Annotated in this window: 48 protein-coding genes and 1 other annotated feature (1 of these 49 running past the window's edge); of the genes, 24 read left to right on the forward strand and 24 right to left on the reverse strand. The window is 43.7% G+C overall.

Going from position 1 to position 57,671, the window contains the following annotated elements; genetic code table 11:
* Window positions 1–119: 119 nt before the first annotated feature.
* The 4 genes from FFM73_RS02725 to FFM73_RS02740 all read right to left on the reverse strand — a co-directional run bounded on the left by FFM73_RS02725 (window position 120) and on the right by FFM73_RS02740 (window position 5,008).
* Window positions 120–1,223, reverse strand: coding sequence for a helix-turn-helix domain-containing protein (locus tag FFM73_RS02725; protein ID WP_137630255.1), 1,104 nt, complete (start codon window positions 1,221–1,223; stop codon window positions 120–122).
* Window positions 1,224–1,407: 184 nt separating this feature from the next.
* Window positions 1,408–2,913 (reverse strand): glycerol kinase GlpK, encoded by a 1,506-nt coding sequence (gene glpK, locus FFM73_RS02730; RefSeq protein WP_137630256.1) that lies wholly within the window; start codon window positions 2,911–2,913, stop codon window positions 1,408–1,410.
* A gap of 404 nt (window positions 2,914–3,317) precedes the next feature.
* On the reverse strand, window positions 3,318–4,331 hold the full coding sequence (locus FFM73_RS02735; RefSeq protein WP_171001175.1) for an amidohydrolase family protein: 1,014 nt from the start codon (window positions 4,329–4,331) through the stop codon (window positions 3,318–3,320).
* Between the two features lie 104 nt (window positions 4,332–4,435).
* Window positions 4,436–5,008 (reverse strand): TetR/AcrR family transcriptional regulator, encoded by a 573-nt coding sequence (locus FFM73_RS02740; protein WP_137630258.1) that lies wholly within the window; start codon window positions 5,006–5,008, stop codon window positions 4,436–4,438.
* A gap of 139 nt (window positions 5,009–5,147) precedes the next feature.
* Here FFM73_RS02740 and arsC point away from each other — a divergent pair, with 139 nt between their 5' ends.
* Window positions 5,148–5,558, forward strand: coding sequence for an arsenate reductase (thioredoxin) (gene arsC, locus FFM73_RS02745; protein WP_137630259.1), 411 nt, complete (start codon window positions 5,148–5,150; stop codon window positions 5,556–5,558).
* A 454-nt stretch (window positions 5,559–6,012) separates the two neighbouring features.
* On the opposite strand, the gene asnA is transcribed toward arsC, so the two are convergent.
* Window positions 6,013–7,023 carry an aspartate--ammonia ligase gene (gene asnA / locus FFM73_RS02750; RefSeq protein WP_137630260.1) on the reverse strand — a complete coding sequence of 337 codons (1,011 nt, stop codon included), beginning with the start codon at window positions 7,021–7,023 and terminating at the stop codon, window positions 6,013–6,015.
* A 56-nt stretch (window positions 7,024–7,079) separates the two neighbouring features.
* Window positions 7,080–7,323 (reverse strand) — a binding site (T-box leader).
* Window positions 7,324–7,501: 178 nt separating this feature from the next.
* Here asnA and FFM73_RS02755 point away from each other — a divergent pair.
* From FFM73_RS02755 to FFM73_RS02770, 4 genes are all read left to right on the forward strand, one after another.
* A complete protein-coding gene (locus tag FFM73_RS02755; RefSeq protein ID WP_137630261.1) occupies window positions 7,502–7,915 on the forward strand; it encodes a MerR family transcriptional regulator in 414 nt (137 codons plus the stop codon).
* Between the two features lie 129 nt (window positions 7,916–8,044).
* Window positions 8,045–8,875 carry an SDR family NAD(P)-dependent oxidoreductase gene (locus FFM73_RS02760; protein ID WP_137630262.1) on the forward strand — a complete coding sequence of 277 codons (831 nt, stop codon included), beginning with the start codon at window positions 8,045–8,047 and terminating at the stop codon, window positions 8,873–8,875.
* A gap of 224 nt (window positions 8,876–9,099) precedes the next feature.
* On the forward strand, window positions 9,100–9,951 hold the full coding sequence (locus tag FFM73_RS02765; protein WP_171001176.1) for a DUF3737 family protein: 852 nt from the start codon (window positions 9,100–9,102) through the stop codon (window positions 9,949–9,951).
* Window positions 9,948–11,108, forward strand: a complete 1,161-nt coding sequence (locus tag FFM73_RS02770) for a MalY/PatB family protein (RefSeq protein ID WP_137630264.1) — start codon at window positions 9,948–9,950, stop codon at window positions 11,106–11,108. Before FFM73_RS02765 ends, FFM73_RS02770 begins: the two co-directional genes overlap by 4 nt.
* A gap of 82 nt (window positions 11,109–11,190) precedes the next feature.
* Here the strand turns inward: FFM73_RS02770 and FFM73_RS02775 are convergent, their stop codons facing one another.
* Both FFM73_RS02775 and FFM73_RS02780 read right to left on the reverse strand, forming a co-directional pair.
* Window positions 11,191–11,586, reverse strand: a complete 396-nt coding sequence (locus FFM73_RS02775) for an iron-sulfur cluster biosynthesis family protein (protein ID WP_137630265.1) — start codon at window positions 11,584–11,586, stop codon at window positions 11,191–11,193.
* 86 nt (window positions 11,587–11,672) lie between these two features.
* Window positions 11,673–12,500, reverse strand: coding sequence for an undecaprenyl-diphosphate phosphatase (locus FFM73_RS02780; protein WP_137630266.1), 828 nt, complete (start codon window positions 12,498–12,500; stop codon window positions 11,673–11,675).
* 299 nt (window positions 12,501–12,799) lie between these two features.
* Here FFM73_RS02780 and FFM73_RS02785 point away from each other — a divergent pair, with 299 nt between their 5' ends.
* The gene (locus FFM73_RS02785) at window positions 12,800–13,345 is read left to right on the forward strand and encodes a TetR/AcrR family transcriptional regulator (protein WP_137630267.1); all 546 of its coding nucleotides are present in this window, start codon (window positions 12,800–12,802) and stop codon (window positions 13,343–13,345) included.
* A 165-nt stretch (window positions 13,346–13,510) separates the two neighbouring features.
* Here the strand turns inward: FFM73_RS02785 and FFM73_RS02790 are convergent, their stop codons facing one another.
* From FFM73_RS02790 to FFM73_RS02800, 3 genes are all read right to left on the reverse strand, one after another.
* Window positions 13,511–14,095, reverse strand: a complete 585-nt coding sequence (locus tag FFM73_RS02790; protein WP_137630268.1) for an isochorismatase family protein — start codon at window positions 14,093–14,095, stop codon at window positions 13,511–13,513.
* A gap of 36 nt (window positions 14,096–14,131) precedes the next feature.
* Window positions 14,132–15,622, reverse strand: coding sequence for a ribosomal protection-like ABC-F family protein (gene abc-f, locus FFM73_RS02795; RefSeq protein ID WP_137630269.1), 1,491 nt, complete (start codon window positions 15,620–15,622; stop codon window positions 14,132–14,134).
* A 503-nt stretch (window positions 15,623–16,125) separates the two neighbouring features.
* A complete protein-coding gene (locus FFM73_RS02800; RefSeq protein WP_137630270.1) occupies window positions 16,126–18,651 on the reverse strand; it encodes an AAA family ATPase in 2,526 nt (841 codons plus the stop codon).
* A gap of 805 nt (window positions 18,652–19,456) precedes the next feature.
* Here FFM73_RS02800 and ahpC point away from each other — a divergent pair.
* Both ahpC and ahpF read left to right on the forward strand, forming a co-directional pair.
* Window positions 19,457–20,020 (forward strand): alkyl hydroperoxide reductase subunit C, encoded by a 564-nt coding sequence (ahpC, locus tag FFM73_RS02805; protein WP_054656329.1) that lies wholly within the window; start codon window positions 19,457–19,459, stop codon window positions 20,018–20,020.
* A gap of 1 nt (window position 20,021) precedes the next feature.
* Window positions 20,022–21,575, forward strand: a complete 1,554-nt coding sequence (gene ahpF, locus FFM73_RS02810) for an alkyl hydroperoxide reductase subunit F (RefSeq protein WP_137630271.1) — start codon at window positions 20,022–20,024, stop codon at window positions 21,573–21,575.
* An 83-nt stretch (window positions 21,576–21,658) separates the two neighbouring features.
* Here ahpF and FFM73_RS02815 read toward each other — a convergent pair whose 3' ends face one another.
* The 4 genes from FFM73_RS02815 to FFM73_RS02830 form a co-directional block, all read right to left on the reverse strand.
* Window positions 21,659–23,443: a glycerophosphoryl diester phosphodiesterase membrane domain-containing protein gene (locus FFM73_RS02815; RefSeq protein ID WP_137630272.1), complete on the reverse strand. Its 1,785-nt coding sequence runs from the start codon at window positions 23,441–23,443 to the stop codon at window positions 21,659–21,661.
* 262 nt (window positions 23,444–23,705) lie between these two features.
* Window positions 23,706–24,674 carry an aldo/keto reductase gene (locus tag FFM73_RS02820; protein ID WP_137630273.1) on the reverse strand — a complete coding sequence of 323 codons (969 nt, stop codon included), beginning with the start codon at window positions 24,672–24,674 and terminating at the stop codon, window positions 23,706–23,708.
* A gap of 4 nt (window positions 24,675–24,678) precedes the next feature.
* Entirely contained in the window at window positions 24,679–25,530 is an 852-nt protein-coding gene (locus FFM73_RS02825) for an oxidoreductase (protein ID WP_137630274.1), read from the reverse strand.
* 59 nt (window positions 25,531–25,589) lie between these two features.
* Complete coding sequence (locus FFM73_RS02830; protein WP_137630275.1) at window positions 25,590–26,144, reverse strand: NAD(P)H-dependent oxidoreductase; 555 nt, start codon at window positions 26,142–26,144, stop codon at window positions 25,590–25,592.
* Window positions 26,145–26,617: 473 nt separating this feature from the next.
* On the opposite strand from FFM73_RS02830, the gene nhaC reads away from it, so the two are divergent.
* On the forward strand, window positions 26,618–28,024 hold the full coding sequence (gene nhaC / locus FFM73_RS02835; protein WP_137630276.1) for a Na+/H+ antiporter NhaC: 1,407 nt from the start codon (window positions 26,618–26,620) through the stop codon (window positions 28,022–28,024).
* Window positions 28,025–28,085: 61 nt separating this feature from the next.
* Entirely contained in the window at window positions 28,086–28,316 is a 231-nt protein-coding gene (locus FFM73_RS02840) for a cytochrome b5 domain-containing protein (protein ID WP_137630277.1), read from the forward strand.
* A gap of 372 nt (window positions 28,317–28,688) precedes the next feature.
* Here FFM73_RS02840 and FFM73_RS02845 read toward each other — a convergent pair whose 3' ends face one another.
* The 3 genes from FFM73_RS02845 to FFM73_RS02855 all read right to left on the reverse strand — a co-directional run bounded on the left by FFM73_RS02845 (window position 28,689) and on the right by FFM73_RS02855 (window position 32,805).
* Window positions 28,689–29,312 carry a response regulator transcription factor gene (locus FFM73_RS02845; protein ID WP_137630278.1) on the reverse strand — a complete coding sequence of 208 codons (624 nt, stop codon included), beginning with the start codon at window positions 29,310–29,312 and terminating at the stop codon, window positions 28,689–28,691.
* A complete protein-coding gene (locus tag FFM73_RS02850) occupies window positions 29,312–30,568 on the reverse strand; it encodes a sensor histidine kinase (RefSeq protein WP_137630279.1) in 1,257 nt (418 codons plus the stop codon). The genes FFM73_RS02845 and FFM73_RS02850 overlap by 1 nt, the downstream gene beginning before the upstream one ends.
* Window positions 30,569–30,702: 134 nt before the next feature.
* On the reverse strand, window positions 30,703–32,805 hold the full coding sequence (locus FFM73_RS02855) for an ABC transporter ATP-binding protein/permease (RefSeq protein WP_137630280.1): 2,103 nt from the start codon (window positions 32,803–32,805) through the stop codon (window positions 30,703–30,705).
* A gap of 238 nt (window positions 32,806–33,043) precedes the next feature.
* On the opposite strand from FFM73_RS02855, the gene FFM73_RS02860 reads away from it, so the two are divergent.
* Window positions 33,044–34,177: an AI-2E family transporter gene (locus tag FFM73_RS02860; RefSeq protein WP_137630281.1), complete on the forward strand. Its 1,134-nt coding sequence runs from the start codon at window positions 33,044–33,046 to the stop codon at window positions 34,175–34,177.
* Between the two features lie 76 nt (window positions 34,178–34,253).
* On the opposite strand, the gene FFM73_RS02865 is transcribed toward FFM73_RS02860, so the two are convergent.
* Window positions 34,254–35,558, reverse strand: a complete 1,305-nt coding sequence (locus FFM73_RS02865; protein ID WP_137630339.1) for a threonine/serine exporter family protein — start codon at window positions 35,556–35,558, stop codon at window positions 34,254–34,256.
* A 162-nt stretch (window positions 35,559–35,720) separates the two neighbouring features.
* On the opposite strand from FFM73_RS02865, the gene FFM73_RS02870 reads away from it, so the two are divergent.
* The gene (locus FFM73_RS02870; protein ID WP_137630282.1) at window positions 35,721–36,308 is read left to right on the forward strand and encodes a TetR/AcrR family transcriptional regulator C-terminal domain-containing protein; all 588 of its coding nucleotides are present in this window, start codon (window positions 35,721–35,723) and stop codon (window positions 36,306–36,308) included.
* Here FFM73_RS02870 and yaaA read toward each other — a convergent pair.
* Entirely contained in the window at window positions 36,305–37,060 is a 756-nt protein-coding gene (yaaA, locus tag FFM73_RS02875) for a peroxide stress protein YaaA (RefSeq protein WP_137630283.1), read from the reverse strand. The two genes, FFM73_RS02870 and yaaA, sit on opposite strands and share 4 nt — an antisense overlap.
* A 1,537-nt stretch (window positions 37,061–38,597) precedes the next feature.
* On the opposite strand from yaaA, the gene FFM73_RS02880 reads away from it, so the two are divergent.
* The 3 genes from FFM73_RS02880 to FFM73_RS02890 all read left to right on the forward strand — a co-directional run bounded on the left by FFM73_RS02880 (window position 38,598) and on the right by FFM73_RS02890 (window position 41,663).
* Window positions 38,598–39,254, forward strand: coding sequence for a matrixin family metalloprotease (locus FFM73_RS02880; RefSeq protein WP_137630284.1), 657 nt, complete (start codon window positions 38,598–38,600; stop codon window positions 39,252–39,254).
* Between the two features lie 562 nt (window positions 39,255–39,816).
* Complete coding sequence (locus tag FFM73_RS02885) at window positions 39,817–40,473, forward strand: matrixin family metalloprotease (RefSeq protein ID WP_137630285.1); 657 nt, start codon at window positions 39,817–39,819, stop codon at window positions 40,471–40,473.
* 521 nt (window positions 40,474–40,994) lie between these two features.
* A complete protein-coding gene (locus tag FFM73_RS02890) occupies window positions 40,995–41,663 on the forward strand; it encodes a matrixin family metalloprotease (protein ID WP_137630286.1) in 669 nt (222 codons plus the stop codon).
* A 98-nt stretch (window positions 41,664–41,761) separates the two neighbouring features.
* On the opposite strand, the gene FFM73_RS02895 is transcribed toward FFM73_RS02890, so the two are convergent.
* Window positions 41,762–43,522, reverse strand: a complete 1,761-nt coding sequence (locus FFM73_RS02895; protein WP_137630287.1) for a choline/carnitine O-acyltransferase — start codon at window positions 43,520–43,522, stop codon at window positions 41,762–41,764.
* A gap of 176 nt (window positions 43,523–43,698) precedes the next feature.
* Here FFM73_RS02895 and FFM73_RS02900 point away from each other — a divergent pair, with 176 nt between their 5' ends.
* The 6 genes from FFM73_RS02900 to FFM73_RS02920 all read left to right on the forward strand — a co-directional run bounded on the left by FFM73_RS02900 (window position 43,699) and on the right by FFM73_RS02920 (window position 49,770).
* Window positions 43,699–44,349, forward strand: coding sequence for a hypothetical protein (locus FFM73_RS02900; RefSeq protein ID WP_137630288.1), 651 nt, complete (start codon window positions 43,699–43,701; stop codon window positions 44,347–44,349).
* Window positions 44,350–46,208: 1,859 nt separating this feature from the next.
* Window positions 46,209–46,598 carry a GntR family transcriptional regulator gene (locus FFM73_RS02905; RefSeq protein WP_137630289.1) on the forward strand — a complete coding sequence of 130 codons (390 nt, stop codon included), beginning with the start codon at window positions 46,209–46,211 and terminating at the stop codon, window positions 46,596–46,598.
* Entirely contained in the window at window positions 46,576–47,289 is a 714-nt protein-coding gene (locus FFM73_RS02910) for an ATP-binding cassette domain-containing protein (RefSeq protein WP_137630290.1), read from the forward strand. Before FFM73_RS02905 ends, FFM73_RS02910 begins: the two co-directional genes overlap by 23 nt.
* Window positions 47,282–48,040 (forward strand): hypothetical protein, encoded by a 759-nt coding sequence (locus FFM73_RS02915; protein ID WP_137630291.1) that lies wholly within the window; start codon window positions 47,282–47,284, stop codon window positions 48,038–48,040. The genes FFM73_RS02910 and FFM73_RS02915 overlap by 8 nt, the downstream gene beginning before the upstream one ends.
* 167 nt (window positions 48,041–48,207) lie before the next feature.
* A complete protein-coding gene (locus tag FFM73_RS13070) occupies window positions 48,208–48,339 on the forward strand; it encodes a hypothetical protein (protein ID WP_268920496.1) in 132 nt (43 codons plus the stop codon).
* Between the two features lie 21 nt (window positions 48,340–48,360).
* Complete coding sequence (locus FFM73_RS02920; RefSeq protein ID WP_137630292.1) at window positions 48,361–49,770, forward strand: APC family permease; 1,410 nt, start codon at window positions 48,361–48,363, stop codon at window positions 49,768–49,770.
* A 68-nt stretch (window positions 49,771–49,838) separates the two neighbouring features.
* Here FFM73_RS02920 and FFM73_RS02925 read toward each other — a convergent pair whose 3' ends face one another.
* Window positions 49,839–50,927 (reverse strand): LCP family protein, encoded by a 1,089-nt coding sequence (locus FFM73_RS02925; protein ID WP_137630293.1) that lies wholly within the window; start codon window positions 50,925–50,927, stop codon window positions 49,839–49,841.
* A 244-nt stretch (window positions 50,928–51,171) separates the two neighbouring features.
* Here FFM73_RS02925 and FFM73_RS02930 point away from each other — a divergent pair, with 244 nt between their 5' ends.
* Entirely contained in the window at window positions 51,172–52,566 is a 1,395-nt protein-coding gene (locus FFM73_RS02930; protein ID WP_137630340.1) for an FAD-binding oxidoreductase, read from the forward strand.
* 180 nt (window positions 52,567–52,746) lie between these two features.
* On the opposite strand, the gene FFM73_RS02935 is transcribed toward FFM73_RS02930, so the two are convergent.
* From FFM73_RS02935 to FFM73_RS02945, 3 genes are all read right to left on the reverse strand, one after another.
* Window positions 52,747–53,157 (reverse strand): peptide deformylase, encoded by a 411-nt coding sequence (locus FFM73_RS02935; protein WP_137630294.1) that lies wholly within the window; start codon window positions 53,155–53,157, stop codon window positions 52,747–52,749.
* Window positions 53,158–53,187: 30 nt separating this feature from the next.
* Window positions 53,188–54,075, reverse strand: coding sequence for an NAD(P)H-dependent flavin oxidoreductase (locus FFM73_RS02940; RefSeq protein ID WP_137630295.1), 888 nt, complete (start codon window positions 54,073–54,075; stop codon window positions 53,188–53,190).
* Between the two features lie 165 nt (window positions 54,076–54,240).
* On the reverse strand, window positions 54,241–55,257 hold the full coding sequence (locus FFM73_RS02945) for a ketopantoate reductase family protein (protein ID WP_137630296.1): 1,017 nt from the start codon (window positions 55,255–55,257) through the stop codon (window positions 54,241–54,243).
* Window positions 55,258–55,839: 582 nt separating this feature from the next.
* Here FFM73_RS02945 and yjeM point away from each other — a divergent pair.
* Window positions 55,840–57,327, forward strand: coding sequence for a glutamate/gamma-aminobutyrate family transporter YjeM (gene yjeM / locus FFM73_RS02950; RefSeq protein WP_137630297.1), 1,488 nt, complete (start codon window positions 55,840–55,842; stop codon window positions 57,325–57,327).
* A gap of 132 nt (window positions 57,328–57,459) precedes the next feature.
* On the forward strand, window positions 57,460–57,671 hold the 5' portion of the coding sequence (locus FFM73_RS02955) for a hypothetical protein (RefSeq protein WP_137630298.1). 505 nt of this gene lie beyond the right edge of the window; only the first 212 of its 717 coding nucleotides appear in the window; its start codon is at window positions 57,460–57,462; its stop codon lies beyond the right edge, outside the window.

Below are 57,671 nucleotides of genomic sequence, written 5' to 3' on the forward strand. Positions count from 1 at the left end.
AAGTATAACGCCTGGGAGACTAGGTGTCCTTTTTTTGCAAAAAAACAGGCCTAAGTTTCTCAGTGTTGAACTTAATCAACACTAAAAAGCTTAGACCCGTTTTTTATTGGCTTCTCTAGTTATAGACGATTTAGATCCGTATAGATCCACTGAATCTCTGCAATACTGTCAACTTCAACTTGGTTGGCTGACTCAGTTGGCTGATTGCCATCAACGGTGAATAACCAACCCCGGTTTTCGGTTGAATCGGTTAGACCATCGATACTATTGACATACAAAAAGTCGTTGGCCGTTTGGTAAAAGAAATCAATCTTCTTATCTTTAAAATAGCGTTTGGAAACATCAAATACGGTATCCTCTTCGTTCCAGCTAACCACGTGGGGAATCGTAAAAATCTTAGTGGTGGCTGCGTGACGCCGTCGGAATAATGAGGGCGTGGTACCAGCCATTTTTTTGAATGTCTTGGTAAAGTAACTGGTTTGAGAAAAACCAACGTCGGTCGCAATGATATTAACTGGTCGCGTTGACAGCGCCAAAAGTTCCTTAGCTTTGGCGATTTTAAGATGGTTGATATAGTCGATAAACGTAATGTTGAGGTACTTTTTAAATAGTCGGCTAAGGTACGATGGGGATAAGTAAACGCGGTTAGAGACCTCGTTTAATGACAAGGGCTTGGTAATGTTTTTGACTACGTAGTCATTGGCCTTTTTTAAACTGGTAAATGACTCAGTATAATCGTTTTCCAGATGCTCTGCTACTGGATTGGAGTTGGTTTCATCAAAGTTATGGTATTGCGGTGAGATTTTTAATAGGATACTGAGGTAATTAATATGGTTGAATTCCTGAGTGTTCAGCGAGTTAAGAACGCTTGTATGAACGCCGTGTTCAGATTCATTATCAAAGACCTCTTCGAAAATATTGGTAATGTAATCCTTAGATAATTTGATCCGCTGCTGTGAGATCTTGGCGGAATTACACAGGATGAAACCAGAAAATTTATAGTCTAAGATTACGGGGAAAATGGTGTAATTGATAAATTCGTGGATGTCCAATTGCAATTGAATCTGTTGTTCATCTGTATAGACGTGATCGTGGTGCACTAATACCCCCGAAAGACTGTAGTATAGGGCATCAATCTGAGTAATATCTGAAAACGACTGTAAGTAACTGCCTAGACTTTTATATTGAGAAAGTGAAGGCTTATCCAAAAGAATCTCTTTCATTGTTTACCCCCCGTAATCTGCTTAATAAATCGCTTACATACTTAACTATAGCAGAAAAATGCACTAATAGATTGCAAAAAAATGTTATTGCAAAATTTTGCTAGTATTATTTTACAAATAATAGCATTATTTTGTAATTTAAGACGATTTGTTATATAAATCACAAGTGAAAGTAGTACTTGGTCTAATCTATATCATTTGTGTATTCTCTAACGGCTCGAATCGCACGTTGCCAGCCCCGATAAAGAATGTGTCTGCGCGGCTGCGTCATTTTAGGAATAAATAGTTTACCCTGTCCTGAATGACGTTTGATCTCATCAAGATCTTCCCAAAAGCCAACTGCTAAGCCTGTTAGGAAGCCAACACCCCGTAAATCAGCGTCAGAAGTATTTTGACGATAGATATCAATACCGGAGATATCAGATTGAAATTGAATCAAGTAATTATTGGTTGAAACACCACCGTTAACGTAGAGACTGCGCACATCAAGTTTAGTATCATTTTTCATACTGTAAATGATATCGGTAGTCTGATACGCGATTGATTCCAGCGTTGCCCGAATATAATCGTACTTGGTGGTTTTTTGAGTGATGCCAAATGACGCGCCATTAGCATTAGGATCCCAGTACGGTGCGCTGAGACCGGTAAAAGCTGGGACGACGTAGAGTTGTCCGTTATCAGTTGACTGATCGGCCATTGTGGCAGCGTCTTCGATGTTGTCAATCATTTCAAGGCCGTTTTTCAGCCACTCCATGGCAGCACCGGCAACAAAGATACTGCCTTCAAGCGCATAGGTCACCTTACCATCGATGCCATAAGCGATGGTCGACAGCAAATTACGATCAGATAGCTTAATGTCAGAGCCGGTGTTCATGATAATGAAGGCACCGGTACCGTACGTGCTAACCACGTCACCGGGATTAGTACAGAAGCGGCCAAAGAGGGCGGCCTGCTGATCACCGGCAATACCGGCAATTGGAACTTTGACATTAAAAAACGTCTTTTCATCGGTGTAACCATAAACCTCCGAGTTGGATTTTACCTCAGGCAATAGCTTTCTAGGGACGTTAAGTAGGGTCAAAATATCTTGGTCCCATTTCAGCGTTTCAATGTTAAATAACATGGTTCGGCTGGCGTTGGTGTAGTCCGTAACGTGGGTATGACCGTTCGTTAATTTCCAAATGATCCAAGTATCCAAGGTGCCAAATAAAAGATCACCTTGCTCGGCTTGCCGCTGAGCCCCCTCAACGTTTGATAAGAGCCAATTAATTTTGGTGGCCGAGAAATAAGAATCAATAAAGAGACCGGTTTTTTCGTGGATCATATTGGAATAACCGCTGCTGATCAGTTTCTTAGCGATATTTTCAGTCTGCCGCGATTCCCAAACCAGTGCACGATGAATTGGTTTACCGGTATGCCGGTTCCAAATGATGGTCGTTTCACGTTGATTTGAAATACCGATGCCTGCAATATTGACGGGCTTGATCTTGCCCATAATTAAGATATTAGTGATGCAAGATAGCAGGTTGCGCCAGATTTCCTCAGGATCTTCCTCGGACCAGCCGGGATGAGGAGAAAAGTGCGTAATTGGCTTTTGTTCTGTGGAGACGCTGTTACAGTTGTGATCCAGCAAAGTTGCTGAAACATTCGACGTACCAACATCTAGCGACAGGATATAACGATCAGTCATCGTTAAGGCTCCTTCCAGGATGTTCACTCGTTATTTAGGTATAAAAGCGGTGTTTTAATGAAAATAATCTATAAATAAGGATACCATAATGCCAAAGTGTTTTAATGAGCAATGTACATAAACCTGTTAAAAAAAGACTAAAATAACACCATAAAGCAAGATAGTATTGAAGCTTATTTAGATATTAGTAAATAATGTTTGTAAAGTACTAATTTAACAGCACTATTTTGCTATCAAATAAATACTAACGCATTTTTTTGCTTTGGAAATGCTTCTTTACATTCTTTTATAAAAATATCAGTCCGTTAGTGTGAGAATTGAACAGATATAAATCAAAAAAGCCGAACTGCACATCAATGTAGTTCGGTCTTTGTATTATTGTTTGAAAAAATTAAACGGCGCGATTACTTTAAATGAAGCATTTTAGCAGCATTCCCATAAGCAATCTTTTCTTGATCTTCCTTGCTTAAATTGGAGTCCGTCAAGAACTTAACAGAACCTTCGGGATGGTTGTATGGGTAATCCAGTGAGTACATCAGGTGATCTGCACCCATTTCAGTCATAGCTAGCTGTAATTGTGCGGGGAAGAACATGCCACTTGGCGTGATGTAGAAGTTATCCCGGTAAGTTTCACTGATACTGCGGTCGAGATTGACGGACAGGCCCATCGTTTGGTCCATCCGTTCGAGGAAGTTTGGCACCATTTCGCCCCAGTGACCGGTGATGATTTTTAACTTTGGATGACGGTCAAAAACGCCAGCTAAGATCAGCCGGACCATTTGGACGCCCAGATCTTCGTGCCAGCCCCAGCCAGCGCGAGAAAACATGATGCCGGTTAACTCTGACCAACCTTGGCCTTCATAATAGTGTTCGGTGATTTCTTGGGGAATGAAAGCTGGGTGGAAATACAGGGGAACATCCAGTTCTTCTGCCTTAGCAAAAATTGGGTCATACATTGGATCATCAAAGAATTTATCATCATAGTAACCGTGAATCATGGCACCTTGGAGACCCTTTTCTTTAACGGCACGTTCCAATTCAGTGGCAGCCGCTGCAGGATCACCAACGGGCAAAGTAGCCCAGACACCGAAACGGTCAGGGTTAGTGGCAATAGCAGTCGCTAAATCATCGTTAGCCATCTTGCATAAATCAACGGCTACTTTAGGATCTAAGTTCTGCGGTGAATCATCACCATAGCCCATAATTTGCATTTGAATATCGTTGTTTTCCATGAATTGCAGCCGATTTTCACCAGCGCTGGTCAGATCAGTATTGCCTTTTGGTGCATTTGCCAGATACTGTTCGATACTATGATCGTCCGGATTCTTATGGGGATTAACAGGTGCTGGCATGTAAGGCTTCGCTGCATCGTTGACCCGTTGTGATTCCCAGTGTTCTTCTAGCGTAATAAACTTCATTTGAATTACCTCCCGCATTTATTGGTTCCCATTGTAGACGGTCAATTAAAAAAACAACACCCCAGTTTGTTGTCAAAATAGGGTAGTTTGTCACTAATATAGATTTATTTCTCATGGAAAATGGTTTCTGGAGCTGGAATGAGGGCTTGATAGAGGTTAATGAATTCATCGCGACTAAGCTCAGAGTGGATAATCATTAACTGGGCAAAATTGATCAGCATTCGGGCATATAATTCGATAGCAAAGATTGCTTCCGGTGTATTCGTTGATCGAATGACATTGACGCGGCGCATGTCACGAATAAGATATTCAGTCACTGGTTGTTCTGTATGGCTCCAAAAAATCATGGCAAATGAAGTTCGGTTTTGGTCGATCAGATCTACCATTAGTCGTGGCGCATAACGCGTTGAATCATGGATCTGGTCCGTTTGTTTTAGAAAGTCGTTAGCGACCCAGGCGATGTTTAATTCGATCACTTCGCCAATAGCGGTGTAGTGGCGATAAAAGGTTTGCCGTGCAATACCAGCCAACTGGCAAAGGGTGCTCACTCGGATATTATCAAAATCTTGTTTCTCTTTAAAAACACTGCGGAGCGCAGCAAATAGTTTTGCCTGGGTTTCGCGCAGTCGTTTATCCGGTTGATGGTAGTAGGCAGCTTGCAGTTTTACCTGACTCATAGGATCACCTCGTTGGTGGATTAAAAGAATATTATTTCCTATATTATAACGTAATAATAGTTTGCAAGAAGCGTTTCTGGTTCTGCAGCAGCATTACCTGTATAATTTGAGATAAGACAAACGAACGGATGTGAGCTTAATGAAGCGCGTATATTTTCTGTGTACCGGCAATTCCTGTCGCAGTCAAATGGCTGAGGGTTTAGCTCGAACGCTGCTTAGCCCTGAATGGGAAGTGCGCAGTGCGGGTGTTGAACGGCACGGTCTAAACCCGGTGGCAGTTCAAGTAATGGCGGAGGTCGGTATTGATATTTCACAGCAATATTCGAAGCTAATTGATCCAGACTATTTAGCTAACTGTGATGTTGTCGTGACCCTGTGCGGTGATGCGCGGGATAGATGCCCAGTAACGCCACCACAGGTTCGCAGAGTCCACTGGCCACTGCCGGACCCGGCACAAGCTGTGGGTGATGAGGAGACTAAACTTCGGGTGTTTCGTGAGGTGAGAGACGAGATTCAAGCACGGATTGAGGAAAGCAAATGGTTGAAATGATTGATGATTATTTGCGACAGCAACCAACAAGTTTGGTAGTAATAATGGACTAATGTAAATGTAGTGGAGCGAAACTGGCCAACCGTGGTGCGAGTAGTTGTTGGCAAGCGTCCTTTGCTTGCCTATAACTACGGGAGACGGAGGAGATTCGCCACAAGCGAAGCGCAGGGGCTAGCTCCGGAGCGACCCCTACGACGAGTGGCCGGTTTCGCGCAACGGAGTGGGTGAGAGCACATGGCTCACACAAATGTAAAAACGGACCCTCAAAGTTGATTTCAACTCTGGGGGTCCGCTTTTTATGGCAAATCAGTTTTTGATTCTTTTCGTTTATATAGCTTAATCGGGTTCCAGCAGGCAGAGACTTGCACCTAAGTCACTTTTAGCATAAATCCAAAACCGGGATTTTTGCTAAAAGCGTCTTAGGCTCCAGTCTCTAACCGCCTGCTTCCACACCTTACAGCAGGTGAATCCCCGCTGCTTCACACTTATCGATCATATCTTGAGGCCAGAGTGAGGATTGCACTTCACCAACGTGGACCTTGCCTAATAACAGCATGCACAGCCGTGATTGACCAATGCCACCACCAATGGTGTAAGGGACTTCTTCGTTGAGGACCATTTGGTGATATGGTAATTTCAAACGGTCTTCAGCACCAGCAATCTTGAGTTGCTTCTTCATGGATTCAGCATCGACCCGGATACCCATGCTGGAGATTTCAATCTTTTGGTTGAGTGGTTCGTACCAGAAGATGATATCGCCGTTTAATTTCCAGTCGTCATAGTCAGGGGCCCGGCCGTCATGACGCTTGCCGCTCCGTTTTAAAGCACCGCCAATTTGCATGATGAAGACGCAGCCAAGTTCTTTAGCAATCAAATCTTCACGTTCCATTGGTGTCTTGTCTGGCCAGCGGTCTTCAAGTTCCTGGGTGGTGACAAAGTGAATTTCATCTGGTAAATGATAAACGGATTGTGGGAACTTGTACCAGACTTCGTGTTCCATGTGCTTGATGACTTTGAAAATCTGGCGAACAGTGGCCTTTAACGTATCAACAGTCCGTTCATCTTTGGTAATGATCTTCTCCCAGTCCCATTGGTCGACGTAAGCGGAGTGGAAGTTATCCAATGTTTCGTCTTTACGGATGGCGTTCATGTTGGTGTAGAGGCCTTCATGAAGTTTGAAACCGTAACGCTTCAAAGCAACTCGCTTCCATTTTGCCAGTGAGTGGACAATTTCGATTGGTTCGTCGCCCATGTCTTTCATGGTAAATGAAACGGGTTTTTCAACACCGTTCAAGTTATCGTTTAAACCAGTTTTCTTTTCGACAAACATGGGGGTTGAGACCCGTGACAAGTTTAATTGCTTACGGAATTCATCCTGAAAAGTTTCCCGAATATATCGAATAGCCGTTTGTGTTTCGCGAACCGTCAACTTTGGTTCATAAGATTTTGGAATAATTAAATGCATGATACCGCTCCTCTAGATTAGATTTGGGATAAAAAAAGAAGTCTTCTATCCCATAATCAAGGGACGAAAGACTTCATTTCGCGGTACCACCCAAGTTGCCTATCCGTAGATAAGCCACCTCACACGTACAAACATACGCTCCGATGGTAACGTTTCGGTGACGGCGAAGCTTACTTCAAACTGGTTCAGCCCGCAACTGAGAAAGTGTTATTCAGAAAAGCCGAACACTGATTGGGTTCACACCATTTCCCAACTCACTGACAGGCTGACTTAACTTACTTGTCTTTCCTACGTTTTTTAATCTCTAATCAGTATCTTATCATCTTTTCATAATTTGTAAACTAAATTTTGAAATTTTTTTGAAGTTTTCGATATCATAACCGTTAACATTAGTAGTAGAAAATTAACTTGTAGAATCTCAATTAAAAGTTTAAGATTAGCATTCAGATCAATCTGTGAACGAAAAGGGGCGGTTAAGATGATCAGAGAAACCAAGACGGAACTGTTAGTAAAAGACGCCGCTAAATTATTGAATATTACCGCGTACACGGTGCGCTATTACACTGATCAAGGGCTAGTGCCTTCAGTGAAACGTAACGCTCAAAATCAGCGAGTATTTGATGAAGAAGCGGTTAACTGGTTAAGAATGGATCTTTGTTTTCGGAATACTGGCATGTCGATCAAGCATTTGAAAGAGTACGTCAGCATATGTCTAGAAGGCGAAAGTACGATCACTGAGCGTTACCAGATCGTTTTAACACAGCAGCAAGATGCTAAGCGCCAATTAGAAGACGCTCAGCAACGAATGAAATTTTTAAATCAAAAAGTGCAGATGTATCAAGAAGATTTAGCAAGTCATGACAGTGATCGGTTGAATCCGGAAACGTGGTAGGCGACTGATCAGCATATGCAGGGCTGATTGTAGTGACTAATCATAGTTGCTGATAATGATTGTATTTCTTAAAATAAAGCTTTAAAGTAAGAATTAAAAGCGGTTTCAATTTGAAGGGAAGCGTTAGAGATGTCAAAACGAGTCATTTTTATTACAGGTGCCTCAAGCGGTATGGGTTTTGCAGCAACAAAATTATTTGCTAGACATGGCTGGGAAGTTTATGCCGGTGCTCGGCGGGTTGAAAAAATTCCAACGGGTTCAGGAATTCACCCAATGCGGTTGGATGTGACGGATGCTGATTCTCGCGAACAGTTTGTTGAAGATGCCCTGGCGGATGGCCTGCGGGTAGATGTATTGCTCAATAACGCCGGGTACGGGGAATTTGGACCACTGGAAGAAGTTGGTGTTGATAAGGTTCATAAGCAATTAGATACTAATCTAGTCGGTGCTTCTGAACTAACCAAATTAGTTTTACCGCAGATGCGGCAGCAGGGTACCGGTCGGATCATCAATAATTCTTCAATCGGTGGCGATATCTATTCACCACTGGGCGGCTGGTACTATGTCACAAAGCGTGGCTTGAACGTTTGGTCAGATGTACTGGATACCGAAATTCGCCAGTTTGGCTTGCGCTCAGTGATTATTGAACCTGGTGGTACTGAATCGGCTTGGACGGATATTGCAATCGATAATGCGCTTCATAATTTAACGCCTAATTCACCTTATACGGCATTAGTAGAAGGTACCCGAAAATTACTTAATGGGATGCTCACTAATTCCGAAGCGACGTCCGAAGATCTGGCAAAGGTCTTCTATCGAGCAGCTACGGATCGGCATCCGAAGCGGCGCTATTACTTCTCATTGACTGACAGAATGGTGTCGCGGTTTGCCCGAAATCATCCCGGTATCTTTCACGAAGGAATGAGTTTGATTGTGCGCCGGCTGACGCGAAATAAATAGGTTTAAGCGTGTGCCAATGACTGTTTTAAGTCATCGGTACACTTTTTACTTATAAATAATGGGTCAGTTGATGAAAACGAAACTTTTTCTTGGGTTCGAGTGGACTTTAAGTTGTATGCTTAATTCATAACGATTTTAAAGTTTATACGATAATAGTTATTAGACATCAAAGTGGTTTAAAACTAAACTATAACTATACGACAAGAATTTGGAAGGACACTATTGTGAAAGAAATCAACCAGCAAGTCTTTGAAGGCGAACGAGCGCTATTTAAAGCCCACGACCTCAACATTAAAAACAGTACGTTTCAAAACGGCGAATCACCGCTAAAGCACAGTAAAAATTTGAACATTGAACATAATATTTTCAAGTGGAAATATCCGCTATGGTATGCCGATAACATTAACGTGACCCAAAGTACTATCAAGTTAGAAGCTCATGCCGGTATTTGGTATACCAAGAACCTGACAATGGATAATGTGATGGTGGAAGCCACCAAAACATTCCGTCATATGAGTCACTCTCAGTTGTCAAATATCACCATTAGTAATGCGGCTGAAACGCTGTGGTGGTGTAACGATATTAAGCTAGATCACATTACGGCCACCGGCGATTATTTTGGCAAAAACTGTGAGAACATCGTCGTTGACCATCTGAAATTAAGCGGTAACTATGCCTTTGACGGCAGCAAGAATATTGAAGTTCACAATTCTACTTTTGAGACTCACGATGCCTTTTGGAATTGCGATAATGTTACCGTGTATGATTCAACGTTGGTTGGCGAATACCTCGCCTGGAACACCGAGCACATCCGGTTTGTAAACTGCTGGATTGAAAGTGACCAGGGACTGTGTTATGTGGATGATTTAACCTTGGAGAACTGTTCGCTAGTGAATACCGATTTGGCGTTTGAATATTGCACGGCTATCAACGCTGATGTGACTACCACGATCGATAGTGTGAAGAACCCGATTAGTGGTGTGATCAACGTACCTGCAATCGGTGAAGTTATCCAAGATGATCCAGACATCGATAAGTCAGCGATTAAAATTAACGTAGGGGGACAACCGGCATGACAGATTTTTCAGAATTAATTGATCGGCGGCACACCAATTCCGTGAAGTGGGACGTTAAAGATAACGAACTGCCAATGTGGGTGGCCGATATGGATTTCCGGACCTTACCTGCGATCACAGCTGCGATTCAAGAACGGGCTAAAAGTGGTATCTTCGGCTATGAAGAAGTGCCACAGAAATATTTTGATGCTGTCCAAGGTTGGTATGCCAGTGAACATAACTGGCGGCCGGATACTGATTGGATGATTTTTTCAACCGGCGTGGTGCCCACGATTTCATCGTCAGTGAGACGACTGACCAACGTTGGTGACAATGTGTTAATTCAAGCCCCCGTGTACAATATTTTCTACAATTCCATTTTGAATAACGGACGTCACGTCCTTTCTAGTGACCTCGTTTTGGATGATCAAGAAACTTATCATATTGACTGGGATGATCTGGAAGCCAAAATGGCCGAACCGCTGACGACTTTGATGATCCTATGCAATCCGCATAATCCGGTTGGGATGATCTGGTCTGCAGAAACCCTAGCACGGATCGGTGAACTAGCTGCTAAGCATCATGTGGTGGTCTTATCAGATGAAATTCACGGTGATATTACGGCACCGGATAAGGGGTATACACCATTTGCGTCAGTAAATAAAACCAATGAACAAAATAGTGTGACTGCGGTGTCGCCCAGCAAGACCTTTAATGTGGCAGCCTTGCACGCCGCTACGGTGATTGTTCCCAACGCAGTGTTACACGCAATTGTGGAGCGCGGCCTTAATACGGATGAACTGGCGGAACCCAATTCGTTTGCGATTCCCGCATCGATTGCGGCCTATACGCAGGGGCATCAGTGGGTTCATGACATGCGTGCTTATATTGAGAGCAATAAACAGACCGTTGCCAAATTTGTGGCTGAAAATGTGCCGGGCGTGAAGACTGTTGCCGGCAATGCCACTTATCTGGTCTGGCTGGATACCAGGGAGATTGATATGGCTTCTGATAAACTCGAACAGTTTATTCGGCAGGAGACTGGACTGTACTTATCAGAAGGTACGGTGTATGGTGGAGATGGTCAAGAGTTCTTAAGAATGAACGTTGCCTGTCCTAAAGAACGGCTGATGGATGGTTTAAATCGTCTAAAGCAAGGTATCTTAGCAGTTAAATAGATTCGGCTAATAAAAGCCCATAGAACAAGCATGCTGATGCTTGCTCTATGGGCTTTTGGTGTTTATTTAGTTAAAATTCAAGTTAGCAATTACCACTATTCGCAAAAATACCTTGCTTGAAGGCCGCTAAAATTTCTTTACCATCAGCAATTTGGACGTTGTTATCCAGTAATTGACCGTTGTTAGTGAGGTTCAGCATGGCCTTTTGATAATCTAACTTCAACCCCTGACCTAAGAAGTAGATATCGTAATCAGAGGTGTAAAGTGACAGATCAGCATTATTTTTGAGTGTAACGTGATATTCAGCATCCGGTTGATCTAGAACTACAATGGTGAACTTAGTGCCGATACTGCAGGCACCGCCTTGAAGTGAATACTTACCACCGGCATCATCAGTGATCAATAACAGTGTTTTGGATAGCAGTTGTTTTTGTTTTAACAGGTCAACAGCAGCTGGTGTAATTGTAATTTCATTCATCGGGAACACTTCCTTTTAGCTAGCAGTGTACGCTGATGGGGGAATAAAATCAATTGTGCACGGCCAAGTCTTGCAGCAATAAACGATTAGTTAACCAGTCCAAAATAAGCAACTACGATGATGCCCAAAATAATTCGGTACCATCCAAATACTTTAAAGTCGTTTTGTTTGATATAATTAAGGAGGAGCTTAATTGACAGATAGGCCACAATAAAAGAGACCAGTACGCCAGTTAGCAGCACCGCTGACTGCATACTGGAAAAGGTGTTACCATGCATGAAATATTTGATGATTTTTAGAGCTGAGGCGCCAAACATGGTTGGAATGGCCAAAAAGAATGAAAATTCCGTGGCTACATATCTCGACGTGCCAATTAGAATCGCACCGAGGATCGTTGCGCCAGACCGAGAAGTACCGGGAATCAGCGACAGGATTTGGAAAATACCAATTAAAAGAGCGGTCTTCATGGGTAAATGGGATAGCTCTGAATACCGCGGTAGTCGATGCCGGTTAAAGTTTTCGATGAGGATAAATAATACGCCGTAAGTAATCAGTGTCACCGAAATTACCGGCCAATTCGTTAAGTGGGCATCCATCCAGTCGTTCAGTGGCAGCCCAATAATCACGGATGGGAGTACCGCAACGATTACTTTAGCCCATAATACCCAAACTTGATGACGTTCAAAGATGGTCTTGCTGCGAGATAAAGGGTTCAATTTATTGAAATAAATGACAACAACTGCCATAATAGCCCCGAGTTGTATGACGACCATAAACATATTGATAAACGCGGTGGGTTCCTTGAGTTTGACAAATTCATTGGCTAAATAAAGGTGACCAGTGGAGCTAATTGGTAAAAATTCCGTGACACCTTCGATGATTCCTAAAATGATGGCTCGAATAATCTCAATCACGATGACAGATTTCCTCCGTTGTAACTTTCTGTTTTTACTAAGTTTACGGGGTTGCTGTAAAGCCCATATTTGAAATAAGTAAAGTTTGTGTAAACGTTACAAAAACCTGTGTTATCCACGTTTATATTTTTTGAATAAAAGATACATAAATTATTTGTTGTTCATACTGATTGCAGATAATGATGAGTGTACCAATATAATGGTGATTTTGGAGACGTTAACGTTTACAGCTGTACATAGCTTGTTATAAAATTTAACTAACAAAGTTTGAGGATAAAATTACCCAAGGGGGTCAAATGATGGTCTCATATGCACGCTTGCGAACTCGTAATCAAATAACGATGGCAATGCTGACCTTATTAAAAACTCACCGGATTGAAAACATCGAAGTTACTCAAATCTGTGAAGCAGCATTTATAAAGCGCAGTACCTTTTACCGTTATTTTCACGACAAAATTGACCTGACTGAGGCCGTTCTTGATAAGATTTTAGAAGAGTGGCAAAACGATGGTCAGACAGAACATACTGCTGCTGAAATTGCTGACTTTTTCATGAATAACTATGATGTGTTATCTCATTTGATGGTCAATCCGAATAACCACCACTATGCTGAAAATCAGCGACTTTTACAAAATTGGCTGATGACTCAGATTACGCAGGTCGATAAGTCTGCGCCGCCGCTTGTTGATAAGATTAGAAAGTCTCACGATCCCATGCTGATCAGTTCATTTTTGCTTCAAGGCACTTTTGGTGTCTTGTCGCAGATTGACCTAACTAACCAGAGTGATCGTTTGAGAATGAAAGCCTTTCTAATTGAAGTTGTTGATAAAATTACGCAGTCTTAGCTTTAGTGATGAAAATAAGGATCTTATAGTAGAAAACGCGATTACTCCGGGTATTAGAGTAATCGCGTTTTTTGTGTTGCACTTGGAACTGATAGCAGTAAGCGTTAAGGGCACATCGGTACAGTGATCCAGTTTACCGGTACATATCGTAGTTTGGCGTTTAAATTAAGCCGGTAGATTTGCTAGTAACGTTTCACTATCAGTCACCCAGCCAACCCGTGGGAAAATTTTCGAGAAGAAGAATTGGTGACTTTCCGGATCACGGTCAGCACAGGCGTCCGATACTATGATCAGCCGATAATGTTGCTGATAGGCGTCCAACGCAGTCGCGTAGACCCCGTTTGAACTGGAGACACCAGTAAGAATGATGGTGTCGATGCCGCGGCGTCGGAGCTGTAAGTCTAAATCGGTACCAAAGAAAGCGCCAGGATTTTGTTTGTTAATAATCAACACGTTCTTCGCAAATGGATCGTGGGCGATCGGCATCATTAATTGAGCAGTATTCGGTGTGGTTGAGCCGTTTTGATCATTTTCTTTAAAAGGAAACAGGGTTTGAACTGAGTGGACATTGACCGTAACTTGAACGATGAGCGCAGCGGTGTTTTCCAACCGGTCAGCTAACTGATTGTTCACTTTGAGAACCTGATCGGGTGTACTGGGACCAATGGTTTTGGCTGCAAGAATATTATTTTGTAGATCGATTGCGACAAAGGCGGTGTGCGCAAGATCAATTTGTGGTAAATCTGACATTTTAAGACCTGACTTTCTGTGTACTTATACTGCTAATTATAACGCAACTACTTTAGTACTGATGGCATCGATAAAATTGCGGTCGTGCTCCGTGACCAGCATGGTGGGCTGAACGTTTTGAATAACGGTGACTAATTGATCCTGATTGAAGACGTCCAGGTAGTTCAGCGGTTCATCCCAGAGGTAAAGACCGGTGGGGGTGGCTAAACTAGCTGCCAGTTCCACCTTTTTTTGCTGACCGGCAGAGAGCTGTTGAATCGGTGTTTTAAAGGCTGAACGCGGCATCCCTAATTTTTTGAGGTTACTTAAAAGATCCTGGTAGCTTAACTGGCGTTTTTCGGCAAATTTAGTTAGGGTGCCGACGTTATCGGGATAGTGCTGGCGCACAATGCTGCGAGCAGCCGTTTGTGCCAGTTGGATTTCACCGGTGATGGTACCTTTGAAGTGCCCCAAGATGGCGGCAATCAAGGAGCTTTTGCCGCTACCATTAGGACCAATCAAAGCGACGCGGTCACCTCGATTTAATTCAAAACTGACTGGTTTAGCGAAAAGTGGCGAACCGTCGTAGCTTAACTGGACGTTGTGAACCCGTAATAATGTTGCGTGGTGATCTGGTTGGTAGTTCATTTTCAGCGGGTCGATAAATTCGACGTTTTGTAGCAGGGCTTCCTTATCCGTAATAGCTTTATCCATCCGGTGCTCCAGGTTCTTAGCCTTTTGCATAACGCGAGCGGAGCGAGCACCGATAAAACCAGTATCGTAGACGGAACCGCTGCCTTTTTTATGCGGATTACCGTATTTGTCGCCTTCGCGATTTTGACTCCACTGCCGTTTGTTGGCAGCCGTTTCTTTTAGGCGACCGATATCGTGACGTAACTTGGATTGTTCTGCATATTCAGTTTGATCCTTCAATTTTTTAGTCTGTTCATAAGCCGAATAGTTACCTTGGGTCAAGACCAGTTGCTGTTTTTCGATGGTTAACGTGTGATCAGTAGCCACGTCTAAAAAGTGCCGGTCATGTGAAATGACGATGAAACCTTGCTGCTTTTGGTGCAGGTAGGCAGCGATTTGATCCCGCCCAGCAATGTCCAAATGATTAGTGGGCTCATCTAGCAATGGAAAGCCAGTGTCGCTGGCAAAAGTAGCTGCCAGCAAAACTTTGGTCTGCTCACCACCGGATAGACTGTCAAAGGCGCGGTAGAGAATACCGTCATCAGTGTGCATCAGGCTCAGTTCGCGCTGGACTTCCCACAGTTCAGCAGTGGTAGCCTTTTCCGCGATGACCCAAGTATCCTGAGTGGGGCCTTTAACGGGTTGGGGAAAATACAGCGGTTCTAGTGGCATGGAAATGCGGCCCGAACCGCTGAGCACGCCGCGGATCAGATTCAGCAGGGTGGTTTTGCCGCGGCCGTTACGACCGGTCAGGCCTAATTTCCAACTGCTGTCAAAAGTTAAATTTTGTTTGGTAAATAAGTTTGTTTGTCCTGGATAGGCAAAGGATAGATTGGTGATTTGAATGGTCGACATAAGTGGGTACCTCCAATTTCTGGACGGGCATCGCGGCAATTTAGACATCAAAAAAGCACCTGAGAACGATTCTCCAGGTGCTTACTCGCATAATCATATGCGTTTAGGCTCGCTAGAGAAGGTCTAGGTCAATGCCAGAACTGCGCAGTATTCCCCTGTAACAGGAATCACGGTGCTAGGTTCTAACGGTTGACTTAGATCTTCAATGGGCGATACCTCCTCTTGTTTTGTATAGCATTAAAATAACATGGTTTTTATGAAGATGTCAAATGAGAGTTGTAAAGTGCGCTGCACTCCGGGCGCTTTGGGGCTGGAACGTGGTGGCTCGCTCCGGAGCTAAGTTAAGGCTATTCGCCTTAACTGGATCTCCTCCGTCTCGCGTGAAACTAAGAAGTAGCCAGTGCTTCGCACCGCCAACTTCCAAGTTTCACTTTCACCACTTAGTCCCAGCGCCCTCCGTTTCGCTCACAAAACATCAATTATTATAAATTGTAAATAATGAATTACTTACTGCTAGGCTCACCAAATTTCTCCCAGTGTTTTGCCAAATACTTCACCGTCAAACTACTTTGTTGTTTGACTAAGTCTAATGGCTTGCCAGCTGCCACGATTTTACCGCCGGCAGAACCACCACGCGGACCCATGTCGATGAGGTAATCGGCATTGAGCGTCAAATCAACATCGTGCGTAATAATAAGGATTGTAGCACCATTGATCCGTAGTCGGTCGATGATCTGCAGCAAGGTTTGAACGTCTAGCGGATGCAGGCCGATTGAGGGTTCATCGAAAACGAAGAGCGTACCAGCCTCTTTTTTAGTCAAGTGACTGACTAGTTTTAGTCGTTGGGCTTCGCCACCAGACAGAGCTGGCGTACTTTCGCCCAGATGCAGATAAGCCAGACCGACTTCTTTAAGCTGTTTTAACTGATGTTCAATTTTTGGCACATCTTTGAAAACCGGAATAGCGTCTTCAACCGATAAGTTTAAGAGGTCAACGATTGAATAGCCGTGCCACTTGATCTGCTGAATTGCATCCTTATAGCGGGCACCGTGGCATACCGGGCAGACTTCTTCCATGTCAGGCAGGTACTGAATATCAAGTGTGATATTGCCGAGGCCACCACAATTAGGGCAAGCCCCCTGTTTGTTATTGTAGGAGAAGTAGGCGATGCCATAACCCTTCGCCTTGGACTCCGGTAAATTAGCGAACATGTGGCGTAAAGCATTCATGATGCTGGTGTAAGTGGCCAAGGTTGAGCGGGCATTTTTACCCACTGGGCTGGCATCCACGCTAACCACGTCTTGCAAGTCAGTAGTGAGTTCCGTCACGTGTTTGGGTAATTTTTGCTGCTGCTTACGGGCTTGGATGGCCGGTACCAGCGAATCGATGATCAGGCTGGTTTTACCGGCACCAGAGAAGCCAGTGATGGCCGTGACCTGATTATCTGGGAAGACAGTCTCCACGTTATGCAGGTTGAAATGGTCACTGATTTTGAGATGGGTCATTTTGCCAGTCGGCTTTTTAGCAGTGTGCTTTTGCTGCAGAATATCCGCGTGACCTGAAATAAATGGCCCAATCAATGATTGAGAGTTGTTCACTAAATCTTTAGGCGCGCCTTGTGCAATGATCTGACCGCCTTCGTCACCAGAACCGGGGCCGATTTCAATCACCCAGTCAGCAGCAGAGATAATGCCCACTTCATGATCCACGACCACCAGTGAATTGCCTTGTGCAATTAATTGGCGAAACACGTTGATCAGACCACGGATGTTATCCGGGTGCAGGCCAATCGAGGGCTCGTCCAAGACGTACAGTACACCGGTGGTTTCAGTTCGGAGAGTCCGGGCGAGCTGAATCCGTTGCAGTTCACCGGTTGATAAGGTGTTGCCACTGCGAGAAAGGCTGAGATAGTCTAGACCTAATTCCAGTAATGGCCGTAAGTTATCATCTAATTCGGTGAACAGAATTTTTGCCAGTGATGCCATGTCATCGGGAAGTGCCTGCTTGGTATCCGCCTCCCATTTTGCCAGATCATTGAGCTGCATATCGGCCACTTCGGCAATGTTTTTACCGCCGACTAACTGCTTTAAGCGCACTGGATTTAGCCGCGAGCCGTGGCAAGTCGGGCAGGTTGAAAAATGGTAAAACTGGTTGATGCGTGCAATCGACCGCTCACTGGTGTTGGACTTGATTGAGTCTTCAACAGCAGCATACGCGTTTTCGTACAGTGCGTTATCCATGTGGAAGACCCGGCCAGTCCCAGAACTGATGTTTACCGGATGAGTTGTTCTTTTTCCATGCAAGACGATATCGCGTTCATGGTCGGTGAGGTCTTTGTAAGGTACGTCGGTTCGAACGCCTAAAGTGGCGACGACTTTCGGCATAAAATTACGGCCGGGTAGATGCCAAGACGCGACCACGCCTTGATCAATGGTCAAGTTTTCGTCACCAATCAGTTTATCTTCATCGAGTTTGCGAACAACCCCTAAACCGTGGCAAGTGGGGCAGGCACCAGTGGAATTAAACGAGAAGTCTTCGGCACTGGTTGCCATGAACCGCACGCCACAAGTGGGACAGGTGATCATACCCATTTCATCACCATTAACATCCATTGTTTGAGCAATTTTAATGGTGGGCGGAATTCGATGACCATTGGGACAGACAATTGAGCCTAACCGTGAAAAGATCAAACGAATCACGTTAAAGGCTTCGGTGAGGGATCCCACTGTGGACCGCTCTGACGGAATATTCGGCCGTTGGCGCAGGGCCAAAGCAGATGGAATATGTTTAACGGACTGTACCTGAGACTTTTTATTTTGCGCAATTCGCCGGCGAGTATAGGTTGAGAGGGCATCTAAATACCGTCTGGAACCCTCCGCGTACAGAATTCCCATGGCCAGGGAACTTTTCCCTGATCCGGAGGGGCCAGAAATAGCGACAAACTTATTTAACGGAATATCAACATCGATATTTTTCAGGTTATTGACGTTACCGCCACGAACTTCAATATGATCAATTGGTTGAACCACATGAGCACCTGACTTTCTGTAATTTGAATAGTTCCATTTTAACGTAAATTTGGTGATGGTGAAAATACGTTTAATGCAGTAGTGTGGAACAGGGGGAGAAATTTGCTAAGGGTTCATTCCGTTGCGTGAAACCGGCCACTCGTCGTGGGGTCGCTCCGGAGCTAGCCCTGAGCAAGCTCAGAGCGGATTTCCTCCGTCTCCCGTAGTTATAAGCGAGCTGAAAAACACTCGCTAACAACTACTCGCACCACGATTGGCCAGTTTCACTTCACTTCATTCTAATTAATCCATCATTGTTACCAAACTGAATGGTTGCTGTCGCAAATGATTATAAATTCTGGGGATTTCAGTATCTTGTTCTATGTATTGATTTTGGTAATTCACAATATGACTATCATTTGCGCTTGCGCAACCAAACGGTAATTGTTGATAGAGTGAGTAATTTGAATGGAACGGAGCGGGGGCGGGCAAATCGTGGTGTCGATAGCAGTTGGCTACCGTTTTTGGGTAGCTTACTGCTATGCGAGACGGAGGAGATCCGCCCCAAGCGAAGCGCAGGTGCTAGCTCCGTAGCGAGCCACTGCGAGTTGCCCGCCCCCGCGAAGTGGAATGAACTCTACTCTAATCTTTTCGGTTCTGACACAGTGTCATGCATTGGAACGAATCCCAAAAGAGAACTACAATTAATATAAATGATACAAATTCAGTAAATTGAAGCTAATATAGAAAAATTCTAATTTACCCTTTAATTTAGAAAAATTACATTGTACAATGAACTTGTAGCAAATTCTAAGGAGGTTTTCACATGAGTTTAGTAGGAAAACAGATTGAGGAATTTAAGGCACAGGCATATCAAAAGGGCGAGTTTATTGACGTTACCGATGCAGATATTAAGGGACATTGGAGCGTCATTATGTTTTACCCGGCTGACTTTTCATTTGTCTGCCCAACTGAATTGGAAGATTTACAAGATCAATATCAAACCCTACAAAGTTTAGGCGTTGAAGTTTATTCCGTTTCTGAAGATACCCACTTTGTCCACAAGGCATGGCATGATGAATCAGATGCTGTTGGTAAACTTCAATACGCGATGATCGGTGATCCATCGCATCAACTGGCTAAGATGTTCGATGTCTTTGATGAAGATGCTGGCCTTGCTCAACGGGGAACGTTCATCTTGGATAAGGATGGCGTTGTTCAATCAATGGAAGTCAACGCTGATGGTATTGGCCGGAACGCTTCTGAATACATTGACCGCATTAAAGCTGGTCAATACGTTGCCTCTCACCCAGGTGAAGTATGTCCTGCTAAGTGGAAGGAAGGTTCCGAAACCTTAACTCCAGGCCTCGATCTTGTAGGTAAGATTTAAGATGTTAGATGATAAGTTAAAACAGCAGCTGAGTAGTTACTTACAGTTGCTTCAGCAACCAGTGGTCTTTACGTTAGACGCTGGTGATTCGGCAAATGGCACCAAGGTGCGCGACTTCTTAAATGAAGTAGTGGCCTTGTCACCGAAATTGTCGATTGCTGAAGGGCAACTGAAACGTCAGCCCAGCTTCACGGTGGACGCCAAGGGCGCGGCACCTTCTGGTATTACCTTTGCGGGAATCCCACTAGGTCACGAATTTGAGTCCTTCGTTTTGGCACTCTTACAGGTTTCCGGTCACGCACCGAAGATTTCAGCAAAAGTTCGTCAACAAATCGAGGCAATTGATCAGGACTTGCACTTTGAAACCTTTGCCAGTTTGAGCTGTCATAATTGTCCAGACGTAGTTCAAGCATTAGATATCATGAGTCTGTTAAATCCGCACATTACCCACACCATGATCGAAGGTGGCATGTTCCAAGACGAAGCGGAAGCCAACAATATTATGGCCGTACCAACCGTTTTCTTGAACGGAAAAGAATGGCATAATGGTCGCGCAACGCTGGAACAACTGGTTAATAAAGCTCACGGTAAAGCTGCCGTGGCAGCCGTTGACGATGATGTTTCCGATAAGACCTACGATGTTTTGATCATTGGTGGCGGCCCTGCCGCCGGTTCCGCTGCAGTGTACGCTGGTCGTAAAGGTCTATCCACTGCGGTAGTTGCTGATCATATGGGTGGTCAGCCCCTTGAAACCGTTGGTATTGAGAATCTGATCGGTACTGACTACATCGAGGGTGAACAGCTGATGCAAAACATTCAAGCGCAGATGACCAAGTACAATGTTACGTTGATCGATGGTCAAACGGTCACTGGGTTGACTGCAGGATCACCGGTTCAAGTTAGCTTAAAAGGCGATACAACGCTGAAGGGCCGGACGGTAATTATTGCGACTGGTGCGCACTGGCGTAACGTCAACGTGCCAGGAGAAGCTGAATTCCGTAACAAGGGTGTGGCTTACTGCCCACATTGCGACGGTCCGCTGTATAAGGGTAAAAACGTTGCCGTTATCGGTGGCGGGAACTCTGGTGTTGAAGCGGCAATTGATCTAGCTGGTATTGCCAAGCACGTTTCCGTACTGGAATTCGTTCCTAAAATTTCAGCCGATGCCGTTTTGGTCAGCAAAGCGCAATCGTTAGCTAACGTTGATTTAATTACTAACGCGCAAACGACTGCAATTACGGGCGATGGCCGAGTTACCGGCATGACGTATACTGATCGTGCTACCGGTGATTCTAAGTCATTAGCTGTCGACGGCGTTTTCGTTCAGATTGGGCTGGTACCAAATACCGACTGGTTAGCGGAATGCGTTGATATGAATAAACATGGTGAAATTGTAGTTGATGAAAAGGGTGCAACCAGCATGGCAAACGTCTTTGCTGCTGGTGACTGCACGAATTCGTCTTATAAACAGATCATCATTTCCATGGGATCTGGTGCCACTGCTGCCTTAGGCGCCTTTGATACCCTAGCACGACAGGTGACCGTTAACAATTGAGCGCATCATAATGAAATGACAAAAACGTGTTAGAAATCATTGCGAAATGATTCCTAACACGTTTTTTTATGATTAGGATAGCGTTAATTCAACGGTAAGTTGGTTGAGGGCAGATCAATAATGTAATCGGATAATCGCTTGCTGTATGTGGGATGATTAAGATTGTTATTTACCGTTGATTTTAGCAGCGATAGTTTATCAGTAATGATGCCGTTCACGCCCTGAAATAAGGCGGCTTGCATGGCGCTGTTAGTGTTCACCGTCCAGGCGTAGACCTTTTGGTGGTGCGCATCAGCATCATCGACGAAAGCGTCGGTTAACGTGGTGTACTCCATGGTATAGGCGTTAGCTTTGGTGTTTGGAAATGACAGGTTATACGGCAAGATGAAACTGACAAATTGTTTGGGATCCTGCTGTTTCAAGCCCTTAACCACCGAGTAATTGAGTGAATGAATTTCATCATGGTCACGTTGTAAGCGAACGGCGTAGCGCTTGACGAACAGGTTTAACATGTCTGGTGAATCGTGAGAAGTGGTTTTAATTTCCACTAACAATCTTTGATGGGCTTGTTCGGCAGCGGTCAGGTATTGCGAAAAGCTGGGAATCCTAGCTGCATAACCATTTTCACGGGCCTTTAGCGCTGTGATTTGTTTGAGGGTCATCTGATAGGGTGCTAGATTGACGCCAGTGAGTTGCTTTAAATTTTCATCATGCATCACGACAAAGCGGTGATCTTTGGTCTCATGAATATCCATTTCGATGTAGTCGGGACGTTCTTTACTGGTCTTTTGAAGCGCCGGAATGGTGTTTTGTACACCATTACCGTTATCAACTCCCCGATGAGAAATTTCTAGCGGCCTAGTGACGGTCAGTCCCTTGAGGTAGACAACGTTAAAGCTCACTACCCCAACTGCGACTAGTAAAACAGCGCTAATGATCAATAGTTTTGGCCGGCGTCGTTGCGAGACAAGGCGAGGCTGTTCAATCCGTGGGACGATCACATCCGCCATTAAGATCCGCATGAGACCAAAAGTCGAGAAGATCACCACAAACTGTGAAACAATCTCAATTAAAGCCATGTTGATGATCGCCGTAACAAAGGCGATCTGATTGGCTCTTTGATCGATGAAAGTTTGACCAGCCAGAATCAAGGCATAACAAATCGCAGCGAAAATGGTGATTGCTAGAGACAGCACTAAAATGTTTAAAAAGTAATCGCCAGTACGATGCCGAGTTTTGTTCCAGCTGTCCGCTATGGCTTGATGAACGGAGTGTTGTTCGATGACGAGGTTAGGTAAAACGAATAGTAACCGCAGACCAAGGTACAGCACGATCAGGTAGGCGATGACTAAGCCGACCGTCACCCAGATATTAGTTAATAAGAAAGTTAAAATAAAACCGGGAATCTTCACCTTGGCTAACAGGGCCGTTTTAAAACCAATACCAGCAAATGGCAGAATCAAGACAAAATAACCTAAGAAAAAGCCAAAGGAGGAGAGTGACAGCTTAGGTGTCAGTGACAGGGTATCACGTAAAATGGTCCGAAAAGAAAAGCCCCGTTTAGCTTTAATATCGTAAATGCCAAGCATTGAAAATGAGAATTGCCAATAAACTAAAAACAGTGTCAAAATTAAGATCAGTATTAGGAACAGTGAGGTAAACGGATGATGCAGCATGATGGTAGCGGCATTGGTATACGAAACGTAGTCGATACCGCCAAGTTTTAGCGCCGTCGAGGTCAGCCAGCTTAACAAGGGGATGAACAGCATACTGATCACCAGATTGATGCCTAAAATCAAAGCCGTGTAGGAGACCCAGTTTTGAAAAAAGTCACGGCGAATGCTATTGACTAATCTAAGATGTGTCATATGAAATAACCCCAATCATTACGATATTTAAGACCCACTAATGCCATCATACCAATCTAGAGACTTACCAGTCCTTAATTTATTGATAAAATGTCGGTAATCAAACGGGTTTTTCTAAAAATAAAAGCTGTTTTAAAACCCAGTTTATGGGGAGTTAACCAAATGATGCCTATTCCGACAAGTTTGCGGAATAGGCATCAATTAGTTTGAATTCAGGAGACTCTCAAGTTGCAGTTACTTGCCATAGTTTTCTGATCAACGATTAATTTAAATCTTTAAGCGCGCTCAACACACCTTGTGGGAGCTTTAAGCTAGCAGCTTTGATTGCATCGTCAATGTAACTGGCTTTGCTGGCACCTAATAAAGCGGTTGTGATTCCCGGGATCGATAAGACGCCAGCGAAGGCCAGTTGTGACATTGAAATCCCGGATTCGTCAGAAATGGTTTTTAACTTGCTGACGGCCTTTTCATCGGCATCGTTGAAGTATTCTTTGATCAGCGGTTCACCTTGCGCAGCACGGCTATTAGCTGGCATGGCACCATTCAGGTACTTGCCAGTCAGCACGCCGCGCGCTAATGGGCTGTAAGCTAAGAAGCCCACGTGGGAGCGCTGGGCTAGCTTGAGAACCGCTGAATCATCATGGTTGCTCAAGATGTTATAGCGGTTTTGCAGTGAGGTCAGCGGATTTAGCCGGCGATCTTTAATAATGCCCAGTGCCAGTTTTAACTGGTATTCACTGTAATTGGAAACCCCGTAATACCGAATCTTACCCTCATCAACTAAAGCACTCAGTGTAGTTAACGTTTCAGCCAGTGGGGTGCCATCGTCAAATAGATGGGCCTGGTACAGGTCAATATAATTAGTTTGCAGGCGTTCCAGTGATGAATCGATCTGCTGGCGGATGTGTTCACGCGACAACGTTGGGTTGCTCATCACGGGATTAGTATTAGAGCCGACTTTGGTGGCCAGCACGATCTTTGAGCGGACTCCTGGATGATGACTAAGCCAGTTGCCAATGATGGTTTCAGAAGTCCCGTCACCATAGGCAGGCTTTTCATCTTGTCCTGGACCGTAATAGTCAGCAGTATCAATCAAATTAATACCGGAATTAACGGCATGATCCAAAATCGCATCCGAATCTGCTTCGTTGATCCAGCGACCAAAGGCCATGGTGCCTAAGCCGATTTGAGAAACGTTTAAGTTACTAGTTCCTAATTTTACTGTTTGCATGTATTTATCCCTTCTTTTCAGGCTGATCAGCTGAAACGGAAATATCACGCAGCTGCTTGAAGTCAGCTAAAGACTTGGTGTATTTGTCAATGGCCATATCTGATGCGAACTTACCTAATGGCAAGCGTAATGGCAGTTGGTCATAATTGTTCGTGACTTGATCGTAAATAATTTCAGCGGCTGCGTTTGGATCGCCGGCTTCGTGGTGAGCAGCAGCGCTGGATTGGTCAATGGACTCAGCAAATTGCTGATAGTCCGGTGTTTTTGGCAGTGTCTTTTGTGAAGAACGGCCAGCCCAATCGGTCCTAAAGCCACTGGGTTCGATCAGTAAGACTTTAATGTTTAGATCCTTAACTTCTTGCGCCAGTGATTCGCTCATCCCTTCAACAGCATACTTGGTGCCGTTATAGAAGGACAGCGTTGGAAATGAATGCAGCCCGGCAATGGATGAAAAGTTGACGACGACACCGCTGCGTTGCTTACGCATGGTGGGTAATACCGCACGGGTCATATCAGCTAAGCCCCAAACGTTCACGTTGAACATGTATTGAACAGCATCCCGGTCACTTTCTTCAAAGGTACCAAAATAACCTAGGCCAGCGTTATTGATCAGTACGTCAATGCCGCCAAAACGGTCGTTAACTTGCTTAACTACTTGGTTAATTTCATCGCGGTTAGTGACGTCTAGGGGCAGTTTTTGAATCTGGCCGTGATCATACTGATCGAGGTAGTCCAGTTGATCAGTGTGACGAGCCGTTGCCACTAAGTTTAAATCCGCTTTTTGTGCCAACAAGGTAGCTAATGAGCGGCCAAAGCCAGTCGATGTTCCAGTAATGAGCCATGTTTTATTTGCCATATTACAAACTCCTTTTTTATGCAATAACTCCATTTTAGTTCTTTTTATGCAAAATGAGTTTATTCGCGATTCAATTTTGAAAGTTCAGCTAGTAACGCAGTCTTGATTGGCTGAATCGTTGCCGGATTGTAGACGTCATAGAAGACACAGTTATGAAAGTGGGCTGCGGGTTGAATACCCACGTAGCGAAAGGTGACGTCTAACGGTTTTAAGAGGTCGCTGACGCTTAACCCTTCCGTTAGCGAATTGCCGGGAGCGTAAGTGTCAGCAACCGCGGCCAGTGTTGTGACGTAACCAAATTGCTTGCCGGTCATTAGCGCCACCGGCTGACCATTGTCATCGGTATCGTAAAATTGATGCAGCGCAAACACGTCATCAATGTAGCGCTTTAATCCCCACGGCACCGCGTACCAATATAAGGGGAAGTACAGTAAAATTAAGTCAGCCCACTGAAACTTGGCGTATTCTTGAGTTGCCTCGTAAGCTGTTACTGCAGTCGTTTTAACTTCATTGTGCTGCGATAGTGTTTGGATGCTGATATCTACCAGTGTTTGGGTTAGTTTACCGCCAGCATCGGGGTGCGGCGTGTAACCATTGATCAGTAAAATGCGCATAAAATTAGGCTCCTTTCAAAATTATCATAGCATGATCATCCCGCCAATTGGCAGCGAAAGTTCAGTTAATAATAGACTCATTTAAACCAGCAACTTGCATTTTCCAAAAATGGGGTTATAATTCTAATTAATATTTAATGTCGGACTTACAATTAAGTAGCGTCTTATCTGGGTGTCAGAAAGTTGGCGGTTGCTGCGAGCCAATCAGGGTAAGAAAAGCGAAATACGTAGACGTCGACAATGGTTACCGCTAGAATCCATTATCTTCTGGTGAGTGGTGTACAGAAGTGTACACAATTTGGGTGGTACCACGGTAGAGTCTGATCGTCCCTGTTGCAGTTAATGCAATGGGGGCGATTTTTTTGTTGGGAGGAGTAATCAAAATGAGAACAACTTGCGGTGGCATTACACGATATTGATTGACCGAATTCTTTGCGGGTGAAAAGGATACATAAAAAGGGAGATTGATCGATATGCAAAAAATCAAATTAAGTTTACGAGAAGCAATTATTATGTTAGTCATTATTCTGGCCATTATGGGCTTAGGGGTGATTGGTTTAGGGCTATCACCACAAGTTCCCGTTCTTTTAGCAATCACAGTCACCATCTTCTGGGCCAAATTCAAGGGGCTTTCCTGGGACGATATTAATCATGGCATCAAAGATGGAATCGATAAAGGCATTATTCCCATCGTCATTTTTATCTTGATTGGGGCCATGATCAGTACCTGGATTGCTGCTGGTACCATTCCCACGTTGATGGTGATTGGCTTTAAAGCCATCAGCGCGCAGTGGTTCTTGCCAACAGTCTTCTTGGTCTGCACGTTAGTTGGGGCAGCGGTTGGTAGCTGCTTTACGGTGGTCTCGACAGTTGGTATCGCCTTCTTCGGGATCGGTGTTACCATGAGCTTCAACCCAGCCTTAGTTGCTGGTGCGGTGATCTCCGGCGGTGTGTTTGGTGATAAGTGTTCGCCACTGTCTGAAACCAATAATTTAGCCGCAGTCGTTGTGGATACGGATCTCTTTGATCACATGAAGACGATTCTTTGGTCAACGGTGCCAGCAGGGGTTATCTCAACTGTGATTTTTGCCCTGCTGGGGTTTGGTCACAACCACGCCGATTTTGCGAAGATCAATACGACTGTAGCTGCGTTAACACAAGACTTCCATATTTCCTGGGTCGCTTTGATTCCAATCGTGCTCGTGTTTGTCTGTGCCGGTTTTAAGATGGCAGCGATTCCCACCATGCTATTAAACGTGCTGGTATCAGGCGTGATGATGTTTATTAATAATCCCCAACTCAGTGTGGTTAAAGCCAGCAACATCATCACCAACGGGTTCGTTGCCAAAACGTCCAACGCTGAAGTTAATTTACTATTGTCACGAGGGGGTATCGTCAGCATGATGCCAACGGTGGCCTTGATCGTCTTAACGCTGTCACTGGGTGGCTTGTTAGTGAACTTCGGGCTAGTCAGTGCGGTCATGACACCGTTAGCTAACCACTTAAACTCCCATGCCAAATTAGTAACGGCTGCTTTATGTGCCTGCATTGGGATTAACATCTTTGTTGGTGAACAATTCCTATCCATTATTTTGCCAGGCCGGTCATTTAAGCAAACCTTCGAGAATGGCGGTCTTGAGAGTTCAGCGTTAGGTCGAGTATTGGAAGATGGCGGGACTGTTTTGAACTACTTAGTACCATGGGGTGTTGGCGGGGTCTTCTTAGCCAACACGCTGGGCGTACCCACTATGTCATACCTGCCATTCGTCTTCTTCAGCCTGCTTTGCCCAGTGATGTCTCTGATCAGCGGTTTAACTGGAATCGGGCTACACGTGAAGGCACAGCCGGTAGAGACCAGTGTCAAGCAGCCATCACTTTAACTGACTTTTCAGGTGATCAATGATAGACTGATAGGTAGATAACAGAAAGGAAGGATGACTCATGGCAGTGAACTTAACCCAAGAAGAACTGAAACAATATGATGGTAAGAATGGTCGTAAGGCGTACGTTGCAATCGATGGAACGATCTACGATGTGACGGATGTTGACGCATGGAAGAACGGTGAGCATCACGGTAACGTCGCTGGTAAGGACCTGTCAGAGGTCATCCTAAAAGCGCCACACAAGAAGTCGGTACTGCCAAAGTTACCGGTGGTGGGAAAATTAGTCTAGTGTGTAGAGCGTGAAACCACTCGGGTTGACGCCAGAGCGTAACGCAAATAAGGTGGGTTCCCTGGTTTTGGGAACTCACCTTATTTGCGTTACACGGCCGGAGTCAGAGTGGTTGAACACGTTTTTACTAGATAACAGTAAAGCAGTGTCGCAATTTTGAAAGGTATAGAAGGTTATATTGGTAAGGATGCTACCCGTTTTCTTAACTGGAATTCAGTGAATGATTGCTCTGTTCGCTCGATACTTTTATCTAGCCCAATCGTGTTCAACAAAGCAGAGACTTGCATGGAAGGTCCACAGGCATAAATCCAAGTTCGGGATTTTTGCCTGTGGACCTTCCATGCAAGTCTCTAACCGCTTTGTTTCACACACTCACAATTCAATTAAATTAAGTTGCAATGCCTTAGCCACTGCCTCAGCCCTAGAAAAAACGCCTAACTTATTATAGATGCTGGTGAGATGGGACTTTACCGTTCGTTCGCTGACACCAATATCGGTGGCTATTTCTTTGCTGTGATACCCCTCGGCCACTTCCGTTAAAATTTGGTGTTCGCGCGTTGACAGTTCAATATCAGAGGTTGGTGCCGGTTGGGCAAAAGCCTTGCCAGCAATCCGCGGTTCAATAAACGTTTCTCCTTTGATGGCACCGCGGATGACATTTAAGATGGTATCTTTATCAGCGTCTTTCAGCAAGAAGCCCTTGGCGCCTAACTGCATGGCTTGTTGAATTGGCTTTTGATCATCAAAAGTAGTCAGGACCACAACGGGCAGATCAGGGTCGGTCACATGAAGCTGTTCGATCAAAGCAATCCCATCTAATTTTGGCATGCGAATATCAGTCAGTACGAGGTCAGGGTGTAATTCTTTAACCTTATCCAGTCCCTCTTGACCATCATCAGCCGTGCCAATGACTTCAATATCCGAAGCCGTTTCAAAAATCAGTTCCAGACCCGCGCGTAATAGCTCGTGGTCATCAACTATTAATACTTTGATCATTAGTTATCCAGTTCCTTTCGACTTGTTGGCATGGTTAACGTAACGGTGGTGCCTTCACCCAGTGAACTAATGACGGTAACGACACCGTCGAGGCGGGCTGCCCGTTCTTGCAGACCACTGAGACCGTAATGGCCAGCTTTAGGCTTATTTTGGGTATTAAAGCCTTCACCAAAATCAATTACTTTTAATTTGAAAATATCATTTTTTAACTGGCTACTGATCAACGCTTGATTAGTCTTAGCGTGTTTGGCAACGTTAGTCAGTGCTTCAGTAACGATCCGGGTGATCTCGGTGAGCTGACTCGGAGAATAGTCTGGAATATCACCTAATTTAATCGTGGTGTTAATGTGGTAATTTTTTTGAATGGCTTCGGTTGTAAGCTGCAGTCTGGCCGGTAAACTTTCCTCAGTTGTTGACCGCAGATCAGTCAGTGTGATCCGAGATTCCTGCAGTGCTTTACGAGAGGCTGCCACGCTGTCCTTGATGATTTCTTTTGCTCGTTTGGTATTACCCTGGTCCAGAAAACTGTCAGCCGCTTCCAGCTGCATAACGACGGCAGCTAATCCTTGAGTTAACGTATCATGCAATTCGCGAGCAACCCGCTGGCGTTCTGAACGGATGGCAGAAGCTTCAACTTGTTTATAGGCCAGCTGCAGTTCACTGTAAAGGTCTTCTACCCGTTGTCGTTCACTTAATTGCTGCTGATAAAGGCGCCAGTAGTAAAGGACGATCAGGATGACAAAAATAAACGACTGGAGGGTGATGAGGGCTAAGCGCCAGCCAACGATGAGTAGCCAAGCTACCCAGAAAATAGAATAGATGGCCGTTAATCCAATCAGCAGGATCTGTGGCCGGCGATAGGCAATGATCGATTCAATCAATAAAACGGGGTAAGTACCCACCATGATGATAGGGGCACTCATCGGCAACACGGTGACAAAAATGATCGATAGAATAATCGGAACACAAACCATTTCCCATGGCCGTTTTTGATACAGCCAGGGACCGATCCAAATCGAAAGGATGAGACCTGTGATCCAAAAAAGGACGAATATCGAGATTGCAGCATGGTTGAATGGTATGGTGTAAGTTGGAATTTGCCGATGAATAAATATTTGGGCTCGCTCCCTGATGGCAAGGGTACTCGTTGACAGAATGTACAAGGCCACAAAGCCAATCATGATCATCCAAACAATCAGCGGTACTCGCGCCTTCTTCAATGTCTGGATTTTTCGTTCCTCAGTTTGTTTTGGCATGGTTTCACTTCACTTTCGCGGTTGAGCTATTAACTGTATTTTACACTAAAAGACCACTTCGAAACGATTTCGGAGTGGCCTTTTAGGCTGACTTGATTGTAATCTGGAGAAATCGAACCTACTTCATTAACGCGTTAATCTGCTGACAAGGCATCAATCGGGTTCAAACGGGCTGCACTTCGAGCTGGTAGCAATGAAGCTAACAGGGAAATGATCAGCGCAATCGCGAAGACGACCACGACATTGCTGAGCGAAATTTGAACAAACGCAAAGTGGGCAATGCTTGAAAGGGCTTGGTTAGCAACCGTTTGACCCACGAAGGCAACCACGGTAGCCAAAGCGGCACTTAACACACCGATAATCAGTGATTCACTGATGAATAGGCGGCGAATATCACGTTTAGATTCACCAAGGGCCCGGAGAATCCCAATTTCCTTAGTTCGAGCACTGACTGACATATACATCGTGACGATGATCATTAAAGCAGAAACCAGTAATGAAATGGCGGCAATTGCGGCCAGCACATTTGTGGCTAGGCTAATATAGGTTTGAACAGTGCTGATGATTGAGCTAACTGAGGTTGCAGAGAATTGACGCTTGTTGTTGGACTTCAGCTTGTTCATTTGAGCAGTCGTCGATTTAACGTTATTAAGCTTATCAACGTTAACGGCAACCATTGGCGACTTAGTTTCGACATTAGCAGCCTGCATGGCGTTCTTCATGGTCTTGGTGTTGACGTAGTTATCTGAACGCATGCTGCTGCCCATACCACTTGAGCTGGAGACAATCCCAGAAACCTTGACCTTCATATTAACGGTGGCCATCTTATGGTGCTTGTTTAACGTCTGGTACTTCATGGTGATCGTCTTACCGATCATTGATTTATAATGATTCTTGTTGAACTTCTTGGCAACGTCGTTAGAACCAATCAGGACTTCACCAGTCTTAGGTGCATGACCATATTTGATACTGTTCTTAGTCGCACTGGTGTTCCAGTTCTGTAGCTGTGAAATGACGGCTGATTTGTCATTATATTTGGAAGTCACGTTGCTTGCAATATAGACGTTATCAACCTTAGTGACGTGCTTTAAGGACTTCAGTTGGTTAACATTTTTGTCTGAAATGCTTGGCATAGCAGCGGTTGGAGTAGCAGTGGCAGCACTTAAACCGGCGCCGCTTTGACTGCCGCTACTGCTGCCACCTTGTGGACTGCTGGATTGGGGAGCAGAACTTTGCTGAGCACTTGGGGTACTGCCAGTCTGAGCAGAACTCCCCGAGGCTGCGGATGCTGCGCTGCTTGGAGATTTTTGATAGCGACTCACGACAACGACTTGGGGATTGACTAGGTCATTCACCTGTTTATTGATGTAGCCGTTGATCCCGTTGCCTAAGCCAGAGAAGAGCATGACGGCAAACAGCCCAATGGCAGTTCCCAAAACGATCAGTGAATTCCGCCAGAAGTTGTATTTGAAATGCTTATAGGCGGTTCGATAAGCAACGTTTGCTGGCAGTAATCTAGATTTCAGCCGTTCAGTGTCTTTAAGTGGGTAAGCGTTGTGTAAGCGGGTATCCGCATTAATCTTACCGTCTTCCAAGTGAACGATTCGGGTTCCGGAGTTGGCCACTGATTGAGAGTGGGTCACGGCAATCACTAGCCGACCTTCTTGGGCGATACTGTCCAAGATTTCTAGCACTTCAGCAGTGTTTTGTGAGTCCAGAGCACCAGTTGGTTCATCAGCAATGATCACTTTTGGATCACTGGCTAATGCCCGGGCAATGGCGACTCGTTGCTTTTGCCCACCAGAAAGTTGGTTAGGGTACTTCTTTGCTTGATCTTCCAAACCGACCCGTTTTAATAGAGACATGGCCCGGTCTTCTCGTTGGGCATGGTTTAAGGTGGTCATATCCAGCGGAATTAGAACGTTATCTAAGACTGTTAAGTGGCTGATCAGGTTATAAGCTTGGTAAATGTAGCCAATGGTATCACGTCGGTACGTATCCATGGCTTTTTCGTTTTTATGGTCTAAACGCTTGCCATCAACGGTGACGCTGCCTTGAAATTGACGGTCCAAGCCGCCAATGATGTTCATCAGCGTTGACTTACCACCACCGGATTCCCCTAAAATAGAAACAAATTCACCAAGGTCAAAGTTGAGATCGATTCCCTTTAAGACGGGGAATTCTTCTTTGCCTAGATAGTAGGACTTATGAATGTCCCTTAATTCTAAATAGCTCATGTTTTCCTCCTGCAATAATTTAAGTGTCTCTATCATAATCAGAATTGCTGCAGTCGACATCGTTCGAACGGACAGTTAATTTTTGCCCAAATGGGCAGTTGGCGCTAAAAGGTTCATTTGCAGGACTAAATCAGGTCATTTAATAGTGGTTTGAACACTACTCAGGCAAGAAAACTTGGTATCGTTTGCATAAATACGGTAAACTGAAAGTAGCATATTTTATTCGTGGAGGTGCCGTATGACCATATCCAAAAAGACATTAATTAAAACGAGCGTTGTACTCGTTATTCTGCTTGCTTGCCTAGTGTATCCAGGACCGATTTTTGGTGCAATTGGTAAACTGATTTCAGTGCTGAACCCGTTGATCTTGGGGGCAGTACTGGCCTATGTCGTTAACTTGCTGTCCCGTCAGGTGGAAAAATGGTTGTGGCCTCATGCGAGAAAAAAATGGGTCAAAGGCTTTCGTCGTCCATTGGCAATTCTGCTGGCCTTAGTCATCATCGTGCTGGTCATTGTCGGTGTCATGCGATTAGTGATCCCTCAATTCATTGATGCTATTAATAGTTTCTTCAAAACGGCGCCCAGCACCATCAATGATCTGACCCACTGGTTCAATCAAGTTGACCAGAATCATACCATTAGTAAGCGGGTGGCGGATGCAACAGCTTCCTTTAATTGGAAATCAATTCAGTCAAAAGCGATGAGATACTTAACCGTTGGTGCTTCTGGCGTCTTTTCTTCAACTGTATCCATCTTCAGCAATATTTTCTCTGGTGTCATTAATTTTGTTTTATCCTTTGTTTTTGCCATCTATTTGATTAGCGGTAAGGAGAAGATTGGTGGCTGGTTAAACCGGCTAATGGATGATTTTTTGCCGGCCAAATTCGTTGCTAAGACCCGTTACGTTTTGCGGGTGACTGATAAAATGTTTTCTAGTTTCATCGCCGGGCAAGTGCTGGAAGGTTTCATCTTGGGGACGTTGTGTACATTAGGGATGATGATCTTCCGGTTCCCAGACGCGCTATCAATTGGGGCGTTAGTCGGTATCAGTGCCTTGATTCCGATGATTGGTGCCTGGATTGGTGGGGTCGTTGGCTTTGTGCTCATTGCGGTCACATCACCGATTCAAGCAATCTTATTCGTTGTTTTCATTATTGTGCTTCAGCAAGTTGAGGGTAACCTGATCTATCCTAGAGTGGTGGGCGGTACCATTGGCCTGCCGGGATTACTGGTGCTGGCAGCGATAACGATTGGCAGTGGCTTAGCTGGTATTGTAGGTATGATGTTAGGAGTGCCAATTACAGCGACACTGTACAAATTGATGCGCAACGCGACCTTTAAAAAAGAGGGGCTTCTAAAAGAAGACCAGTAAACAAAAAGTGCTCGAAAATGATCATAAAATCATTTTCGAGCACTTTTTCTACTATATTATTATAGCTAAATAATTGTCAGCCAAAATGACGCCATTCTTTGTCCAACAGATATCTGGCAACAAACAGGCCCAGAGGTAAGAATAAAATAATTAGGGCTGCTCGAGTCAGCCACAGCGCACCATTACCAATTTGATTCAAACCAATATCGTAAATACCACGATAGATATAAAGACCCGGAATCATAATTACAATGGAAGGAACTGTCAAAGAAATTCGGGGATAACCATTAGTCCGGTTGACGATCGAAGCTAGCAGCCCAGCGACCAATGCACCGCAGAACGCCGCAGCGGGGGCTGGAATAGTGTGGAAATCAACTAATTCTAGCCGGAGGGTGTTGGCAACTGCCCCGATTAATCCAGAGGTGATGGCGAGTCGCTGTGAGCTATTAAACATCATGGAGAAACCGTAGACGCCGAAAAAACTAGCAGGTAGTCGTAATAACAGGAGGACTAATGGGCTTAATCCCAGTGGCACAAAGTTTTCTGGTTGGAAATTAACGATCAAAGCAATCAGCCAACCGCAAAGTGTTGCCACAATGGTGATCATCAGCGCGTAGGCTAATCGTTCCAGTCCCGAACGCATATCGAGCTTGGATAAATCCAAGAAACTAGTAATGAAGGGGAAACCAGGAATCACGAATAGCATGGCGCCAATATAGCCAGCTTCATGGTTACCTGAAATGGGATAAACTAGCTGTAAACTTTTAAAAACTAGCAGGTAAGTAATTTCGGCGACAGCCACACTGACGGCAATTGCGGAAATCATCGTGAGCTTATGTTTTCCCATTTCACCGCGGACCCAGTTACCAAGGCCGGCACCGATAAAACTGCAAAACATTTCGATCCAGCCACCACCCAGTAAAAAAATAAATGAAGCACAGGCAATGGCAGCCGCTAACCCCTTTATGGCTGGTGAATAATGGCCGGGAGTTTGTTGGATCTTATCTAATTTTTGATGGATCTCTTTAATACTTAAGTGGGAGTATTTTTTTTCAAATTGTTTGACGAAAGTCTCTAATACGAAGAGTTTGTCCGTGTTGACACCAGTGTTTGGTAACGACAAGATCTGTGAGTAACTGTGACCTTCATCAAAACAGGTGTAATTGATCGTAGTTAAGCCAATATCTGCGGAACAGATCAAGTTAAGTACCCGTGCAACAGTGTTCATTGCATCACGGACACGCCAGGCTCCAGTACCGCAGGAAAGCATCATGATACCGACACGACCAACGACAGAGGATCTTGCTTTGACCCGCGCATGCTTGATCTGCGCGTCTTGATCAACGGCAAAGTCCTGCCATGGAATCGTCATATGATGCATTCCTGACGGCGTATTATGTTCAGGTTCTTTTGCTTCTTCAGTCACTTTTTGCCTCCAATAAATGTGTTCTCTACATTATAAACTCGAATCACTAATTTTCACAAGACTTCTATATTATGGTATCGTTATCATGTGTTTTTTAATTTGAAAGGGGCAAATGGCATGACGGTAAAAGAAAAAATAATGGCAGCAACGAAGCAATTAGTCGTCTCACAGCCATTTGATAAAATCACTGTGACAACAATCATGGCAATCACCAGCATGCGCCGGCAATCTTTTTATGACCATTTTCGGGATAAGTATGATGTGCTGGCTGAAATTTATTCAACTGAGGTTAAGGCAGCGGTTCACTATTGCGGTAATTATCGTTTTTGGCCGCAGACTTTACTGGCAATGCTGACGTACTTCGACAGTAACTGGGCGTTCTACCAAAACGTCTTAAAGCTAGACGTTCAAAACGCCCCTGAAGAAGTGATCATCGACCATTTAAAAACCATGGTTGGCCAAATTTTTACGAGTTTAGGCGACGTTGAAAAAATCAGTATTGATACCAGCTACTGCGTATTCCTCCAAAAAACACTTGGTGGAACGCTTTTTCTTTCATTAAAGGAGTGGCTTTATCAACCAGACGGACTTGAGCTGCAACAGGAGTACCGTTATTTAAAGGCTTATCTGGAAGATGGGATCAATGGGTACCTATTACGAACAAAGCGAATCAACACCTATCAGAAGCATTCTGAGATTGCCTAGTGTTTACGCTCATTATTAACGAAAACCAGCTGATTTTGAGTTGAACGCTGGGCGTCAAAGTGCCAGTCTGGATGATCAAAATGAGTAACACCGGCGATATCTTGAATGTTGTGCTCGGCTAAATAACGGACCATTTCGCCGCGGGCCATCTTGGCTAACGTAGCCTTGGTTTTTAATTTGCCAGCGACTTCTGACCCGAAGACAACGTTGATTAACTGGTCGTTGGGCTGTAAGTACCGTGTAATGGTCTTAGCATATTCCTGCGAGGCCAGGTTAAGCACGGGACCTTGATCAAATGAAAGTGCCTGATAGAGTCGCTGCCCCCAAAATTGGTATAAGTTGCGGGTGCCCGCTACTTGGATGACTGACTGCATTTCAAGCCGGTAGGGAGTAACGCCATCGAAGGGCCGTAAAATGCCGTAGAAGCCGGATAGAATACGTAGCTTGGCTTGGACATACGCCAGTGCAGGGGCAGTGAAGAGGTCTGGTGCCATATATTGATATTGGATGCCGGTGTAACTTAAAATTGCGGGCGTTAACTGATCAGACAGGTTCATTTTTTGCAGCCAAGTGTAATTTGGTCGGGCTAATTTATCGCTGCACCGCCACATCGTTTGGGCTGCTTCATAACTGAAAGTTTGCATTTTCTGAAGTATTTGACGGGTTTCTTCTATATATATGGGTAAACCTTGAATCTCAAAGTCGTTGGTATTAACAACCATTTTTTTGGCTGGTGCGATAATGATCTGCATAGTATCTTCCTATCTAGGTGTTTAAAACATCGTTATAATGAGCAGTTAGTTTAGTTTAATTGAGTTTTGTAGAAGATGCAATATCCATTAGGCTATCTATTTTTTACGGAAAAGTAAAAAGATTGGCAAAAGGACTTGCATAATGGCTGTTCTCCATGTATAATGTGATTTGTATTAAGAAATGTGAAATTAATTAAATAAAAATTGCTCAGCACTAAAGTTCATTTTAGTGACACGACCCGGACAGGAGAAAGACCTGCTCGGGTCGTTGTTGTCTCATGAGGATTATTTAATTGATTAGTTTTACGTGAATCATCCTTTTGATTTGAAGTAGTTCAAATTCCTGTTGAGTTACCCCCCCAATTAACTCATTCTGACTTATCCCCCAGCGGTTTAAACGATTGCTGGTAAGGTTAAGTTAGTATAGTCGAACAATAACAGGTAGTGTCCTATCATTGCAAGTAGTTGAAGAATTGTCGATGTCTCCTTCGATTCTTTGATAAAAGCTAATATATGGTAAGGCAATGAAAAGGTTAGGATATTTCATTTCTGATTTTAGTTTAACTTAGTTGAGGTCTCTAGAAGCTACAATCATAGTTGAGTTTGTCTATTTTTTGGAGAAAAACGAAAAAATAGACGAAAGGACTTGTAAAATGATTGTGCACTATGTATAATGTGTCTTGTATTCAAGAACAGTGAAACGAATTAAATAAATAAATTGCTCAGCACTAAAACTCTTTTTTAGTGACACGACCCGGACAGGAGAGAGACCTGTTCGGGTCGTTGTCGTCTGATGGGATTGTTTAATTAATTGGTTTCACGTGAGTTGCCCTTTTGGTTTGGAGTATTTCAAATTCCTGTCGAGTTGATCCCCCCCAATTAACTCATTCTGATTGTTAATCAGAAATCCCCCCAGCAATTTAAATAATTGCTAGTGAGATTATATAATTAGTATAATCGAACATTAACAGGTAGGGTCTTATCATGGCAAGTAGTTGAAGAGTTGTTGATGTCTCCTTCGATTCTTCGATAAAAGCTGATACATGGTAAGACAATGAAAAGGTTAGGATATTTCATTTCTAATTTAAAACGTCTAACGATAATCGTTAGGCGTTTTTTTTGTGGAAAATTGTGGTTGGCCGGTGAATAATAAATGGAGCATTTACATATATATGTCCTAAATATCAGCTATTTCGTGATTTTTTCTGAAAAGTCGACAAATATTTTAAAAAAATTGTATGCAAATGAAACTGTTTACATTTGTAGAATTTTATTCTGATTTAGGGGCCGAAAAGCCTGTTAAACTAATGTTTATCCTCTAAACAGTTAAAAATATAATGGTTTCACAATCTCCACTTTGCTTTAACTTTGTAACATGTTTGTAATAGTAATCCTGAATTCCTAGTGCTATAGTCATTCTCGTTGCTTCGTTATTGGGGGGTCAATAACCAAGCAGCCTAAAAGTAAATTGATTTTCACAAATTTATTTTTAGTAAGTAAGCTTTTGAAGGAACACCGAATTTAAGGAGACAATTTATTGAATTTCAACAATCGTTTTATGGGTAGTATGTTAGCTGTCGTTGCCGTTGCCGCAGGTTTGATTTTCGCTGCACCAAGTCACGCGGATGCAAAGGTAGTTACAGATGCCGATGCCACCAGTGCAATTACTAAAACACAAGCACAGAATGGTACTGCTAAAGCTGATGGTGGCGCTGCTACTGGTTCAGCTCGTTTGACACCCGCTACTAAGCGCTGGCAATCAGCTACTATCACTTACAAGATCTCCAGCAAATCCGGTTATTACAAGACCGTTTGGCAGTCAGCCGTTAAGAGCTGGAACAAGAGCGGCGTGGTTAAGCTGGTCGCTACTTCTGGTAAAGCTGACATTACTTTAGCCGATAAGAACTCTACTATGAAGAACGCTACAGTCGGCATTACTTATTCTTCATACTATAATGATAAGGATATGAACGGTTTAAAGGTTATGGCTAACGCCCAATCATACGTCTTCAAAAACGTGGCCAACCGTTATCACTATTCCAAGTCAGAAAAAACGAACGTTGCCGAACATGAATTAGGTCACGCCTTAGGTTTGGAACATAACGTTGGTAAAGCCAGTGTGATGTATTACGCTACTCGTGATCAATCCGTTTCAAAACCAGATGTTAATGGCTTGGAAGCTAGTTACCGTTAAAATCAAAAAATTAAATTAGAATTGAAATATCCATTCCAGGGGGGAATGGATATTTTTGATTGGTTTGATATATTGGCGCTGATCTTTTTAGCTAAATGCTGGACTGTTAAAGATAGTCGATTTACTAATTAAAAAAAGTTAATTTGCAAAAAGGATTGGGTTTTTCGAGGTATAATAAATGGGACACTTATAGTTATATGTCCTAAAAATCACGTATTTTTTGATATTTTTTAAAAAATAAAAAACTTTTTTAATATTTAAAGTGTAAATGAAACTGTTTACATTTGCATAGTTTTATCTTGATTTAAGGGTTAAGAAGCCTGCTAAGCTAGGCTTTAGCCTCTGAATAGTTAGAGATATAATTATTTCACAAGCTAGATTTCTCAAAACTTTTGTAACATTCCTGTAATAGTATTCTTGAATCCCTGATGTTATAGTCATTCTCGTTGCGTTGGTTATTGGGGGGTCAATAACCAAGCGGCCTAAAAGTAAATTGATTTTCACAAATTTATTTTTAGTAAGTAAGCTTTTGAAGGAACACCGAATTTAAGGAGACTATTTATTGAATTTCAACAATCGTTTCATGGGTAGTATGTTAGCTGTCGTTGCCGTTGCCGCAGGTTTGATTTTCGCTGCACCAAGTCATGCAGATGCAAAGGTAGTTACAGACGCCGATGCTACGAGTGCTGTTACTAAGACACAGGTTATGAATGGAACCGCTAAAGCCGATGGCGGTGAAGCCACTGGCTCCGCTAAATTAACACCAGCTACTAAACGCTGGCAGTCAAGCACCATCACCTATAAGATCGATAGTGGTTCAAGTTACTACAAGTCCGTTTGGAAATCCGCTGTTAAAAGCTGGAACAAGAGCGGCGTGGTTAAGTTGGTTGCTACTTCAGGTAAAGCTGATATCAACTTGTCCGATAAGAACTCTACTATGAAAAACGCGACAGTCGGTATTACTTATTCTTCATACTATAATGATAAGGATATGAATGGTTTAAAGGTTATGGCTAACGCCCAATCATACGTCTTCAAAAACGTGGCCAACCGTTATCACTATTCCAAGTCAGAAAAAACGAACGTTGCTGAACATGAATTAGGCCACGCCTTAGGCTTAGAACATAATGTTGGTAAAACTAGTGTCATGTATTACGCCACTCGTGATCAATCCGTTTCAAAGCCAGATGTTAATGGCTTGGAAGCTAGCTACCGTTAAAATTAAAATCTAAATTAGAAATGAAATATCCATTCCGGGGGAATGGATATTTTTTAACCACTTTTAATGGCACACATATTTAAAAATGTATCAAAAATAAACAAAACATTAGCTTTATTGGTAGAATCATTCTATTCTGGAATCTCTAACGTGCAAATGAAACTGTTTACGTTTTCATATTATAGTTTTTAATTTATGAGCTGAGAAGCCTATCGTACTAGGTTTTTAATTGAATGGTCAAAGTTATAACGAATTCACAAAGTTGTTTTTTAGTAAATATTTACATTTTTTTCATCTGGCATTTCAAAGGACCTGATGTTATAGTCATGACGTTGAGTTATTTATTGGGGGCAATAAGTAATAAACGGGGAAAAGATTTAGTTCTTTTACTAATTGTGAATTAGGAATTCTGCATTTTGGAAGGGTATGCTTTCTCGTATTACGCTTTTTGGAGAAAGTATTTAGAAAAAGCTGATAGTCAATATAATTAAATTTTCATTTAAGGAGACTAATCAGTGAATATGAATAAACGAATAGTGTATCGCTTATTGGCTGTTGTTGCTGTTGTTGCAGGCGTTAGTTGCGTTTCGCCCAGTCATGCTGATGCTAAGCTGATTACTGGAGCCGATGCTACGGGTGCTCAGATCAAGACAGACGTGTATTTTGGCTCTGCAAAGGCCCATTCTGATAATTGGATGGATACTGCTACTGGTTCAGCCAGAGTCACGCCCGCTGCTAAGCGTTGGCAATCGACTACCATTACCTATAAGGTAGCCAGTGGGTCAAAGTATTATGATTCTGTTTGGCGGACTGCCGTTAAAAGCTGGAATCGTGGTGGCGTTGTTCATCTAGTTGCTACTTCTGGTAAACCTGATATTTCACTAGGTACTAGTAATTCACCGCAGGGTAAAAACGGTTCGTCAGTTGGAATTACCTATTCATCGTATTATGATCACACCACGTTGAATCATTTGGACGTTTTGGCTGGTGCCAAGTCCTATATTTATCGCAATGTTGCTGATCATTTTCATTATTCAAAGCAGGAACGAACTAACGTTGCCGAACATGAACTGGGTCACGCTTTAGGTTTGGAACATAATGTTGGTAGAAGTAGCGTCATGTATTACGCAACACGCGATCAATCCGTCGCTAAACCTGATTTTAATGGGCTGAAGCAGAGTTATCGTTAAAGCAAAACAAAATTAGAAATGAAATATCCATTCCGGGGGGAATGGATATTTTTTACGTTATTTTTACTTGTTAGTTTACTAATAAGAAAAGCATGATTTTAGCCCTTATATTGAGCGGTTAACCAATCTGCTAATTCAGTCAAACTGTCGATGGTATTAGTGAGTAGCTCTTCAGCTGTAAATGAGTTTGTTTTCCAAGCCGAAACCGTCAATGACAGTTTCGTTTTTAAAACACCGTAATAAATGCCGTAACCATCAGCGCTGGTGGGAACAGTTGCTAAACTATCGATAACTTCAAAAGGTAAATTGATGGTTGAAAAGAAGTCAGTCGCTAAATGCTGTAAAAATGCTGAATGAAAGAAGACAGCGGCATCAGGAAAGGCCTCGTTACCGCCAGTTTGGGTCATCGTGGTCTGCAGCCCCAGTAAGTGGTGTGCAATGCCAAAACCGTCGTCAGTTAAAATCACGCGGTCGTTGTGAGCAGCCATGGCCTGATCAAATAGCTGTTTAGTAGCCGCATCCCGTTGACCAGCGGCAAAGGCAGTGATAAAACGCTGCTCTTCAAGCGTAATTGAAGCCATACTGGCGGTTCGTCCCTGGTAAAAGTGACGCATTGAAACGGGTTCTGAGATGTTTCGCCAGCCACCAGTTGCCCGGTATTCGGCGAGTGCCAGTCCAATTTGGCTAAAGGCATCGGAGTCGATGTTCAGTTCCTTTAGTGGTTCGTTGCCAAGGTCTTGAATGGTGGTCGATGCACATACCAACTCGTTAGCAATTAACGCGTTCTTATTTGCAGCTTCACTTAGCGCTTCTTTGGTATAGTGATCTAACTGCCAGGTGAGCTGCTGAAAGTGCGGTTTGCCCTTGCTGTCCCATTGATCGGCCGGTTGGCTTAATTGATTTACGACTGCCGTAATTAATTTTAAAGTTGGATACGGATCAGTTTGACTGCGTTCAAAGGCGAAACCAACGTGGCCGTCAGCACTGACGATCACTTGGACCGTTTTATCGAAGATTCGGTCTTGAGGACCTAGCAAGGTGGACTGAGCAGTTAGCGGCTGATTGGAATCTTGCAGTGTCAGCACCAATAAACTAGTGCTAATGCGTTGTAAATTTTCGTAATTGCCCTGATTGGTGGCTAAATGCTGCTGTAACCGTGCTGCGTCATCTCGTGGCAAACCAGTATAAGCACCGATAAAGAAGGCATCAGTAGCGGTATTTTCCATGATCTGAGCCAATGCTTCAGTAAGTGAGTGCAAAGTTGAGACGCGTCCGGCGTGGTCAATCAATCGAACTTGATAGACAGTTTGGTGATAAATGACAGTTACTTCGACGTTTTTTGACGTGTTACGGGTCTTTTGCAGAATATCCTGGCCAAGTTCTGGCTGTCGTTGTGTTCGGAAAAGCTGCTGGTAGGTACTCATATCGACCGGCTGGCCATCTGGGGTAGCTTCAACTGGCGCTTCTTCTGACGCGTAGGCTAGGTATTGATCAGCGAAATTCTGGAGCAGTTTGGCAGCCATCGTGACTTGATCCAAATCTAGTAGGTCAGCTGAAGAAACGGTAAAAGCGAAATTAGAAGATGCCTGAAGTGGGTGGCGGCTTTTAAGCGCGTGCTGACGTGAAATAGGTGCAAACCAATTCGCATTGGTTTCGGCCCAGCGTTGTTTGAGCAATGCCTGTAGTTCAGGTGCATCATTGGCTTTGAAAGCAGCGATTTGGTCAGCAAATTTGGTGCGTTGTAATTCACCTAATAGTGGCCGACTCCATTCTTCGAGTCGTGAGAGTGTTACGTCAATATCCGGTAGTGGCAGTTTAGCTAATTGCGGTAATAGTTGCGTTGAATATTTTGCGGTCATTTTAAAGCTCCTTTTGAATATTTACTTATAATAGGAAGAAAAAAATCTGAAATACGGTGTCTTTGAGCCATATTATGGCATATTATTCAAATTCCGTCATGACTAACGGCTCGTCAAACTACCGACTTCACGGTTATTCAATCAGGTGGTATGCTGTTTTCAAGGAGGGATGAATAGTGACACTAACAACTGCAGAAAAATATTTACTCATAACGGAACGCATTGGTAAGAAGCCAATGCTACGGACGCGATTTACGAGTCAATCCTACTTTGTGCTAGCCGTTTTTTTAGATTTGGTGGCGGATAACGTTATCCAAATACAAGGTAACAAAGTGGTATTTGATAACGATCGCCAATTGCCGGACTATCTCACGATCTTTGTTAAAGAGCTGACTGATTGTCTCGCAAAGGATGATCAGTTAACGAGCGCGTTAAAGCCAATTACCAGTTGGGACATTGCGAATCAAACCTATGATGGTATTGGGGCGCAATTACGTGCAGCTAAACAGGTCCAGCGGGTGATCTTTCAGAATAATCTCAAACCGCACGTGATCTATGAACCCACTGATTCAGCGCGTGCAGCCGTTAAATCGTGGCTACTTGATAATTTCAACGCGAGTGTCCCAGATACGGCAGCACTAAATCTATTTGAAATCCTAGCCCAGATGGATGCGTTAAAATGGGTGATCACCGATGAACAGGAGCGGACAAGACTGTTAGAAAAAGTAGATCGCCAGTCAGCGCTAAAACAGATCAAAAGCATTAGTGAGACGGCTGCAGAAGTGATCACGCAAAAGCGGTTTTGGCTGGATTCCTGGTTGAGCTAATTATAGTAATAACGAACCATAAATTTTTGGCATTTTTAGCATATAAAAATACTATTTTTTATAAAAATATTTAATATATTCAAAAAATACTGCATATAATGTACGTCATATTAGTGTCGTTACACATAATCACGTAGTTGCCCCTCTTGTCATTTTTTATAAGAATTTAAGTAGAAATGTTTGACTCAGGCAATCAATGTCGCTATATTTGTCCATAAGCTAGACGGATTCAATGAGATCTTCAGGTAAGGGGGAATTTACCTGATCAAAGTTAGTCTGGTGATGTGAGGGGGGATTGCTTTTAGGCTAAGAAAGTTAATAGACATTGTTATCTGGCATAATTTGAATGCACATGATGAATTTTTCGTTAGCTTAGATGGTTTGATTATGGAGGAAGTAAAATTGAAAAATCCGGGTGTACCCCAACACATAATGGTTGAGCGTACGTGTAGTTTAGTCTGCTTTCACCCTTACACTATAGGCAAGAATTGGGTTAAACGACATTAGTTTGTTCATACCTTAACAATTATGACACCCACTTATTTCAGTAGCGGCATAATCATCATGGACAATTGAATTGATTAGAAGCAGTTGCCGAATGGGGTGGCTGCTTTTTTGATTTAAAAAGAGTGTTATAAGTTGATCTATCACGATTAGTTTAACGTTTTACTAACGAGAATTGACAGTTTATTAACTTTGCAGGATAGGGTTACAATTAAGTAAATTTGATTACTTAGTTAACTTACAGGTAATAATAATGTTGTAAAAGGCTTGATATTATCCAAACTATGTGATAGATTATATATATACTTAAGAACGAAAGAGTTAATTTAAATGCTCAGTTCTAACGTTGGTTAGGACACGACCCGTTCTCGGAGGCTTAAAAGCCGGCCGAATGAATGGGTCTTTTTGTTCTTATCTTCGATTTATTGATTTCGGGGGACTCGTGAATTAATAGGTCTAGTGAGAAAAATGAAGAAGCTTGCTAAGATGTTGCAGATACTGTGTTGTGGTGATTGATTCGGTGAATGTGTCACTAGTCATCAGCACGAGATCATGATGTGGAGATTATGATCGAGGTATTGGACGCCTTGTGAGCAGTACCGTCCTAATGTGGTTGGAGGCCACAGTGGAGTAATTAGCAGTATGAACCCAGGGAATTCATATTGCTTGAATCGCATTGATAAAACACGTTCAATGCACAGTCAGGTGGCTGTGCGCTCTCTGTTGGGTGTGTTATGGATGAGGTCCGAGTTACTCTAAGATGTGTATAGCGTCAAATAAAAGATTCGCTTTACTAGTCTGAAGAAGACAGCCAAGCGAATCTTTTATTTTGTCTAAAAGGGCAAAAAAAAGATCACCCGGGGGAGGGTGGTCTTTGTAGGAGTAGGCATTTTCGTGATGGGGTTCACGGAAATATAAATTTTACTTTGGAGGAGTAAAATGAAAAAGCTCACTTAATATCTTCCTTTAAGATATTAGGCTATGGTCATAATATAGTCTCTAAATGTGAAGAAAGTGTGAAGATGACATAACAAATCGCGACCTATCCCTGAAATCTTGATAGTTAATGCCACCAACGGTTTGAACCAATATGGTTTGATTGATTTTCGGTGATTATCTTGGTATGGCTATAATTGCTGACAACATAGGGATACCAACACTTATACCTAATTAATTAAGCGACTAATAGCGTATCCGTCGAAAACTTTTTTAGCGTGATTTTATTGGCGCTTTAAATGTTACATTTATATTACAAAAATATTTTTGCCTAATTTGAGTCCCTAATATTGAAATCCCATGTATTAGTGATATAGTGTAATAGAAAACTAGTACACTAACTAAGGAGGATAGCTAAAATGGAATTTGATGACAAGGTGCCTATTTATTACCAGATTAAAACGGCTATCTATGATCAAATCATTTCTGGCCAATTAGCACCCGGTGATAAGCTTCCTGCAATCCGGCAACTGGCAGTGTCCATGACGGTCAATGTAAACACCGTGCAGCGGGCTTTAAGCGAGATGATTACTGAAGGTGTGATCATTTCGAGACGTGGTCGCGGGAACTTTGTGACTGATAACGCGCAGGTCGTCGAACAGCTGAAGCAGCAGCTAATAACCAGTTATTTAAAGCAACTTTATGATCGGCTTCATCGGCTGAACATTAGCGATGAACAGATGATTGCCGAATTAACGGTATATATTGAAAGGCAGGGGGATTCAAATGGCAACGACATTGAAGATTGAACAGTTGAATTATCGTAAGAACCTCAAGAAAATCTTAACGGATGTGTCCTTATCATTATCGGGGAATAAAATCGTTGGTCTATTAGGTGAGAACGGTGCGGGTAAAACGACCTTAATGCGCCTGATTGCCGGGCTGGCGAAGAACGCTCGTGGCACGGTCACGATCAACGGTGATAGTAACTTGGCTAACCGCAAAAGTTTGATCAGTTACAGTGATCCGTTAGGCGGGATCGCAACTAACAAGCGAATCAGTGACGTTAAACAGTTTTATAGCAGGGTCTATCCTGATTTTGATGAACAGAAATATACGCAAATGGCGTCGTTTTTAAAACTAGACGAATCGCAGCGCCTATCAGCCTTATCAAAAGGAACCCGGGAAAAATTAGTGATCAGCCTGACGCTTGCTCGGCAAACGAGTGTGTATTTACTGGATGAACCGTTTAGCGGGATTGACAGCATGAGCCGCAAAAAGATCATTAATAGTATTATTCAGTGGAAACCAGCTGATTCACTGATGCTCATCAGTGACCACTACGTTTCTGAAATTGCCCCAATCCTAGACGAGATCGTGATTATTAAAGACGATAAGGTTGCCGTACATAAGGCGGCCGATGAGATTCGTGAAGAAAGCGGTCAGAGTATCGAAGATTATTACGAAAGTTTATATGGGGAGGCTGATATCAATGACTAAGTTTACGGCACTAGTACCCGCTTTACTGCGGGACAGATTTAAATCAATCAACCGGATCATTGTTTTGTTCCTGGTAGTCGTTGTAGTGAATGGTGTCATGCTGGCCATTCAAAACGGGGTGGCTAATCTTGGCACCGGGTTAATGGGTGCTATTGGCTTTTGGAGTTCATTAGCCTTCTTGATTGTCTTCATTCGAATGGCCATGTACAACGAAAGCGTTTATCAGAGTGATGCCATTCGATTAATTCCGACTAGTGATACTAAAATCTATCTGGGTAGTTTAAGCGCCACGGTTATTGGCATGCTGTATTTTGGCGTCGTCCAGGCTGTGATCAACGCAATTGTCGCGTTTGCAAGTGGTAACTGGAGTAATTATTTTATGTCTTCAGATGGCGGTCTCAGTACAATGAAAATCATTGAAATTGTGCTTATGACGCTGTTGATCTTTGTGGCTTCCATCGTGATGGTTTGGACCACGATTTCATTGATTCATTTGATCATTCTAAGTATTGGCGCATTTCTGCCAATTGGCCGTCAACGGCTAATTCGCGGGATCTTATACATTGTCGTCAGTTTAGCGATTATCCGGACTGCTGTCGGCGTCTTTCATATCTACGGCATGGTAATGAGTGGACTTTCAGTTGGCTGGGGGACAGCCTTTGCCAGCCTAGGTGCTATCGTGTTAGTGGCTGTGCTGGAATCAGTTGCTAACGTTTTATTAATGAATAAATTCGTTGAAACGGCACAGTAATTTTGCAGCTTGCTTTCTTCTCATTAAATTGTTAAAATACTCTCATACACAACGAAGGGGGTGCCACAATATGCTAATGAATCGGGATCAATTAACGACACAACGATTTTTCTTCTTCTTTAACCAGCCTGGTTATCTACCAGTAAGTTAGAGAAGTTGCTATTGGCATGGCACTTACACTTACGGTCAGACGGCTAGGCGAAACGCTTGGGCTGTCTGGCTGGTTAAAAACACCAGCGGACAACGTGGTCCCTGGTGTTTTTTGTTTGGCTGATCGTTGGTGTTCACGGTTTGATTGAAAGTCATGAGGAGGAACAGGTATGGAGAACACAACGGTCTCAAAAATATTTGGTCGACTAACTAAAAAAGAGTCACTCGACCGGTATCTAGATAAGGATAGTTTATTAGAAAAGTCGATGGACGCTAAGGATCTGTTATTACTGGGAGTTGGTACCGTGATTGGAACGGGGATCTTTATTCTTCCCGGTACGGTTGCGGCTTTATATAGCGGGCCCGGGATCGTTTTATCATTTGTTTTAGCAGCCTTAGTCTGTGCCACCGCTGCCATGTGTTACGCGGAATTTTCATCCGCGTTACCCGTTGCCGGCAGTGCCTATTCATACGGGAACATTGTGTTCGGTGAATTTATTGGCTGGGTGATTGGCTGGGCGCTGGTCCTGGAGTACATGTTATCCGTGGCGGCCGTTTCTACTGGCTGGTCGGCTTATTTGGTGTCATTTTTAAAGGGTGTTGGTATTACGGTACCTAAGGCGATTACCGGCAGCTTCGATCCAGCTCACGGCACTTATTTCAATTTATTTGCAATTCTGATCGTGCTGGCTATTAGTTTATTGCTGACCCAGGGCGTTAAAACGACTACCCGAATCAATAACATTATTGTGGTGGCTAAAATCTTCATTATTCTATTGTTTGTGGTTGTTGGTATTTTCTACGTCAAACCAAGTAACTGGCATCCATTTGCGCCATATGGTGCTCATGGAATCATGCGGGGCGCTTCATTAGTGTTCTATGCCTATCTAGGGTTTGACTGTGTTTCGGCTTCCGCAGCGGAAGTGAAGAATCCGCGGCGCAACATGCCAATCGGTATTTTGGGGACCCTGATCATCTGTACGATACTCTACATGGCAGTTGCCGCTGTCTTAACTGGGATGGTCTCTTATACAAAATTAAACGTGGCTGCACCAGTTTCCTTTGCACTGCAAATCGTGAACCAAAACTGGGTTGCTGGCGTCGTTTCAATTGGGGCTTTAGCCGGAATGTTCACGATGATGCTCTCGATGATCTATAGTTCGTCACGGCTGATCTATTCCATTGGCCGGGACGGTCTATTACCTAAGGGTTTAGGGAAAATCAGTATGAAACACCAAGTGCCTAGTCATGGTTTGCTGGCGGTCACCATCGTGATTGCCATCATGGGTGGCTTGGTCTCATTAGACCGGTTAACTCAGTTAGTTAACATTGGAACCTTAATTGCCTTCACCATGATGTCCTTGGGTGTGTTGCCATTACGGAAACGTAAAGACATTGCCAATACGGGCTTCAAGGTCCCGTTATATCCATATCTGCCGATCATTTCTGCTGGGCTATGCATCTGGATGCTACTCCAGTTGCCTTTAGAGACCTGGGTCGTTTCCGGTATCTGGTTTGCTATTGGCGTCATTATTTACGCAACCTATGGCGTTTGGCACAGTCAATTACGTAAAAATTAAATTCAACTAAAAATGGCTGACTCGGTAATCTTTCAAGATTACTGAGTCAGTCATTTTTTGGCTACTGCTTAATTATTGGTTTGGATAGTGTTAGCGTTATTGGAAGCAGAATTGTTATCGTAAACCGTATAAACTGGGTTATTACCGGAATTCCAATCGAAACCGTTCTTCGTGTTGAGTTTATTTTGCTGTACGTTGAAGTTATTTAACGGTTTCTTCGATTCACCAAGGGAAGTTCGCAAGAGGTCTGAAGTGTTCTGGAGCGTCTTGGTAGCAGGGACTTGGTAAGCAGCATCGTTAATGTAGGCGCCAATCCCCTGTAAGCTTGATTTCTTCACGTGCTTGACAGAGTCTTTATCGTGTTCGGCCAGGCTGATCATATCGTTAAAGGATAAGTTCGTTTTCATGTTGCTGGACAGTAAGCTGAGTAACTTCTGGTACATGGCGACGTTACCGGATTTAGTCACTTTCTTAACAACTTGCTGAATGACTTGTTGCTGACGTTGTTGACGGCCATAATCACCCTTAGGATCTTCATAACGCATCCGTGAAAATGCCAAAGCCTGTTTACCGTTTAAATGTGCTTTACCCTTTGTAAAGGACATATGGGTATGTGAATCGCTCCACGAGAAGGGCACGTTGACCTCGATGCCACCGATTGCGTTAACCACTTTTTCCAGACCGCCCATATTGATCAAGACGTAATAGTTCATTGGAACGCCCACCAGTTTTTCAACCGTCTTCATGGAAGTCGAAGCACCGCCAACCGTATAGGCCGCGTTAATTTTTTCAGTGTCATTAGTGCCGTCGATCTTAACCAGCGTGTCGCGTGGAATGCTGACCATCGTGGCTTTCTTAGTTTTGGGATTGATAGTGACCACCATGATCGTATCGGTCCGGCCCTTATCAGTCCGACCAAGAGCACCGGTATCAGTCCCCATCAGTAAAATGCTGACAGGCTTAGAATTCGAAACCTTCGCACGATTGGCACCGTGAGCGGCAGAATAGGTGTGATCAATGCTGGATTTAGTCTGATAGGCAACATAGGCGCCCCCAAGACCAATGATGGCAACGAGTGCGACCAGTGTCCAGACGATGATCCGCCGTATTCTTGAATGTTGTTTTGGTGCCGAGTGTTTCGGGCTTTGATTCTGCATATTTAACTCCTTAATGTTAATCAGATTAGTAAAACATATCGTGTTTAGAAATATAGTTATAACACACGTAAGACTTAAGAATAAAGTATAAACGTTATCTTTTGAAGTTCAAATAAATTTTCATAAATAAAACTTAAAGGATTTAGCAATCATGCAGTAAATCATAGGTGTAATTAATGTTAACTGCGTAATGGTTGCATTATACTAAATTTTGAAGTATTTGTTTAGAAAGGATCTGATGTTATTGACTGTTTTTAGTGCTTTTAGTAACGAACAAATCATTGAATTTTTAAAACAGCAAGTCACTGATGGTAACGTGTTTACTGCACCTATCATCCTGAAGAAGCAATCCTTTAGTTCAAGGATGACCAGTGATGAGAGTGGGTTAGCCTTAGCTTATATTGAAGCTAACTCCACTAGAGATGTCCAAGGTGTCATGAGGGCTGCCCGCAAATTCCACGTGCCGGTGGTGCCGCAAAATCAATTTACCAGTACGGTGGTTGGGGCTGATAGTGTGGCCGGCAGCTTTGTGCTGTCGACCAAGAAGATGAATCGCATTAAAGAAATCAGCCGGGCCGATTCACTAGCCGTTGTTGAACCAGGTGTGATCAACGGTGACCTGGATAAAGCGGCTCGTGAACAGGGCATGTTTTATGCACCGGATCCAGGTTCCAAGCCAATCTCTGGTATTGGCGGCAACGTTGCCACTAACGCTGGTGGGATGAGTACCGTGAAGTACGGTGCCACGAAAGATAACGTGCTGGGATTAAAGGTCGTCTTGGCGGATGGCCGCGAGATCAAAGTCGGTGGCCGGACGCTGAAGCAAGCCTTTGGTTATAATCTGACGCAGTTATTTGTCGGGTCTGAAGGGACGTTAGGCGTTATTACTGAAGTGACGGTAAAATTAATGCCGATCCCAATTAGTAAGCCGACGATGGGCATTGCGTTCTTTGACGATATGACTAAGCTGGCCGAAGCCGTTGCTGAGATTCGAATCTCTGGGGTTTACCCAACGATGCTGGAAGCCTTGGATAACGCTACGATTGAGGCACTGGATAAATATGAAGGTACGCATTATAGCAATAATAGCGGTGCGATGCTGATCTTTAAAGTGGATAACAGTATTCCGGAAGTCGTTGATAAGCTAAAAGAACTGATGGCTAAGCACAGTGCGGTTAATGTGACTGTCACCACTGATCCAAAAGAGCAGGCTGATTTGGAAAAGCTACGTCGGGATATGTTGCCGGCCGTATTTGCTGGTCAGAATCATATCATGGAAGATATGGCAATGCCACTATCTAAGCTGGCACCAATGATGGATTATATCCACGAGGTGGGTGTTCAAAAGCATCTGAAGATTTACGTGGCCGGCCATGCTGGTGATGGTAACGTCCATCCGACGATTGTTTGGCCAAAGGAACAAAAAGAGGCGCCGCAAGATGTTGTTGAAGCGTTGCAGTTAATGTTCCATAAAACGTTGGAACTGGGCGGGACAATTTCGGGCGAACACGCCGTTGGCACTATGAAGAACCAGTGGAACAACGAAGAACTGGGTGAAGATGTTGACCAGATTCAACACCAAATCAAGGCATTGTTTGATCCGATGCAGTTGTTGAATCCGAAGAGGAAGATTAATTAGAGAGTGTGAAGAAAGCCGGGTTGCCCCCAGAACATAACGCGACTAATCGGAAAATTCCGGTTTTGAATTTTTGGATTAGTCGCGTTATGTGGCCGGGGGCAGGCTTTCTGAACACGTTTAGTCAATGTAAAAGAAAAGAGCGCCAGGAAAATCACAACGATTTTTCTGGCGCTCTTTAAGTTAAATCAAAATCCCATTCGTATGATCCACTTCATGTTGAATAATCTCAGCAGTAAAATCATTAAAAGTCTGGGTATGCGATTTAAAGTTCTGATCTTGATACGTAACTTCAATCGTCTTATAACGGGTTGTTGTTCGCTGACCTTCCAAAGACAGGCAACCTTCAGTAGCTTCGTAAGGGCCACTTTTCTTAGTGATCTCTGGATTGACCATGGGAATGGATAACATTCCAAGCTGAATCGCAATGATCCGTTTTTTAACGCCAATCATGTTAGCTGCTAAGCCAACGGCGCGACTAGTGTTAGCTTTAAGGGTATCCACGAGGTCAGTCACAGCGGCGGCATCCGCTTTAGTTGCTCGAGTGGCTTTTTGGGAGAGAAATCCTTGGTCGTGGTTAATTTGTTTGATCATAAAAAACTCCTTCTTAAAATAAATCTTCTACTATTGTGGGACGCCTTGGTTTAAATCAGCAACGATTTCCTTAGCTGAGCGAATCTTGGTCATGGCACCGGCAATTTGACCAGCCATGAAGCTACCATGGTCCACATCACCAGCAATGGCGCGTTTTAAAGAACCGCTGGATAGCTGACTGAACGTTGTTGAATCAGTGGTAACAAGTAATTTCGTCGTTAACGGTGTTTTCAAACTACGAACGCGATCGCCACCAGTTCCGGTAACTACTGTACCATTATCGTCGGCTTTAATCACCAGTTGTTTGTAAATCTCGTCAATGGGGGTCTCTTTGGCAACTAAAAAGGCAGTTCCGACTTGGACTCCAACGGCGCCTAAAGCGAAGGCGGCCTTAACGCCGGCACTGGTGCCAATACCGCCAGCAGCAACCACGGGGATGTTCACGGCTGCTACAACTTGCGGCACCAATGACATGGTAGTTTCGGTGCCGATGTGACCACCGGATTCTAAACCTTCGGCAACTACTGCGGATGCGCCCAGATTAGCCATTTTCTTAGCAATCTTAACGTTAGGAATGACTGGAATAATCCTACTACCGGCATTGATTAAGTTCTGCATAAATGGCGCAGGATTACCTGCACTAGTGAAGACAACTGGAACTGGGTCAGCCAATAGGACGGGTAACAGACTGTCAATGTTATCTTGCTGCAGCATTAAGTTGACCCCAAATGGCTGCTTAGTTGCGGCGCGAATAGTCTTCAGATCTGCTTGCAGCGACTCGGCAGTTGAATCAGCAGTGGTTAAAACGCCTAAACCACCAGCATTGCTAACGGCAATCACCAACTCTGGCCGTGAGATTTGCGCCATGGCACCTTGAATGATGGGCTTTTGAATGTGCAGTAATTTAGTGAGTTGCATTTTGAAACCTCCTTTGGATTAAAAAACACGATTAAATGAATCCTAATTTACCTAACAGAATAACATGAAATCGCTGAAGATTGGGGTTGACCATGACAATTCAAATTAAGACACAAAAAAACAATGAATCGCATTAGATGTGATTCATTGTTTTTGAATTAAAGGCTATCTGCCAGCAACTTGCTGGTGTTCAACAACCGTTTCTGGTGCTGTTTCTTCTTCACGCATCCGCTTCAGTTCACGCTGTTTGTTGCGTTCTGCTAAGTGGACTTCATGGGTCAAGAAGGAATGGGTTTTAGCAAAGTAGTCATGTTTTTTACCTAACTTAACCAGGTAGCCGTTGATGTAATCAACTTCGGTTGGCCGGTAGTTATGCATATCCTGATACATTGAAGGGTAGTGGAGTGGGTTAGCCACTTTAGAAACGTAATTGACACTGGCCAGTTCTTCTTCACGAGTATTGAGCATCTTGACGCCATCGCGTTCGCAGACGTCATAGGCTTCGTCGATCAGTTGACGGCTCATTTCATCAGCGCCTTCATAGTCAGCGTATTCACCCATGGTCACTTCAAACATGGTGCAAAGGGTGTTAACCACTGAGTTGAAGACCACCTTGGCCATCAATGTGCCACGGAAGTTTCTGGTGAGGTTGGGGTTGAACTGGGCTTTTTTAAGCTGTTCAACCAACTTGTGCGTGAAGTCGTCTGGCTTTTCAGTGTAGTTAGCGAGGTTCATGGAACCGGCACCGCGCTTACCGATGAAGTCAACGTCGCCAGGGCCGTTTAAGACGGTGGCAACTAGGGCAGTCCCTGCGACCAGCTTTTCAGGCTTGAAGTACTTCAACAATTTTTCGATGTGGCCCATCCCGTTCATGCAGGTAAAGGCGTATTGGTTAGGCTTGAAGAAGTGGGCGCAGCGTTTCAGCATATCGGACAGCTGCATTTGCTTCAAAAAGAAGATGTAGCAGTCTGGGTTACCATCGTATTCTTCTGGGTAGTAAACGTTAACGGGGACCAGATGGGTATCTTCATGATCCCGAGAAACCTTAACACCGCCTTGCTTGCGGATGGTTTCGACTTGGGGTTTCCAGCCATCAACAAAGTCAACTTCATTACCAGCATCCTGTAGCAAAACACCATACCGCAAACCCATTGCACCTGTTCCAACAACTGTGAATTTCATATGTATTACCCCTTTAAATAAGTATTGTAATTTGAAAGCAAAAATACCCTTTAAGCCATCTCTGACTTAAAGGGCACGTGTGCGTTACCACCTTTATGTTTTCCACTCGTCACCAAGTGGAACTTACGATCTGCAAACACAGATCCAAGTTGATAACGGAGATTGACTCCGTTTTTAATTACTAGTTACCGTTCATCAAAAATGCTTCGAGGTGATTGGCTGGTACGATTGTCCGCTTACACCAAACCGAACTCGCTTATGGTGTACCAACGCTGTCCTCGTTAACGCAATTGCTTATCGAATTGACATCATAATAACACTTAAATGTGGGATGTCAAATCTAATTTTAATGTTTATCTCATTGTAATCCAATGCTACGTTGCAAATATTCAAATAAATATACATTTATAAGCTAACAACCTGCTCATTAAAATGGCCTGAAATACATTATTTAAGAGAATGACGTAAGAATGAGATTATTAATTATCTTTCATAGTTATTGAATACTTATACAGTAACAATTAAAATTAATCGTGACATATACAAGTATTGCAATTATTTGAGATTGGATGAGGTTATTTTATGGCAAAGAAGAAAAGTATTACGTTAGTAAATCTGGTTTTAATGACGTTTACGACGATCTATGGATTTGCAAATACGACCATCGCATACGACCAGATGGGGTATGCTAGTATTATTTGGTATATTTTAGCGGCCTTATTATTCCTATTACCAAGTTCATTAATGTTTGCTGAATATGGGGCCGCCTTTAAGGACGCTCACGGTGGCATTTATTCCTGGATGGCCGGATCGATTGGTGAACGGTGGGCTTTTATCGGAACCTTTATTTGGTTATCGTCTTGGATTATTTGGATGGTATCGACGGCGTCTAAGGTCTGGATTCCACTAGCCACGTTGATTTTTGGTCACGACAGTACACCGCAGTGGCAACTGTTCGGTCTGGGGTCGACCCAGCTGATTGGCCTCTTAGGCATTTTGTGGATCTTAGCTGTAACGTGGTGCGACGTTCACGGAATCGATGCGATAGCGAAGATCTCATCGTTGGGCGGCGTCTTTGTGAGTTTGCTGACGGTGATCTTTGTGCTGGCCAGCTTTGTGGTGCTGTTCGCAAACGGCGGTCATTTAGCTGAACCAATTCACGGGTTAAGCAGCTTCGTTAATTCACCTAACAGTCAGTTCCAGTCGCCAATTGCCTTTATTTCCTTTGTGGTCTACGCGGTGTTTGCTTACGCTGGGGCCGAGTCTTTAGGCGGTGTGACTGACAGTATGGATAAGCCTGAGAAAACTTTTCCGCGAGGGTTGATCATTGCCACTGTCATAATTACCATTGCTTATTCATCATCGATCTTTCTGTGGGGAATCAGTACGAACTGGCAGCACGTTTTAGGTGGTAATCAGGTGAACCTGGGGAACATCACCTATGTTTTGATGAATAATTTAGGGGTAGTTTTGGGGCAGAGTTTGAATTTGTCGGCAGCTACTGCGACTTTACTGGGCACTTTGTTTGCCCGGTTTGCGGGATTAAGTATGTTTGTTGCTTACTTAGGCTCATTCTTTGTCCTGGTCTATTCACCGTTGAAATCCTTCATTATGGGTTCTAACCCGAAGTTTTGGCCGAAAAAGATGACGACTTTAAACAAGCATCACATGCCGGCCTACGCAATGTGGATCCAAGCAATCATCGTTGCCGTTATGATCTTCTTGGTCGCATTCGGTGGCAGTACAGCGGCTAAATTCTACACGATTTTGACTGATATGGGGAACGTTTCCACCTCGTTTCCGTACATTTTTCTGATTGGTGCTTTTCCGTTCTTTAAGAAGCGTCAAGACCTAGAACGGCCATTTGAAATCTATACCAATCGCGGCTGGACTAACCTGATCGTAGCCATCGTCTTGATCGTGATTAGTGGTGGCATTATCTTCACCGCGGCCTATCCAATTATGACGCACGATTACTATACGGCGTTTTGGACCATCATCGGACCAGTCTTCTTCGGTGCGGTCGCATGGGCGTTTCTGGTCTTTCGCACCCGTAAGGCTAAGGCTTAAATGAGTAAGCTGCCCAGTTGAAATTAATCCTGAAAGAGTGTTAATTCTGGTGATGCTGTGCTAGGCTTAATGAGGAAACCTTTAGTTAAATTACAGCAACTAACAACCATGACATTTTAAGAAGGATGAGCTATGACAAGTAATGTTGAAACGTTAACGATCCCAATTATTAAGCATCGAAAGGGTTATAAGTTTGCAAAAATTATTGATTCAAATGAACCGTCTGAGACCACGTTAGCTAAGCGATTGAGCGATGTTCAAAACATCGATCTAGACGGTACTTTCAGGGCGCCGTTTGATGACAGTGAAATCTTTGTGGCCCATGATAAGCACGAGGCAACGAG

Source organism: Secundilactobacillus hailunensis (assembly GCF_005405185.1).
Lineage (GTDB): Bacteria > Bacillota > Bacilli > Lactobacillales > Lactobacillaceae > Secundilactobacillus > Secundilactobacillus hailunensis.

Excerpts from the sequence above, each read along its gene's own strand:
- FFM73_RS02725 (WP_137630255.1), bottom strand. The coding sequence starts at position 1,223 with ATGAAAGAGATTCTTTTGGATAAGCCTTCACTTTCTCAATATAAAAGT.
- glpK (WP_137630256.1), bottom strand. The coding sequence starts at position 2,913 with ATGACTGATCGTTATATCCTGTCGCTAGATGTTGGTACGTCGAATGTT.
- FFM73_RS02735 (WP_171001175.1), bottom strand. The coding sequence starts at position 4,331 with ATGAAGTTTATTACGCTAGAAGAACACTGGGAATCACAACGGGTCAAC.
- FFM73_RS02740 (WP_137630258.1), bottom strand. The coding sequence starts at position 5,008 with ATGAGTCAGGTAAAACTGCAAGCTGCCTACTACCATCAACCGGATAAA.
- arsC (WP_137630259.1), top strand. The coding sequence starts at position 5,148 with ATGAAGCGCGTATATTTTCTGTGTACCGGCAATTCCTGTCGCAGTCAA.
- asnA (WP_137630260.1), bottom strand. The coding sequence starts at position 7,023 with ATGCATTTAATTATTCCAAAATCTTATGAACCAAAGTTGACGGTTCGC.
- FFM73_RS02755 (WP_137630261.1), top strand. The coding sequence starts at position 7,502 with ATGATCAGAGAAACCAAGACGGAACTGTTAGTAAAAGACGCCGCTAAA.
- FFM73_RS02760 (WP_137630262.1), top strand. The coding sequence starts at position 8,045 with ATGTCAAAACGAGTCATTTTTATTACAGGTGCCTCAAGCGGTATGGGT.
- FFM73_RS02770 (WP_137630264.1), top strand. The coding sequence starts at position 9,948 with ATGACAGATTTTTCAGAATTAATTGATCGGCGGCACACCAATTCCGTG.
- FFM73_RS02775 (WP_137630265.1), bottom strand. The coding sequence starts at position 11,586 with ATGAATGAAATTACAATTACACCAGCTGCTGTTGACCTGTTAAAACAA.
- FFM73_RS02785 (WP_137630267.1), top strand. The coding sequence starts at position 12,800 with ATGGTCTCATATGCACGCTTGCGAACTCGTAATCAAATAACGATGGCA.
- FFM73_RS02790 (WP_137630268.1), bottom strand. The coding sequence starts at position 14,095 with ATGTCAGATTTACCACAAATTGATCTTGCGCACACCGCCTTTGTCGCA.
- abc-f (WP_137630269.1), bottom strand. The coding sequence starts at position 15,622 with ATGTCGACCATTCAAATCACCAATCTATCCTTTGCCTATCCAGGACAA.
- ahpC (WP_054656329.1), top strand. The coding sequence starts at position 19,457 with ATGAGTTTAGTAGGAAAACAGATTGAGGAATTTAAGGCACAGGCATAT.
- ahpF (WP_137630271.1), top strand. The coding sequence starts at position 20,022 with ATGTTAGATGATAAGTTAAAACAGCAGCTGAGTAGTTACTTACAGTTG.
- FFM73_RS02815 (WP_137630272.1), bottom strand. The coding sequence starts at position 23,443 with ATGACACATCTTAGATTAGTCAATAGCATTCGCCGTGACTTTTTTCAA.
- FFM73_RS02820 (WP_137630273.1), bottom strand. The coding sequence starts at position 24,674 with ATGCAAACAGTAAAATTAGGAACTAGTAACTTAAACGTTTCTCAAATC.
- FFM73_RS02825 (WP_137630274.1), bottom strand. The coding sequence starts at position 25,530 with ATGGCAAATAAAACATGGCTCATTACTGGAACATCGACTGGCTTTGGC.
- FFM73_RS02830 (WP_137630275.1), bottom strand. The coding sequence starts at position 26,144 with ATGCGCATTTTACTGATCAATGGTTACACGCCGCACCCCGATGCTGGC.
- nhaC (WP_137630276.1), top strand. The coding sequence starts at position 26,618 with ATGCAAAAAATCAAATTAAGTTTACGAGAAGCAATTATTATGTTAGTC.
- FFM73_RS02840 (WP_137630277.1), top strand. The coding sequence starts at position 28,086 with ATGGCAGTGAACTTAACCCAAGAAGAACTGAAACAATATGATGGTAAG.
- FFM73_RS02845 (WP_137630278.1), bottom strand. The coding sequence starts at position 29,312 with ATGATCAAAGTATTAATAGTTGATGACCACGAGCTATTACGCGCGGGT.
- FFM73_RS02850 (WP_137630279.1), bottom strand. The coding sequence starts at position 30,568 with ATGCCAAAACAAACTGAGGAACGAAAAATCCAGACATTGAAGAAGGCG.
- FFM73_RS02855 (WP_137630280.1), bottom strand. The coding sequence starts at position 32,805 with ATGAGCTATTTAGAATTAAGGGACATTCATAAGTCCTACTATCTAGGC.
- FFM73_RS02860 (WP_137630281.1), top strand. The coding sequence starts at position 33,044 with ATGACCATATCCAAAAAGACATTAATTAAAACGAGCGTTGTACTCGTT.
- FFM73_RS02865 (WP_137630339.1), bottom strand. The coding sequence starts at position 35,558 with ATGCATCATATGACGATTCCATGGCAGGACTTTGCCGTTGATCAAGAC.
- FFM73_RS02870 (WP_137630282.1), top strand. The coding sequence starts at position 35,721 with ATGACGGTAAAAGAAAAAATAATGGCAGCAACGAAGCAATTAGTCGTC.
- yaaA (WP_137630283.1), bottom strand. The coding sequence starts at position 37,060 with ATGCAGATCATTATCGCACCAGCCAAAAAAATGGTTGTTAATACCAAC.
- FFM73_RS02890 (WP_137630286.1), top strand. The coding sequence starts at position 40,995 with ATGAATAAACGAATAGTGTATCGCTTATTGGCTGTTGTTGCTGTTGTT.
- FFM73_RS02895 (WP_137630287.1), bottom strand. The coding sequence starts at position 43,522 with ATGACCGCAAAATATTCAACGCAACTATTACCGCAATTAGCTAAACTG.
- FFM73_RS02905 (WP_137630289.1), top strand. The coding sequence starts at position 46,209 with ATGGAATTTGATGACAAGGTGCCTATTTATTACCAGATTAAAACGGCT.
- FFM73_RS02910 (WP_137630290.1), top strand. The coding sequence starts at position 46,576 with ATGGCAACGACATTGAAGATTGAACAGTTGAATTATCGTAAGAACCTC.
- FFM73_RS02915 (WP_137630291.1), top strand. The coding sequence starts at position 47,282 with ATGACTAAGTTTACGGCACTAGTACCCGCTTTACTGCGGGACAGATTT.
- FFM73_RS13070 (WP_268920496.1), top strand. The coding sequence starts at position 48,208 with ATGGCACTTACACTTACGGTCAGACGGCTAGGCGAAACGCTTGGGCTG.
- FFM73_RS02920 (WP_137630292.1), top strand. The coding sequence starts at position 48,361 with ATGGAGAACACAACGGTCTCAAAAATATTTGGTCGACTAACTAAAAAA.
- FFM73_RS02925 (WP_137630293.1), bottom strand. The coding sequence starts at position 50,927 with ATGCAGAATCAAAGCCCGAAACACTCGGCACCAAAACAACATTCAAGA.
- FFM73_RS02935 (WP_137630294.1), bottom strand. The coding sequence starts at position 53,157 with ATGATCAAACAAATTAACCACGACCAAGGATTTCTCTCCCAAAAAGCC.
- FFM73_RS02940 (WP_137630295.1), bottom strand. The coding sequence starts at position 54,075 with ATGCAACTCACTAAATTACTGCACATTCAAAAGCCCATCATTCAAGGT.
- FFM73_RS02945 (WP_137630296.1), bottom strand. The coding sequence starts at position 55,257 with ATGAAATTCACAGTTGTTGGAACAGGTGCAATGGGTTTGCGGTATGGT.
- yjeM (WP_137630297.1), top strand. The coding sequence starts at position 55,840 with ATGGCAAAGAAGAAAAGTATTACGTTAGTAAATCTGGTTTTAATGACG.